The organism is Paractinoplanes lichenicola (assembly GCF_016785085.1).
In the GTDB taxonomy this organism is placed as follows: domain Bacteria; phylum Actinomycetota; class Actinomycetes; order Mycobacteriales; family Micromonosporaceae; genus Actinoplanes; species Actinoplanes lichenicola.
The window spans coordinates 564283-621953 of sequence record NZ_JAENHO010000002.1 but is presented as its reverse complement, the minus strand read 5'-3'; the positions used below and the strand labels follow the sequence as shown (position 1 = coordinate 621953).

Sequence of the window (57671 nt, the reverse complement as noted above, 5' to 3'; positions counted from 1 at the left end):
CGTGATCGCGTACCGGAAAGGCTCGATGCCCGAAGTGGTCGACGAGGGCGTAACCGGGCATCTCGTCGAGGACGTGGACGAGGCGGTCGCAGCGGTCGGCCGGGTGCGCGGGATCGACCGGGCGGGCTGCGCGCGGCGGGCCCGGGAACGGTTCTCCCGCGACCGGATGGTTGAGAACTACCTGGAGATTTACCGGAAAATCGTCGGCTGAATAGCGGTTCTTGTTAACGTCACTTTGTGAATTGCACGTTAAACCGAGCAATTTCGCGAAGCTTCGCATTGCCGTTTGTACGCGGCCGCCGTCAGCCTGTCCGCGTGCCCTGAGCCGCGAGAAAGGCCTAGTCATGCCCGCGTCGTACGGTTTCCTGAGCACATACCCGCCGACCCAATGCGGTTTGGCGACCTTCAATGCGGCACTGGCCACGCACTTGGCCAATGGCGCCGGCTCGGGAGTCGTCCGCCTGCTGGCCAAGGACAGCGTCAGCGGCGGAATCGAGCTCGACCGGGCCGCGCCGCGAACCGTGCACACCTGGCACACCGACGCCCCCGGCGGGTGGCAGACCGCGGCCGCCGTGCTCAACCGCTACGACGTGGCGATCATCCAGCACGAGTACGGGATCTATCCCGGCGACGCCGGCAACGAGGTGCTGCCCCTGCTGCGCGCGCTCACTGTGCCGTCGATCGTGGTGCTGCACACCGTGCTCAGCTCGCCCGACCCGCTGCAGCGCCAGGTGCTCGAGCGGATCGCCGCGACGGCCGACGCGGTCGTCACGATGACCGACACCGCCCGGCAGCGGCTGAGCGACGGCTACGACGTCGACCCGCGCAAGATCTCGGTGATCCCGCACGGCGCGGCCAGCCGTGGCGCCGTGCCGCGCGAGGACCACGACCGGCCCAACCTGCTGACCTGGGGGCTGCTCGGGCCGGGCAAGGGCATCGAGTGGGCCGTACGGGCGCTCGCGCTGCTCGGCGACCTGGACCCGGCCCCGGTCTACACGGTCGCCGGCCGCACCCACCCGAAGGTGCTCGAGCAGTTCGGCGACGTCTATCGCGACTCGCTCAAGGACCTGGCCGCCGCGCTCGGGGTGACAGGCGCCGTGCGCTGGGAGGACGCGTACCTGGAGGAGGACGCGTTGTCCCGGCTGATCCGCTCGGCCGACGTGGTGGTGCTGCCCTACGACTCCACCGAGCAGGTCACCTCGGGGGTGCTGATCGAGGCCGTGGCGGCCGGCATCCCGGTCGTGGCGACCGAGTTCCCGCACGCCGTGGAGCTGCTGGCCGACGGGCCCGGCCTGCTGGTGCCGCATCAGGACCCGGAGGCGATGGCCTCGGCGATCCGGCACGCGCTGGCCGAGCCCGGCCTTTCGCTCGGCCTGACCGGGCTGGCCGGCGGCCCGACCCTGCGCTGGCCGGCCGTCGCCGCCCGCTACCAGTCGCTGGCCGCCCGGCTGCTCACCGCCCGTACGCCGCTGGCCGCGTCGGTGCCCGCGTGACGACGAACGGGCTCCGCCTCGTCCCGCCCCCGATCCAGCTCGCCGACGCACCGCTGCCCGACTGGAGTCACGTCGTCCGGCTGTCCGACGACACCGGGCTGCTCGAGCACGCCCGCAACGCGATCGTGCGGCGCGAGCACGGCTACTGCGTCGACGACGTCTCGCGCGGGCTGCTGCTGATCTGCCGCGAGCCCCGCCCGACGGCCCAGCTGGTCGGGCTGGCCGAGCGCTACCTGGCCTTCCTGACCCACGCCGCGGGGTCCGACGGCGGCTTTCGCAACCGGTTCTCGTACGGGCGGGAGTGGGAGGACGACCCCTCGACGGGTGACTGGTGGGGGCGCGCCCTGTGGGGCCTGGGCACCGCGGCCGGCCGGTCGGCCGTGCCGTGGATCCGGCGGGAGGCGCTCAACGCGTTCCTGATCGGCTGCCGGACGCGGTCGCCGTGGGCCCGGGCCATGGCGTTCGCCGGGCTGGGCGCGGCCGAGGTGCTGCGCGCGGACCCGCGGTCGGCCGCGGCGGCCGAGCTGCTGGGCGACGCGGCCACGGTGATCGGCCTGCCCTCCGCCAAACCGGACTGGGTCTGGCCCGAGCCCGAGCTCACGTACTCCAACCCGGCCCTGGCCGAGGTGCTGATCGCGGCGGGCGACCTGCTCGGCGACGAGCCGCTGCTGCGGGCCGGGCTCAAGATGCTGGCCTGGCTCTGCCGCGAGCAGGACCACGACGGGCACCTGTCGGTCGTGCCGGTCGGCGGGTGGCGGCCCGGCGTGCCCAAGCACCGCTACGACCAGCAGCCGATCGAGGCCGCCGCGACCGCCGACGCCTGCGCCACGGCGGCCGCGGTCACCGGCGACGACCGCTGGGACGAGCAGCTGTTCCGGTCGGTCGCCTGGTTCCTGGGCGACAACGACGGGCAGAAGCCGATGTACGACCCCCTAACCGGCGGATGTTATGACGGACTGACGGTAAGTGGCCCTAATGTGAATCAAGGAGCCGAATCCACCCTCGCGCTCGTCTCCACGCTGCAGCACGCCCGCACGTTGGCGACCCGGAGCGCGACCCGACCGTCAGGCGGCCTAGCGTGACCGCAACCATGAGCAAACAAGACACGATCACCAGGCACGACGTCGTCATGCAGCCGGACGGCCGGCGCGTCGTCATCAAGCTGTTCGTCCCGGGCGAGGACTCGCACACCGTCAAGAACAGGGCCGGCCGCCTGATCGAGCGCATCATGCAGCTCGACGAGGACGAGATCAGCCGCATGCTCGACGACGTGCTGACCCGCTTCGGCGGCCGCCACCACGACCTGCTGGGCACGTTCCAGCACCACTACGACCTGGTGCAGCACCGGGTGCCGCCCGAGATCGAGCTGTCGCCGACCGCGCGCACGCTGATCGGCGCGTACTTCAGCCACGAGTTCGCCATCGAGGCCGCCGCGCTGTGCAACCCGTCGATGGTCGAGCACCCCGACCAGGCCGGTCTCGAGCCGGGCGAGCTGCGGGTGGCGATCAGCCTGCGGCAGATCGGCGAGGGGCACATCTCGTCCATCGGGTTCTGCTCGGCCGTGCTCGGGCCCGGCGACCAGCTGCGCATGGAGGACCGCGACGGCCCGCTCATGGTGGGCCAGCGGGTCGACGCCACGCACTGGAAGAACCAGCTGGCGGCGGCGCTGATCGACGCCGAGATCGACAACGAGGCGTCCTCGTACGTGATCTCGGTGCTGCCCGAGCGGTTCACCGACGTCGAGTTCGAGGACGTCATCTCGCACGTGCCGGGCGAGCTGCTGGCCCGGCCGCACTCGCAGGAGACGATCGACCGGATCCGGCACATCGTCTCCGAGGACTACGCGCTGCAGTTCCCGTGCGCGGTGCCGCTGCACCAGCGGGTCATGTGGCCCGCGACCCCGGCCGAGAGCAACGGCATGGAGGACGCCCGGTTCGTGCGGGTCACCGACCCCGACGGCCGCAAGGTCTACCAGGCCACCTACACCGCGTACGACGGGCGGCAGATCTCCGGGCGGGTGATCTTCACGCGCGACCTGCGGCACTTCGAGGTGACCCGGATGAGCGGGCCGGCCGCGCGCAACAAGGGCGTGGCGCTGTTCCCGCGCTACATCAACGGCCAGAAGATGGCGCTCTGCCGCAACGACGGCGAGACGCTGGGCCTGGCCATCCGCGACGAGCAGCACCGCTGGCAGCTGTCGGCGCCGCTGCTCATGCCGCACCGGGGCTGGGATCTGATCCAGGTCGGCAACTGCGGCTCGCCGATCGAGACCGAGGCCGGCTGGCTCGTGCTCACCCACGGCGTCGGCCCGATGCGGCGCTACGCGATCGGCGCGATGCTGCTCGACCTGGAGGACCCGTCCAAGGTGCTGGCCGACCTGCCCGAGGGCCTGCTCTTCCCGGACGAGATCGAGCGCGAGGGCTACGTGCCGAACGTGCTCTACTCGTGCGGCGGGCTCGTGCACGACGGGCGGTTCTGGATGCCGTACGGGGCCAGCGACGTGCGGATCGGGTTCGCCAGCATGCCGCTGGACGACCTGCTGGCCCGGATGGTGCCGCTCGGCCGCAAGGTCACCGGGCGTCGTGGACAAGCAGGGCGATCTGCACCCGGTTCGTCAGCGACAGCTTCGTAAAGATCCGCGACACGTACGCCTTCACGGTCGCGGTGCTCATCAGCAGCTCCGCCGCGATCTCCTGGTTCGTGCGGCCCTCGGCGATCAGCCGGGCGACATCCTGCTCGCTCGGGCTGAGCTTGCCGAGGGCCGTGCGCGCCTTGTCCCGGCTCGGGTCGACTCCCACGCCCGAGACCAGGCCGATCATCTTGCGCAGCACCTCGGGCGACATCATCGGCTCGCCGGCCGCGACCCGGCGCACGGCGTCGGCGATCTCGCGGGGCGGGGTGTGCTTGAGCAGGAAGCCGCCCGCCCCGGCCCGCAGCGCCCGCAGCACGTGCTCGTCGGTGTCGAACGTCGTCAGCACGATGACCTGGGGCGGGTCCTTGCGCTCGCGCAGCGACTCGGTGGCGCTGAGCCCGTCCAGGCCGGGCATCCGGATGTCCATCAGCACGACGTCGGGCCGGTGCGAGTTGACGGCCGAGGCCACCTCGGTGCCGTCGGCGATCGCCCCGACCACCTCGAGGTCGTCGAACGCCTCGAGCATCATGGTCAACCCCGCCCGTACGAGGGCGTCGTCATCGACAAGCAGAACCTTCACGGTGGCCACGGCAGCCAGGCTCTCAGATGGAACTCGCCGGCCGCCGTCGGGCCGTGCTCGATGCGCCCGCCGACGAGCGTGACCCGCTCGCGCAGCCCGGTGAGGCCCGCCCCCGCGCCCGGCAGGCCCGGCCCGCTGCTCTTCAAGGCGTTCCGCACCGCCACTTCGAGCCCGTGCTGAGCGCTGCTGCTGATGGCCACCCGTACGGGGGCGCCGGGTGCGTGTTTGCGCGCGTTGGTCAGCGCCTCCTGCACGATCCGGTACGCGTGCCGGCCCACGCTCGCGGGCACGTCCTGCTCGCCCTCGACGGTCAGCCCGACCTCGGCCCCGGCCACCCGCGACTGCTCGACCAGCGCGGGCACGTCACCCAGGGTCGGCTGGGGCTGGTCCTCCGAGGGCGCCCGCAGCACGTGGATCACCGAGCGCAGGTCCTCCAGGGCGTCGTGCGCGCACTCACGGATCACCCCGGCCGCCCGCTGCTCCTCGGGTGAGGACTCCTTCCGCACCTCCAAGGCGCCGGCGTGCACGGCGAGCAGCGAGATGCGGTGGGCCAGCACGTCGTGCATCTCGCGGGCCAGCCGCTCCCGCTCGGCCAGCCGGGCCTGCTCGACCCGCAGCCGCTGCCCCTCCTCGGCCTGCCGGGCCCGGTCGGCCCACGACGCGACGAGCTGCCGGTGCGAGCGGGTCAGCATCGCCGCCGCGACCGCGCTGACGTGCAGCAACAGCAGGAACAGGACGGTCTCGTAATAGACCTCGGTGGCGCCCAGGGCGGCCCGATAGATGACGGCGACCAGCGTGGCGTGCAGCGCGGTCAGGCTCAGGACGACCCAGGCCCGCCGATAGAGACCCACCGCGAACAGGGCGAACGGCAGGGCGCCCATCGGCATCGCGAACAGGATGGCCAGCGGCAGCATGACCAGGGCGACCGTGACGGGACGGGTGCGCCGGAAGAGCACCAGCGCGGCCGCGCTCAGCGCCCCCAGGGTCACCTCGAGCGCGAGCGGCGCCCCGCCCTCCTCCGACAGGTTGTGGGTCAGGAAGAAGACGCCGAGCCCGGTGGCCGCCACCGCCACCGCCGCGTCCAGCAGCCATCTCCGCATGCTCCGACGCTACCGGCGGCGCGCTCCGGCGGGCAGTCGACTTTGGTCTACGCCACGTCGACCCGAGTCGGTATCGGCCGCCCGCCGGGCCGGGAAGACTCCCAGACGTGCTGGAACAGGAAACAACCGTGCCGACCCCGCTCTGGTCGCGGGTGCTCGTGTGGCTCTGCCTGCCGCTCGCCGGCGCCGCGCTGCTGTGGGGCATCCTGCTGCTGATCGACTGGCTGCCGTTCGGCGGGCCGCTCAACCTCGTGCGGCGGCTGCCCGAGCCGTGGGACCTGGTGGTCGCGCTCGGCCTGGGGCTGATCATCGGGTTGATCTTCGCGGCCCTGGTCGACGCCGAGTCGCTGACCGTGCGGATCACGACGATGGAGGTCGTGCTGACCCGGCCCGGTCGCCGGCGGGCGGTGCCCCGGGGCGAGATCGCGGTGGCCTTCCCCGACCGCGACCAGCTCGTGCTGCTCGGGCGTACGGGCCGGGAACTGGGCCGGGAACCGTGCCACCTGTCGAAGAAGAAGCTGAGCGCGGCGTTCACGGCGCACGGCGTGGCCTGGGCCGAGCAGGATCCCTACCTGGAGGCGTACCGGCGCTGGGTTCCGCACCTGCCCGACGTGCCGGACGCGGCCAACGCCGTCTTCACGGCCCGGCAGAAGGCCCTGAGCTCGGGCGACGACGAGGATGTGCGGGAGCTGCGCGAAGAGCTGGGCCGCCTGGGGTTCGTGGTGCGCGACGACAAGAAGAAGCAGTACTGGCGGCGCGTTGCTTCCTAGGCCACCGTGCCGGTGACGGCCCAGATGGTGAGCACGGCGAGGAAGTCGCCCCGCGCGCCCGCCTCCTCGACGTGCGAGAACCACTTCTCCCGTACGCCCGGGGCCGTCATCCAGGCCTGCTCGGGCACCATCGGATTGACCATCGGCAGCACCACCGCGGCCGACGCCGGGTCGCCGAACAGGCAGGTCACCGGGGTCGCGCTGAGCCGGCGCAGGCCCTGACCGACCAGCCGCCGGCGCAGCGTGCGACCCATGTCGACCTGGCGCGGGGTGAGCCGGCCGTGCATGTCGGCCACCACCGTGCGGGCCAGGCGCGACGGCACCCCGTCGAAGGCCAGCGAGCTCCAGTCGGTGTCGATCAGGCAGATCCGCCCGCCGGTCCGGGTCACCCGCACCAGCTCGGCGATCGCCAGGTCGGCGTCGTCGACGTGCTGCAGGACCCGCTCGCACCAGACCCCGTCGACGCTGTCCGCGGGCAGGTCGATCGCCGACACGTCACCCGTCGTGTAGCGCACGTTGCTGCCGTCGTGCCGCTCGATCGCGGCCGCGATGGTGGCCGCCGAGTAGTCGAGGGCGATCACCTCGCCGTCCGGGCCGACCTCGCCGGCCATCCAGCGGGCCACGTCGCCCGCGCCGGAACCCGCGTCGAGCACCCGCCAGCCCGGGGCGGGGCGCAGCGCGTCCATCGCCGTACGCCGGACCCGGCGGATCTCCGGATGCCGGCCCATCGCCTCGAGCGCGGCCAGCAACATCGCGGTCATCTCACGAGGCTGCCGATCGAGGTCGGCGAACGGCGTACGTTCCATCTGCGCGGGCTTCATGCGGCAAATGTTGACGCATCAGAAGCCGCCGAGGAGAGCACCGGTCACTCATCCGACAAGAGAGGATCACAGCCCGCACTCAGGTCTACAGTCGCGGCCGGTGGCCGCGTTGTCCGGGGAATGTGGCAGGCTTTCGGGAATGAGTGACTCGGTGAAGTTCGGGCTGGTCGGGTACGGCTCGGGTGGGCGCATCTTTCATGCCCCGCTGATCGCCGCCGCGGCGAACATCGAGTTTCTCGGCGTGGTCACCACCAACGAGGAGCGCCGCAAGGAGCTGGCGGCCAACCTGCCCGGGCGGGCCGCGTTCGACTCGATCGGCGCGCTCAAGGCGGCCGGGGCCGAGGCGGTGGCGATCTCCACTCCGGTCACCACGCACGCCGACCTCGCGCTCGAGGCGATCGAGCTGGGGCTGCACGTGGTCGTCGACAAGCCGTTCACGCTGACCGCCGACGTGGCGAAAGAGGTCGTGGCCGCGGCCAAGGCCAAGGGCGTGCTGCTCAGCGTCTATCAAAACCGGCGGTACGACTCCGATTTCCGTACGCTCCGGCGCCTGATCGACGACGGCCAGTTCGGCACCGTACGGCGGTTCGAGTCCCGCTTCGAGCGCTGGTCCCCCGAGCGCAAGCCCGGCCCGGCCGGCGGCGGCACCCTGCTCGACTTCGGCTCGCACCTGGTCGACCAGGCGCTGCTGCTCAACGGCCCGGCCGTCCGGGCGTACGCGGAGGTTCGCGGCAGCGGCGAGCTCGACGACGACTTCTTCCTCGCGCTGCATCACGTCAACGGCGTCGAGTCGCACCTGTGGGGCAGCTGGCGGCAGGGCGCCCCGGGGCCGCGTTATCGGGTGGCGGGCACGACCGGCGCCTTCATCGTCGCGGGCATCGACGGGCAGGAGGCGGCGCTCAAGGCGGGCCGCTCCCCCGCCGAGCTGGGCGACGAGTGGGGCGTCGAGCCGGAAAGCGCGTGGGGCCGCATCTATCGGGGCGACGACGGCACTTCCGTACGCAGTGAGCGTGGCCGGTGGGATCTTTACTACCCGGCGTTCGCGGCGGCCGTACGGGGTGAGGGGGCGCTGCCGGTCGAGCCTTCCGACGTCGTACGGAATATGACTGTGCTCGACGCCGCGCGGGAGAGTGCGCGCAGCGGGCAGGCCGTCCGGCTCTAGCCCTTTTTCAGGCCGCTCAGCGCGAAGCCGAGCACCCGGTCCCGCTGGGCGGTGTCGACGAACGCGCCCGAGGTCACCCCGGAGACCATGCGCAGCATGTCGTCGAAGCTGGCGTCGGCCCGCACCTCGCCGGCGTCCTTCGCGCGCTCGAACAGGGGCTCGCCCGCCTCGTACATGGTGGCCCGGCACGCCCGGAACATCTCCGAGTCGCGGTTCAGAGCCTCTACCAACGCCCGCTTTGTCCCGACATAGTCGACGAATCGGTCGAGCCAGGTCGTCAACGCCTCCCAGGGCGGCAGGTCGGCCACCGCCGCCGCCACGGCCGCGAGCTGGTCCACCTCGTCGACGTAGACGGCCTCGAACAGATCTTGCCGCGTGGGGAAATTCCGGTAGAGCGTCCCGATCCCAACCCCGGCGCGGCGCGCGATGTCCTCCAGCGACGCCTCGGTGCCGTTCTCGGCGAAGGCGTCCCGGGCCGCCGCGAGCAGCGCGTCGAAATTGCGGCGCGCGTCCGCCCGCTGCGGACGGCGTACAGCAATCGCCATGAGACCCACCCCACATTGCGTACCGGAGGCACCCCTCCGCTAATGTGGAGGCATGCCTCGACTTTATCAGAGCAGCCCGCGAACGACCTTCGCGGTTCTGGCCGCCGCCGCGGCGGCCTTCTCGCTCATGCAGTCGCTGGTCACGCCGATCCTCCCGACGATCCAGCAGGATCTGCACACCACCACCGGCACGGTCACCTGGGTGCTCACCGCCTGGTTGCTGTCCGCCTCGGTCGCCACCCCGCTGATGGGCCGCATCGCCGACCTGACCGGCAAGGACCGCGCGCTGCTGGTCGCGCTGGCCGCCATCGCCGCCGGCTGCCTGCTCGCCGCGCTCGCCCCCAATGTCACCGTGCTCATCGTGGCCCGCGTCATCCAGGGCCTCGGCGGCGCGATCTTCCCCGTCTCGTTCGGCATCCTCCGCGACGAGTTCCCGCCCGCGCGGGTCACCTCCGCGATCGGCGTGCTGGCCGCGGTCATCGCCACCGGCGGCGGCCTCGGCATCGTGCTGGCCGGCCCGATCGTCGGCGCGCTGAGCTGGCGCTGGCTGTTCTGGCTGCCGATGGCGGTGGTCATCGTGGTCGGCCTGCTGGCCTGGCGGCTCGTGCCCAAATCCCCCGTACGCACCCCCGGCCGCGTCAACTGGCTCTCCGCGGCGCTGCTGTCGGGCTGGCTCGTGGCCCTGCTGCTGCCGCTGAGCAAGGCCGCCGCCTGGGGCTGGACCTCCGCCCGTACGCTCGGGCTCCTCGCCGCCGCGGCCGTGCTGCTCGCCGCCTGGCTGTTCGCCGAGCTCCGCTCGCAAGAGCCGCTGATCGACATGCGCATGATGCGGCTGCCCGCGGTCTGGACCGCCAACCTGGTCGCCCTGCTCTTCGGGGCCGCGATGTTCGGCGTGTTCGCCTTCCTCCCCCAGCTCATGCAGATCCCGGCCGCCTCCGGCTACGGCTTCGGCGCCACGGTCACCGGGGCCGGCCTGCTGATGCTGCCGATGCTGGTCACGATGGCCGTCTTCGGCTCGCTGAGCGGCCCGCTCACCCGCTGGGCGAGCAGCAAGGCCCAACTGCTGTGGGGCGCCGGCCTGAGCACCCTGGCCACCCTGTCCCTCGCCCTCCGCCACGCCGAACAGTGGCAGGTGGCGGTGGCCGGCGGCGTCTTCGGCATCGGGCTCGGCCTGGTCTACTCGTCGCTGGTCAACCTGATCGTGCAGAGCGTCCCCCGCCACCAGACGGGCGTGGCCAGCGGCATGAACACCAACATCCGTACGATCGGCGCCTCCCTGGGCACGGCCCTGGTCAGCTCGATCATCACCAGCCACCCTGGTGCACAAGGTCTGCCCGCCGAGTCCGGCTATACGACGTCGTTCCTGGTGCTGACCTTCGTGGCCGCGGCCGCCTTCCTGGTCGCCCTGCTCGTGCCGGCCGCCCGCCGGGCCGAGCCCGAGCGCCCCGCCGAGGTCCTGCCCGAGCTGTCCCCGGTCGAGGCCTAGCACATCGGGGCCCGCCAGGCGGGTTATCCACAATCCCGCTCCGTCCACAGCCCGGCACCGCCACAACCCCCAAGATCGCCCCAACTCACTAAAATGGCCGAGGGCGGGGGTCCCCCGGTCGGGTGGGCCCCTGGGGTTGACCTGATCTTGGGGTACAAGAAGCGGCAGGCGGGTCCGTGGTCGCGGGTACGACGGGCGATACGCAGCGGGCGGGCACCTGATCGCCGGCGAGACGGGCGGCACGCGGCGGGCGAGCCCTGATCGCGGGTGCGACGGGTGGCATGCGGCGGGCGAGCCCTGATCGCCGGTGCGACGGACGGCACGCAGCGGACGGGCACCTGATTCACGGGCGGCACGCGGCGGGCCCCAGCGGGCCGCGGCTCAGACGGTCACGTGGGCCAGCAGGTTGTCGACCACCTCGTCGATGCCGGCGATCAGCGACAAATGCCCCTCATGCGCCAGCAAATGCACCTCGGCCCCCGGCACATGCCCCGCCAGCCAGTGCCCATGGGCGGGCGGCACCATCCGGTCCTGCTCGCCCTGCCAGATCGCCACCGGCACCCTGATGTCGCTCAGCGGGAAGCCCCAGTCGGCCAGGAAGGCCAGGTCGTCCTCGCGCCAGCCCGCGATGCCGGCCGAGACCGAGTAGCGGGTCGAGTCGGCCAGATACGTGGCGAAGCCGCCGGTCAGGGCCCGCTTATCCACCTCGGACAACAGGTCGCCGAAGGCCTCGACCACGTCGTCGGCGGTGACGCGGGCCAACCCGTCGGCCATTCCCGTCAAAAAACCGTCCAGCGCCTGTACGCCCTTGGCCGCGGCCTGGAACTCGGCGATGTTCTCCTCGCCCATGCCGTCCAGCCAGTTCAGCCCGGGCGCCTCGTACGGGGCGACGCCGGCGATCACCGAGGCCCCGACGCAGCGGCCGGGCAGCAGGGCGGCGCAGGCCAGCGCGTGCGGGCCGCCGCCCGACCAGCCGACCGTGACGAAATGCCCCGCCGACAGCCCGTCGAGCAGGGCGGCCGTGTCGGCGGCGACGTCGGCCACCCGGCGGCCGGGGTGCGGCGTCGAGCCGCCGTAGCCGGGGCGGCTGGCCAGCACGATGCGCAGGCCGTGCCGCAGGGCCGAGTCGAAGATCGGCGCGTAGCGGATCGCGCCGGAGGGGGTGCCGTGGTGCAGCACCAGCGGGAGGCCGCCGGGCGGCCCCTCGACCAGGTATTCGAGGATGCGGCCGTCGGGCAGGACAATGCGTTCCACATGGCCGAATCTACGCGAACGACACCAGGAAGGGGCCCGCGTGCACAACGCGGGCCCCTTCAGCACAAAATCAGTTCCGGGTGATCGTGAAAGTGGACGTCGGGTTCTCGATGTCCCGGAAGTTGTTGCTGAACTGCAGGTTGGTGAAGGTCGCGGACCCCACCGCGGGGCCCTGACCGGCCTCGGGCAGCGGGTTGGCCCAGATGCCGAAGCCGGACTTGGCGTCGAACTGGTCACCGCTCTTGCGGGCGCCGCTGATCGTAACGTTGGTGAAGATGCTGTCCTTGATCGGGTTCACCGGCTGGCCGCCGATGTACTGGGTCTGGAACATGATTCCGGAGTAGGTCGGGTCGATGATGTCGACGTTCGAGACCCGGATGCCCTGGAAGACCTTCGACGCGCTGAACATCCAGATCGCCGGGAAGGTCTGCGCGCCCCAGAAGTGGCCGCCGGCCCGCACGATCGAGATGTTGTCGAAGACCGTCGGCGGGTTGGCGCCGAACCCGTTCATCGGGTAGCCGAAGTCGAGCGAGCTGATCGTGATGCCCGAGTAGACCAGGGTGTCCGCGATGTAGATGTTCTTGAACGTGTTGGCGTACCCGCCGTAGACCGCGATGCCCGCGGCCCGCCAGGTCAGCGTGGTGGTCAGGTTCGAGTACGTGTTGTTGATCTCGTCGGCCCCGCCCGCGTCGATCGCCGAGAACAGCGCGAAGCTGTCGTCGCCGGTGGCCCGGGCGTCGTTGTTGTCGACCAGGTTGCCGGTGCTGCCGTTGGTCATGTTGACGCCGTCGGCGAACGTGTTCCGGATCCGGCTGTTCTTGATCACCATGTTGTCGGTGTTGGCGCCCCAGTAGAGGCAGACCACGTGCTCGGTCCAGATGTTGTCGATCGTGATGCCGCTGACGTTGGCGAAGTCGAACACCTTGCCGGGGCCGTCGATGCGGATCGTGTAGTTGCCGAAGAACGCGAAGTCGGCGAACGTCGACCCGTTGGCGGTGCTGTCGGCCCGGAACCCGGCGTCCGTCTCGGTCTGCGCCGACGGCGTGAAGAACCGGGTGTACCAGGGACCGGCCCCGACCACGCGCACCGACTTGCCGTACACCTGGAACTTGGACGACGTCTGGTAGTCACCGGCCGGGAGGTAGACGCCGAGCTTCGACGTGTCCTGCCGGGCGGCGTCCAGGGCCGCCTGCACCGACTGCTGATCAAAGCCACTCGGGACGACATAACGTGCACTGTCGGGGTTGGCTTTAGGTGCGACCTGTTCGGTGTTGATGAAGTCGATCGCGATGTTGCCGCCGTTAGAAGAATCCTTCTGCAATTTAATGACCGAACCCGCCGGGAACGAGCCTGTCAGAAGAGCAGAAGCCTCGTCGTAGATGTGCCGCGGCCCGGACCCCGAGTTCTGCGGCGCGGCCTCGTCGCCGTAGAGCCAGGCGTACTTGGAGGTGAGCGGCAATGTCTTGTTCAAAGCCCCGTTGACGTACACGTTGATCGAGCTGGTGGTGCCGTCCGGGATGGAGAAGCGCGCCACGATCGTGTTGGTCGCCGCCCGGGTCGTCCACTGCACGTACGCCCCGGTCTGGTTGAGCGTGACCGCGCGCCGCCCGGAGGCCTCACCGGCGAGGTCGCCGACCGTACGGTTGGGCCCGACGATCGCCGCGCCGCCGCCGGTCGTGCCGTCCTCGGCCTCGTACATGTCGTACGGCATGTTCGCGCCGCGGCCGACGAAGAACGGCTTCTCGCTCGTGTTGTTGGCCTGCTTCACGGGCAGCTCGTTGGCGTCGTTGGCAATCACCGTCCGTACGGTGTAGCGCCCGTTGGCCGCCGTCCACGTGCCCAGGTTGATCGCCGGCGACGACGCGCCGGCGGCCAGCGTGCCGCTCCAGGAGCCGGTCAGGGTCCGTACGACCGACGAGCCGTTCAGCACGGTGAGCGTGACGCCGTGTGCGCCCCCGGCCGACGCCGCCGAGCCCTGGTTCTTCAGCGTGACCGAGAACGTGACCGTGTTGCCGGCCGTCGGGTTGCCCGGCGACCAGCTGACCGCCGACGCGATCAGGTCGGAGCTGCTGACCGGGGTGACCGTCAGCGAACCGGTGAAGCTGTTGTTGGCCTCGTTGGACTCGATGACCGTGCCGGCCTCGTCGACCTTCGCGATCACGGAGTAGGAACCCGCGTCGCGAGCGCCGATATTGGCCGAGACGGTGGCCGAGGCGCCCGCGGCGAGCGCGGCCACATTGGCGGTGCCGACCTTCGTCGTACCCAGATAGAAGTTGACGTTGGAGGCGGGCGAAGCGAGCCCGCCGGCGTTGCGCACGGTCGCCGAGAGGGTGATCGAGTCCGTCTCGACCGGAGCCGCCGGCGACGCCGAGGTGGCGGTGACGGTCAGGTCCGGGTTGGGGGCCGGGGTGCCGATGACCTGCAGCTCGGCCACCTGGCCGCTGGGCGCGCCGGTGTTGGCGGTGAACGACAGCCGTACGTCGGCGGTGGTCGCGCTGACCGGAATGGTCACCGTGTTGCCCGAGGCCGGGTTGAAGCTGTACGTGTTCGAGCCGGCGATCGTCGTGTAGGCGCTCGCGCCCTGGTCCCGCCCGAGGATCGAGAACGTCTGCTGCCGTGCGCCCCACGAGCTGTCCGGGTTGAGCTTCACGACGACCGACGACACGGACGCGTTGGCCCCCAGCTTGACGGTCAGCGTGGCCGGATAGGAGCCACCTTCCCAGTACGTCGTCAGGCTGCCGTCGTTCGCGTTGGTGGCCACGAACGTGTGGACGGTCGACGACGCCTCGATCGGCTTGCCCTGGGCCAGGTTGCTGCCCGGCTGCGTGGTGCCGTTGCGGGTCACGGCGTTGCTCAGCGCCGACGTGTTGCCCGCGGCGTCCTTGGCCCGCACCTGATAGGTGACGGTGGCCGAGGCGGGCTGGGTGTCCGTGTACGTCAGCACGTTGCCGGCGACGCTGGTGCGCAGCACGCCGTTGGCGAACACGTCGTAGCCGGTGACGCCCACGTTGTCGGTCGAGCCCGACCAGGTGAGCCGGATCTGGTCCCCGCCCGGCTGCGTGAAGGCCAGGTTGCCGGGCACGCTGGGCGCCTGGGTGTCGCCACCCGAGACGGGGCCGTAGACCTCGACCTCGGAGAGCTGCCCGGCGGGCCATCCCGTGTTCCCGGTGACGTTCACCCGTACGAATCGGGCACTGGCCGCGGTGAAGTCGATGGTCACGGTGTTGGCGCTGGCCGGGTTGAACTGGTAGCCCGCGCTCGCCTTGAGCGTCGCGAACGAGCCGCCGTCGGTGCTGCCCTGGATGCTGAGCGTCTGGGTGCGGGTGGCCCAGGCGGTGGCCGGCGGCAGCTTGAGGACGACCTGGTTGACCTGCTGCGCGGTGCCCAGGTCGACCTGGATCCACTGCGGGAACGCGTTGTTGTTGCTTTCCCAGTACGTGTTGGCGTTGCCGTCACCCGCGTTGCCGGCCGGGTAGACGTCGGTGAAGCTGCTGGCGCTGAAGGTCTTGCCGGCGGCCAGGTTGGGACCGGCGGCCAGCGCTGCCGGAGCGTGCACTAAAGCGGCGACCACGGTCGCGGCGACCGCTGCGGCTATGAGCCTGAATCTGAATCTGGACATGCGGGAGCGCACCCTTCTTTCAGAAATTGAGTTTCGAGAGAGGCAGAGCGGGACGGGCTCAGGAGGAATGGACCTCGAACTCGGAGAGCTGACCGGCGGGCCAGCCGGTGTTACCGGTGAACGTCAGCCGCACATAGCGCGCGGTCGACGCGGGGAGGGTGACGGTGGCGGTGTTGGCGCTCGCCGGATTGAAGACGTATCCGGAACTGGACTTGAGCGTCGTGAAGGAGCTTCCGTCGGTGCTGCCGAGAACGGACAGCGTCTGGGTCCGGGTGGCCCAGGCCGCGGCCGGCGGCAGTTTGAGGACAAGACGACCGACGGTTCGTGAAGCCCCTAGGTCAACGGTGATCGACTGGGGAAAAGAGCCATTACTGCTTTCCCAGTACGAGTTGGGGTTGCCATCGGTCGCATTGGCGGGCACATAGACGTCGACCTGGGAGGTGGCAGTCACCGGGCGTCCGGCCGCCAAATTTCCAGCGGGAGGAGTGGTGGGAGGAGTGGTAGGCGGCGTTGTCGGCGGAGTGGTCGACCCGTTGTTCCACTGCGGCGCCGGCCAAGGCCCGCAATACGAGTTGGCCGTGGACCACCCGGAGTTCCCACCCCCGTCGGCGATCTGCAGCCCTGCCCCCGCGCAGTTGTAAACGGTCTGCGGCTGCGCGATCCCCGAAGCCCGTACGTTGGTGAATCGAGCCGACGCCGGAGCCTGGGCCTGCAAAGCGAACGTCCCCGCCCCCGCGATGTTCACGTTGCTGAGATTGAGCCCGCTCGTCTGATTCCCGATCCACTGAATCCCCGCGTACGAGCTGTCGAGGATGTCGGTATCGGTGACGTTGATGGTCGCCCCGGTGATCGGCGCCGAATCACCCCAGAACCACAGCGCCCCGATCCCAAAATTCCAATTGTAATCGGAGTTCCCGGCCCGAATGAGCGTGTTCCGAGCCAACGTCCACGTCCCCGCGACTGCAGTCGCCCCGTTCACACCCGGGTATCGGTTGCCCACGTGGATGCCGCCGCCGTTGCTGACCGATTCGCTGACCACGTTGTCGGTCATCACGATGTCCCGGCCCCCGTACGAGACCAGGTGGTTGGCCAGAATGGGGGCGACGATCGTGTTGCGGGTGAACGAGTTGCCGACGTTGGGCACGTTCTCGGCCCACATCGCCAACGCGTCGTCCCCGGTGTTGCGTACGAAGGTGTTGGTGACCGTCGAGTTGGTGACGCCGATGTGGAAGTTCACGCCGTCCGCGGTCTGATCCAGGATCCGGCTGTTCCTGATCGTGAACCGGTCCATCGGCCCGTCCATCCACGCGCCGACCTTGGTGTGCTGCATCCACACGTTGTCGATCGTCGAGTTCGACATCGCGCCGCCGAACGCGTTTACCTGGTGCTCGTCGACCCGTTCGCGGATGTCACCGATGACAGCGAGATCGCGGACGACGACGTTCTGGCTCGGCCCGCCTTCCCCCACGTATTTGCCGTAGAGGCCGGCCGCGAGGTTGCGCTGGGTCGGGTGCCGCCCGCCGAGCACGCTGTACCAGGGTCCTGCCCCGGCCAGCGTGACCCGGTCGACGATCACGTGGCTGTAAAGCGTGAAGTTTCCGCGGGGCACGTAGACGACCCGGCCCGACGACGCCCCCGCGTTGACGGCGGCCTGGAACTTCGCCGTCGAGTCGGTCGCGCCGCTCGGGTCGGCGCCGTAGTCGGCTACCACGTCGATGGCCCCGGACGGCTTGGCGATCGGGTCGGGGACGAGCTCGAAGTCGGCCAGGTCGATCGTGAAGGACGGCGATTGCGCGGTCGACGACACCTGCAGGCGAATCTTCGTACCGGCCTGATAGGTCGTGCCGAACAGCGCCCGCGCCTCGTCGTAGAAGTGGTGCGGCAGCGGGTCGCCCGGGTTGTTGGTGAACGGGTAATACCCGTAGTACCAGCTGTATTTCGAGGTCACCGGCACCGATTTGATCAGCGCGGAGCCCGTACGGAGGTCGATCGTGGCATCCCGGCCGGAACCGTTGGCGCTGTCCGGGATGCTGTAGCGGAACGTCACCGCGTTGGCCGGCTTGGTCAGCGTGAACTCGACGTATTCGCCGGCCGCGTCGAGGGTCACGGCCTCGCGGCCCGACGCCTCCGAAGACAACTTCCCGTACGTCCGGTCGGTGCCGGTCGAGGTGCCGTTGTGCGCGGCCTTCTCCGCCTCCAGCTCGACGAACGGCACGGTCGCGCCCCGGCCGGCGATGTCGAACGGGGAGAGACCGGCGGCCTGCGCCGACGGTGCGTTGACGGCGATGGCGGCGCCCGCTGTGAGGGCAGCGAGCACGCACACCAGTAATTTGCGGTTGGCCATGGGGATCCCTTTCTCAGGTGGCCAGCCCCCGGGGTGTTACGAGGTCATGCGCAGCCAGACGGCGGTGTCCGGGGGGAGGCGGTCACCGTCGAGAGGGCCACTGGCGAGCAGCACGGACTGGTGGGCGGGCAGGGCGATGGGGGCGCCCGACATGTTGACGACGCAGGCGAAGGCCTGGCCGCGGCAGAACGCGAGCACGTCGCGGCCGAGCTCGAGCCAGGAGAAGTCGGCGAAGGATTCCGTACGCCGCAGCGCGATCGCCGAGCGGTAGAGCTCGAGCATCGAGCTGGGGTCGCCGGTCTGCGCCTGGGCCGTACGGTCCTTCCACTCCGCCGGCTGGGGCAGCCACGGGGTGGCGGTGGTGAAGCCGAACGGCGCCTCGTCGCCGGTCCACGGCAGCGGCACCCGGCAGCCGTCGCGGCTGTGCCCGCGGCGGCCCCACATCGGGTCCTGGAACTGCTCCGGCGGGATGTTCTCGTTCTCCCAGAGCCCGAGCTCCTCGCCCTGATAGATGTAGGTGGCGCCGGGCAGCGACAGCGAGAGCAGGGCGGCCGCGCGGGCCCGGCGGGTGCCCAGCTCGAGGTCGACCGGGGTGCCGTCGAGGTTGTTGTCGAAGCTGAAGGTGGTGTCCTCGCGGCCGTAACGGGTGACGTGCCGGGTGACGTCGTGGTTGGACAGCACCCAGGTCGTCGGGGCTCCTACGACGGCGTGCGCGTCGAGCGTGCGATCGACGCATTCGCGCATCAGCCGCGGGTCCCAGGCGCAGCCGAGGAAGTCGAAGTTGAACGCCGCGTGCAGCTCGTCGGGCCGCAGGTAGTTGGCGAACCGCTCGACCTCGGGCATCCACACCTCGCCGATCAGCGCGCGGTCACCCCCGTACGAGTCGGCAACTCGCCGCCACGAGCGGTAGACCTCGTGCACGCCGTCGAGGTCGTGGAACGGGTGGGGGTTGTCGTCGAGCACCTCGGGCAGCTCCGGGTCCTTGAGCAGCAGCGCGGCCGAGTCGATCCGGATGCCGTCGACGCCCCGGTCGAACCAGAACCGCAGAATGCTCTCGAACTCGGCCCGCACGTCGGGGTGGTCCCAGTTGAGGTCGGGCTGCTCGGGCGTGAACAGATGCAAATACCAAGACCCGTCCCCCGTACGGGTCCAGGTCGTGCCCCCGAACTCCCCGCGCCAGTCGGTCGGCATCTCGTCGCCGTGCTCGCCGCGGCCCGGCCGGAACCAGAAGTAGTCCCGCTCGGGGGCGTCCGGGCTGGCCAGGGCCGCCTTGAACCACGGGTGCTCGCTGCTGATGTGGTTGGGCACGATGTCGACGATCATGCGGATGCCGGCCTCGTGCGCCTCCTCGACGAGCGCCTCGGCCTCGGCCAGCGTGCCGAAGGCGGGGTCGATGTCGCGGAAGTCGGCCACGTCGTAGCCGGCGTCGGCCATGGGCGACGGATACCACGGGCTCATCCAGATCGCGTCGACGCCGAGGTCGCGCAGGTGTCCCAGCCGGGCCCGGATGCCCGCGATGTCGCCCACGCCGTCGCCGTTCGCGTCGGCGTAGCTGCGCGGATAGACCTGGTAGATCACCGCGTCGCGCCACCACTGGGAGTCGTTTTCGGACACTGGAAACCCGCTTTCTGTGCACGCTGGGCTCGACGAACCTTGACAGGCTCGCCCGATATCATGTGTTTTCTTAGCCTTTGAGGCTGCCGGTTGTCAGGCCCGACATGATGTTGCGCTGGAAGATCAGGAAGATGATCACCGTCGGGATCGCGGCGATGACCGAGGCGGCGATGACGACGTTCATCGGCGTCCCGCCGGAGAAGGCATAGATGCCCACGCTGAGCGTGCGGGTCTCGGGCGACGGCATGACCAGCTTGGGCCAGAGGAAGTCCTTCCAGACGGCGGTCACCGCAAAGATCGAGACCACGCCGAGGATCGGCCGCGACATCGGCAGGATGATCGACCACAGCGTGCGCAGCGGCGAGGCGCCGTCGACCTGGGCCGCCGCGATCAGGTCCTCCGGGATCGAGTCGAAGAACCGCTTGAGCAGAAAGATGTTGAACGCGTTGGCGACCAGCGGCAGCCAGATGGCCCACGGCGAGTCGAGCAGGTTGACGTGAATGAACGGCAGGTCGATGGCCGTCACGTACTGCGGGACGATCAGCACCATGGCCGGGATCATCAGCGTGGCCAGCATCAGCCCGAGGATCACGTTGCCCAGCACGGGCCGCAGCTTCGACAACGCGTACGCGGCCGCGGTGTCGAACACCAGCTGGAAGAAGACCGCGCCGGCCGCGTAGTAGAACGTGTTGAACAGCAGCTTGGCCAGGTCCAAGTTGTTCCACGCATCGGCGTAGTTCTGCAGCTGCGGGTCGTGCGGCCACAGCGTGGGCGGCGTCTGCGCGATCTCCTGGCCGGTCTTGAGCGCGCCGGTCACCATCCAGTAGAGCGGCCCGAGGAAGACCAGGGTGAAGCCCGCGACCACGACGGTGAGCACGGTCCAGTAGAGGAAGCGGCCGCGGCCCCGCTGAAGTTGCGCCTGCGAGATGAGGGTTCGGGTCATCGTCCTAGTCCTGTTTCGTCGTCAGTCGCACGTAGACGGCGGAGAAGGCGGCCAGCACGACGAGCATGATCACGCCGAGGGCGGCCGCGCCGTTGAGGTCGTTCTGGAAGAAGCCGTGCTGATAGATCAGGTAGGCCACCGAGGTCGCCGAGTCCTGCGTGCCGGCCCCGTTGGCCAGGATCAGCGGCTCGATGAACAGCTGCATGGTGGCGACGATCTGCAGCATGGCCAGCAGCGCGAGGATGAGCCGGGTCTGCGGGATCGTCACGTTCCAGATCCGCCGCCACACTCCCGCGCCGTCCAGCTCGGCCGCCTCGTACAGCTCGCCCGGGATGTTCTGCAGCGACGCCAGATAGATCAGCACCGCGCTGCCCAGGTTCATCCAGGTCGACGCGATCACCATGGCCGGGATCGTCATAGTCGGCGACTGCATCCACTCCGACGTGGGCAGGTGCAGCGCCTTGAGGATCGCGTTGAACAGGCCGGCCTCGCTGGGGTCGTACGCGTAGTACTTGAACAGGAACAGCGCCGAGGCCGGGGGCAGCATCACCGGCAGGTAGACCAGGATCCGCAGGTAGCCCTTGGCGTGCCGCAGCTCGTTGAGCAGGATCGCCACGAAGAACGGCAGCACGTACCCGACGACCAGGGCCAGCGCCGTGAACAGGAACGTGTTCTTCCAAGCGGTCCAGAAGCTGGGGTCGGCGATGATCCGGCTGTAGTTGTCCCAGCCGACCCAGGTGGTCTCGCCGCGCCGGGTGCGCTGGAAGCTCATCACGATGCCGCGGATCATCGGGAACCACATGAACAGCGCGAAGCAGAAGACCGCGCCGAGCAGGAACGCGTGGCCGGTGAGGTTGTCCCTGACCTTGCGGCCCTTTTTCGAGACCGTACGCGGCGGGGCGGGCGCCGGCTTGGTAGCGGTGCCCGGTGCGGTCATGATCGCCAAAGCGAACTCCTTCTGACAGCGCGGGAGCCGTCGCCGGCTCCCGCGCCCCCGTTGATCAGCTACCGGCGGCCTGGAGCTGGTTGACCTTCTCCTCGGCCGTCTTGAGCAGTGAGTCGATGTTGGCGTTGGGGTTGGTCAGCACCCCCGACATCGCCGAGTCGAGCACCGCGTAGATGGCCTGGGCGTTGCGCGGCTCCCCGACGATCGCGACCGGGTTGTCCTCGAACACCTTGAAGTTGGCCGTGTCCACGTTCGCGTTGGCCTTGCGCAGGTCGAGCTCCTGCTTCTGGGCCTCGCTGCCGTTGCTGAACAGCAGCGGCTGGGGCAGGCCGACCGGGTAGTTCTGCGGCTTGGCCCGCACGTAGTCGAGCTGGCCCTTGCCCGGCGTCAGCTTCTGGTAGGCGATCCACTTCAGACCGGCCTTGACCTGCGCCTCGGACAGGCCCTTCTTGAAGAAGTAGCCCTCGCCGCCGCCCAGCGTGCCCTTGGCCGCGCCGTCCTGGCCGGGCATCGGGCCCATCGCCCAGTCCTCGTACTTGCCCTGGAACTGGCTGACGATGGCCTGGGTGGCGTCGGGCGCGCCGATGAACATGCCGACCTTGCCCGCGCCGGCATTGGTCAGCAGGTCGCCCCACTGCAGCAGCTGGCGGCTGCCCATGCTGTTGTCGCCGTACCGCATGTCCTTGAGGTTCTGCAGCACCTGCTTGCCGGCGGCGTCGTTGAAGGCGGCCTTCTTGCCGTCCTCGCTGAGCACCTTGCCGCCCTGCGAGTAGATCTCGGCGGTGAAGTGCCAGCCGCCGGTGTTGCCCGCGCTGTATTCCGAGAAGCCTGCCACGCCGCCGCCCAGGCCGGCGATCTTCTTGGCCGCCGAGCGCACCTCGGCCCAGGTCTTGGGCGGGTTCTCCGCGTCCAGGCCCGCCTTCTTGAAGAGCGCCTTGTTGTAGACCAGGCCCATCGAGTAGTTCTTCACCGGGATCGCGTAGAGCTTGCCCTCGTCGGTGAAGACCTCCTTGAGCGCCGGGTCGACGCTGTCCCAGGTCGGGATGGTGTCCTTGCTGACCGCGGACGTGATGTCGGCCGCCTGCCCGGAGTCGAGCACCTGCTGCAGGTCGGTCATGTAGCCGTAGAAGACGTCGGTCATCGTGCCGCCGGCCAGGCGGGCGGTGAAGTCCGGCGGGTTGTTGCACTGCTCGCCGACGCTGACGCTCTTGATCGAGATGTCGGGGTTCTGCTTCTCGAACTCCGCGACGTCGGCGTTCCAGTTCGCGAGCAGTTCCTTCTGCGCGCCGACCGGCTGGCAGTCGACAGTGATGGTCACCTTGCCACTGGCGTCGGTCCCGGAGTCGTCGCTGCTCTTGGTCGAGCACGCCACCAGGCTGAACCCCAGGCCGGCCGCGAGCGCGAACGCCGCCGCCTTCCGGTACTGCGGTACGGACATCAGTCGATCCCTTCGGGAACGGTTATGTGACGTGAGTCTCTAGTCATGTTTCGTGGAGGTGACGATACAAAGTCAAACGGGTCGCCGCAAGAAGCCGACTGAAGGAAGAAAAAACTCGACTCCACGCTGGACGGGCGCGCACGACAAAGGGCGGGCCGATCGGCCCGCCCTTCGGTAAATAAAGTTGCTGGTCAGCCCCTCGCGGGCGCCGGTGCGGTCGATCCCCGGACGACGAGCTCCGGTTCGAAAAGAAGTTCGTCAGGCTCGACGCCGCTGCCCTCGATCTGGTTGACGAGCAGGTCGACGGCCGCCTGGCCCATCATCTCGATCGGCTGCCGCACGGTCGTCAGCGGCGGATCGGTGCAGGTCATCAGCGCCGAATCGTCGAAGCCGACCACCGAGACGTCGGACGGCACGTCGAGCCCGAGCCGGCGCGCGGCCCGGATCGAGCCCAGCGCGAGCACGTCGGAGGCGCAGATCATGCCGGTCACGCCACGGTCGATCAGCTTGGCCGCGGCCAGCCGGGCGCTCTCCATCGAGAAGTTGGTCCGCTCGACCCAGAACTCCTTGCCCTCGAGGGCGGCCAGCTTGCGCCGCGACGGCACGTGATCCTCGGGGCCCATGACCATGCCGATCCGGGCGTGGCCCAGCGAGCGCAGATGCCCGTACGCCTGCTCGACGGCCACCGCGTCGTCGGTCGAGATGTGCGGGAACCCCAGGTCGGCGACGCCCGCGTTGACCATGACGACCGGCATGCGGCGATCGGTCAGCGCGCGATAGTGCCCGTGCTCGGCCTCGGCCAGCGCGTAGGAACCGCCGGCGAAGACCACCCCGGAGACCTGATGGTCGAGCAGCATCTCGATGTAGTCGCGCTCGGGCACGCCGCCGATCGTGCGGGCCGCCAGCAGCGGGGTGAAGCCGCGCTGGGCCAGCGACGCGGTCACCACCTCGGCCAGCGCCGGGAAGATCGGATTTTGCAGCTCGGGCAGCACGAGACCGACCAGCCGACCGCGTTCGCCGCGCAGCTTGGTCGGGCGCTCGTAGCCCAGCACATCGAGCGCGGTCAGCACCGAGGCCCGGGTCGCCTCGCTCACACCGCTGCGCCCGTTGAGCACGCGGCTGACGGTCGCCTCGCTGACGCCCGCCTTCTTGGCCACCTCGGCCAGACGTTTGGTCATTCGGCAACCCTACGGCAGATCCCTGCAATTTCCGAACCGTGGCTTGCAGTCTCGTCTCGCTGTCACGTTGAGCCTTGCAGCCGCTTGCACTCCGCAGCCGAAAACGAGAAGACGGGACCTCCGGGCACCCGGCAGGATGTGCTGGTGACCGCCCCCACCCCACTCGAGCAAGCCATGCGGAACGGCGGCGACGCCCTCGACGTGCTCTACCGGTCGCTCGTGCGCGGCGAGACCCACCTGGTCGCGCTGATCGAGCGCCCCCGGATCACCGCGTGGCTCGAGGAACGTCGCCGGCGCGACCCGTGGCACAGCCGCCCGATCCCGCCCGCCCTGGCCAGCCTGGAGCGCGACGGCCGGATCCGGGAGCAGGCGGTCCACGAGATGGCGGCCGGCCCGCGGCCCGAGCTGATGCCGTTCCTCGTGCTGCGCTGCGCCGACTGGGTGGCCCAGGTGCGCGACCCGGCCCGCGCGATCGTGGCGACCATGCTCGCCGAGCGGCCCGAGACGTTCCTGCGACCGGCCGTGCCGATGGCCATGCACATCGCGGACCGCTACCGCGCCGACTGGGCCACGCGACAGGTCCGGGCGGCCACGGTGGCCGCGTTCGACCGGGTCGAGACCACGATGCTCGGCTCCAAGGTCCCGGCCGTACGCCGGCTGGTCTTCGCGGCCGGCACCGAGCTCGGCCGCTGGGAGCACCGCGACCTGGTGCGCTTCGCCCTGCACGAGCCCGACACGATGGTTCGCACCCTCGCCGCCGACGCGCTCGCCGCCACCGCGGCCCGGCTCGGTGACCTGGAGACCCTGCGGACGATCGCCCGCTCGCGGTTCGTCCAGGTGCGCGCGGCCGCGCTGACCGAACTGGCCCGGCTCGGCCACGACGCCGATGTCGCCGCGGCCGCCGACGACCCAGCGCCGTTCGTGCGTGCGATCGCCCGCACCCGGCTGCCCCAACCGGCCGCCCACTATCGCGCCGCCGTCACCACCCGGCCCACGCCCGGGGCGATCGCGGGGCTGGGCGAGACCGGCGGCTACTCCGACGAGGCGGTGCTCGCGCCGCTGCTCGGCCACGACGACGCGCGGATCCGGGCCGCCGCCGTGCAGGCGCTCGCCGCCCTGGACGCCGTACCGGTGGAAGGGGTTGTGCCTTTGCTGCAGGATCCGGTGCCCGGGGTGATCCGCGAGGCCGCGTCGGCGCTGCGCCCCTATCAGCGGCGACTGCCGGCCGACCGGCTCTGGCGGCTGCTGGACGACCCGCGGCTCGAGGTACGGCGGGGTGCGTACCGGATCGTGCGGAACTGGGATCCGGCGAGCGCGCTGCGGGCCGGGCGGATGCTGGCCGGTGACGACGACCCGCAACTGGCCCAACGCGGGCGGGACGACGTGCGAAGGTGGGAGAGGATCGTCAACGAGCAACAGGCGGGCTGACAAAATGGGCCTCATGGCGCAGAAGACCAAGCACTGTCCCTGCGGGCGCGGGCTTGCGTACGAGGAATGTTGCGGGCCGGCCCACCACGGCGAGCCGCCCGCCACGGCCGAGGCGCTGATGCGGTCGCGCTACTCCGCCTTCGCGCTCGACGACGACGCGTACGTGCTCAGCAGCTGGCACCCGAAGACCCGGCCCGAGCAGATCGAACCCGACTCGCGGCTGCGCTGGGTGGGGCTCGAGATCATCGAGTCGACCGGTGGGGGCATGTTCGACAACGAGGGCGTCGTCGAGTTCCGCGCGCACTACCGCGATCACGGCAAGAACGGCGACATGGTCGAGCGCAGCCGGTTCGTGCGGCACGACGGCAAGTGGGCGTATTGGGGGCCGATCCTGGCCGACGGATCGCTCGCGAACATCTAGATCGTGTGTTTCCCTTCAGGGTGAGACCCCTGGAGGCAACCGTGAGCTCCGAGCACCGGCCGATCGAGGACTCCGTCGTCCGCGACTTCAAGGTCAACCTCTCGTACGGGCGTTATCTGCACCTCGACGAGCTGCTGAGCGCGCAGCACCCCGTCAGCGAGCCCGAACACCACGACGAGCTGCTGTTCATCCTGCAGCACCAGACCTCCGAGCTGTGGCTCAAGCTGGTGCTGCACGAACTGCGCGAGGTCACCCGCCGGATCGCCAAGGACGAGCTGCGGCCGGCGCTCAAGGGCCTGGCCCGCGTCAAACACATCCAGCGCACACTGACCGAACAATGGTCGGTGCTGGCCACGCTCACCCCGAGCGAATACGCCGAGTTCCGCAGCTTCCTGGGCACGTCGTCGGGATTCCAGTCGTATCAGTACCGCGCGGTCGAGTTCCTGCTCGGCAACAAGGACGAGCGGATGCTGGCGCTGTTCTCCGACGATCCGAGCGCCCTCGAGATGCTGACCGAGGCCCTCGGCACCCCCAGCGTCTACGACGAGTTCCTGCGCTATCTGCACCGCCACGGCCACGACGTGCCGGTCGAATTGCTGCAGCGCGACGTGCGGCTGCCGTGGCGCTATCACGAGGATCTGGTGCCGGTCTTCGTGCGCATCTACAGCGATCCGGAAACGCACTGGGAGGCGTACGAGGCCTGCGAGGAGCTGGTCGACATCGAGGAGAACTTCCAGCTCTGGCGGTTCCGCCATCTCAAGACGGTCGAGCGGACCATCGGCTTCAAACGTGGCACCGGCGGCTCCAGCGGCGTGAGCTTCCTCAAGGCGGCGCTGGACCTGACGTTCTTTCCCGAGCTTTACGCCGTACGCACCGAGATGGGCGCCGTCTCAGGCCGCGGGCTCCAATAGCGCGCGCAGCGCCGGCACCAACTCGTCGAAATCCGCGTGGCGGCCGGTGAAGAACTCCGCGTACAAGAAAGCCCCCACCATCCGCACGTAGAGATAAGCGAGATGATCGATATTGGTCAGGCCGGCCTCCCGGAAGATCTCGGCCTGAATAGCCACCGCGCGCCGATGCACACCCCCGGCCGGAGTGAACAAAACCCGCGACGCGGCCTCCGGCTCCAGCCGCAGAAACCGCTCGAGAACCGGCGAGCGTAATTGCTCGCCGAAATGCCGCGAAACCTCCACCACGCCGTCGAATCCATGGTGTTCGCGGGCGGCCCGGGCCTGCAGGAACATGGCCTCGGTGAGCTCGCACAACACGTCGTCGAGCAGGGCGTCCCGGCTGCCCGCGACCCGATAGAGAGTCGCCCGGCTGATCGCCATCTCGCCGGCCAGCGCTGCCATATCCAATGTGGAACGCTGCAGAAAATGCTCCCGCCCCGCCGCCACCACCTGATCATGATTGACGACGCGGTGGCTGACCTTCTGCCCAGACATCGATCCCTTTCGGTGGCCCTTAATCCGTCCCCCTTGAATACGGATAGCCCGCGACGACGGATCAATACGGGCCACCCTGCAATCCCTTTCACGTTCCACCCCTCCGTCCCCAGCGCCCCCTCCGCCTCTCGCCGCGGTGCTTCCCCCTCCGGTCGGGGGTGTGGTTTTCCGCAGTGAGGTCGGCGGCTGCCCTCATGGTCCGGCGGTCCGCTGATCCCTAGCGTCGTTGCCATGACCTCGACCTACGCCGCCGCCGCGGACGAAGGCGGCCTCACCGGCCTCGTCACCGGCCTGGTGGAAAAGCTCGGCGGCCCCGGAGCCGGCCTGGCCGTCGCCCTCGAAAACCTGTTCCCGCCGATCCCCAGCGAGGTGATCCTGCCGCTGGCCGGCTTCACCGCGGGCCAGGGCCGCATGAGCCTCGTCGGCGCCATCGTGTGGACGACCATCGGCTCGGTCGTCGGCGCCGTCGCCCTCTATTACGCCGGCGTCCTGCTGGGCCGTGACCGCCTCCGCGCCATCGCCGCCCGCCTGCCCATGATCAAGCTGACCGACATAGACCGCACCGAGGCCTGGTTCGCTCGCCACGGCCCCAAGACGGTCCTGTTCGGCCGCATGATCCCCATCTTCCGCAGCCTGATCTCGATCCCCGCCGGCGTCGAACGCATGCCGCTGCCCATGTTCCTGCTCTGCACCACGATCGGCAGCCTGATCTGGAACACCGCCTTCATCCTGGCCGGCTACTCCCTGGGCGCGAACTGGCACGCCGTCGAGTCCTACGCCTCGATCTTCCAAAAGCTGGTCATCGTCCTCTGCCTTGTCGCCGCCGCCGTCTTCATCACCGTCCGGCTAACCCGCCACCGTCGCGTACGGTGACCGGGATGCCGCCCTACGCCCGACTCCGCCCCCTGGTGCGCAGAGCTTGGAACCCGCTGGCCGCGGTGACCCTGGGCGCCCTGAGCGGCGCCGCCGAGGGCCTGTTCCTGATCGTGGCCGGGCTGGTCTGGGTCTCGCCGGGGCGGGCGGTCGTGGCCGGGCACGCTCGCGAGATCGCGGCCTGGGAGCGACGGCGGCTGTCCTTGCCGCCGGTGCACACGCCCGACGAACGCCGGGTGGTGGCCTATCTGGCGGCGCGGCTGTGGCCCGCGTTCCTCGGCACGATCACGGTGTCGCTGTTCCTGACCGGACTCGTGCTGGTGGTCATCGTGGTGCGAGCCTTCGCCACCGGGCAGATGGGCGTGCTCGACCTGCTGGGTCAGGCACTCATCGGCTCGGCCCTGCTTGCGCTCAACATCCAGGCCGTCGGGAGCGTGCTCCGGCTCGACCGCTGGCTGGCGCACCGCCTGCTCGAGACGGGTTCCCGCGACGCGCTCGAACAGCGGATCACCGAGCTGACCGCCACCCGGGCCGGCGTCATGGCGGCCGTCGACGCGGAACGCCGCCGCATCGAACGCGACCTGCACGACGGCCTGCAGCAGCGGCTGGTGGCCCTGGGCATGCTGCTGGGCCGGGCCCGCCGCAGCCGCGACGCCGACCAGGCGGCCACCCTGCTGGCCCAGGCCCACGACGACGCCCAGCGCGCACTCGACGAGCTACGCGAGGTCGCCTGGCGGGTCTACCCGTCGGCGCTCGACCACGGCACCCTCGACGACGCCCTGACCATGGTCGCCCAGCGCTCCGCGGTCCCGGTCCGCATCGCCTACCGCCTCGACGAGCGCCCGCCCCCACAGGTGGAAACCGTGCTCTACTTCGTCGCCTGCGAGGCCATCACGAACGCCGCCAAACACTCGGGCGCTACGGTCATCGACATCGAGATCGACGCCTCCGCAACGGAGTTCGAGATGCACATCCGCGACGACGGCCAAGGCGGCGCCGACCCCACCGGCAGCGGCCTCCAGGGCCTGTCCCGCCGCGTAGCCGCCCTCGACGGCCACTTCACCCTGCACAGCCCCACCGGCGGCGGCACCACAATCCAGGTCACCCTCCCCCAAGCCCCCACAACGCCGCCCCCATCCCACCCAGCGCCACACCCACCACCCGCTGCAGCGCCCCAACCGGCCGCCACATCCCGCCCAACGCCCTACCCCACGACGCCTCCCCAACCGACGCCCGCAGCCGGGCCAGTGCCGCACACGATCCCCGCCACACCTCTGCCACCGGCGGCCACACCCGGGCCGGCGATCCAGTCCCAACCCCCGGCCCCCACCCAACCCGCGGCGGCCTCCCCAACGGCCACCACACCTGGGCCGGCGGCCCACACCCGACCCACGCAGGCGACCCCGGGGCTGTCTCCGGGTGGGGAGGGCTGACGGCGCGATGCGGATCGTTTTGGCCGAGGATTCGACGTTGCTGCGGGAGGGACTTGTGCGGCTGCTGGCCGATGAGGGGCATGAGATCGTCGCGGCGGCGGCCGATGCTGAGCAGCTTGTGGCGGCCGTTGCGGAGCAGCAGCCCGACGCGGTGGTGACCGATGTGCGGATGCCGCCGACCAACAGCGATGACGGGTTGCGGGCGGCGATCGAGATTCGGCGGCGGTGGCCCGGGATTGCCGTGTTGGTGCTGTCGCAGTATGTGGAGAAGCGGTACGCCACGCAGTTGTTGTCCGACCGGTCCGACGGCGTGGGCTATCTGCTCAAGGACAGGGTGGCGCAGGTCGAAGACTTCCTCGACGCGCTCGAGCGGGTGGCCGCCGGGTCGACCGCGTTGGATCCTGAGGTTGTGCAGCAGTTGATGTCGCGCACCAGTCACGCCAACCCGTTGAGCCGGCTGAGTCCGCGCGAGCATGATGTGTTGCGGCACATGGCTCAGGGTTATACCAACGCCGCGATTGCTGAGCGGTTGCATGTTTCGCAGAGCGCGGTCGAGAAGCACGTCAACGCGATCTTCGACAAGCTCGGGCTGGCCGACACGGCCGGATACAGCCGACGGGTGCTGGCGATCCTGCGCTATTTGGGGAGTTAGACGCGCGTCCAGGTGTTGCAGCCGCTGCTCTGGAAGACGCCGCCGGGGGTGATGGTGACCAGCAGTTGGCCCTTGGCAAACTCGTTGGCGATCGTGCTGGTGGAGGCGCCGTCGGCCGAGCGGGCCCGCTCCCAGTAGCAGAAGTCGACGTTGGCGGCGGAGCGGTACGTGCCGGGCAGGAAGTCCGAACCGACGAAGTAGACGCCGTTGCCCGCGATGGTCGTCTTCGTCGACTTCACGCTCATCGCCGCCGCGGTGACGCGGGTCCACGTCTTGCAGCCGCTGGTCTTGAAGACCTTGTCGGTGGGCTTGACGTAGACGAGCCGCTGCCCGCCGCCGATGTCGTTGGCGATGATGCTGCTCATGGCGCCGGTCGCGTTGGTGGCCCGCTGCCAGTAGCAGGAACTGTTACCGACCGACCGGTAAACCCCGGCCGCGAAATCCTTGCCGACCACGTAAGAACCCGACCCGGGAATCGTGTTCTTCGGAGCCGCAAGAACCGCCGGAGCCGCAAGAACCACCGGACCAGCAGCAACCACCGGTCCCGCCGGAGCCGCCGCAACCGCAGCGGCCGCCGGAGCGGCAGGAGCGGCAGCAGCCGCCAGAACCGCGGGAGCCGCGAGCGCGGATGTCGTGGCCGGGGCGGCGGTCGAAATCACGGCCGCGACGGCCATGGCGGCGAAGACATAGTTGCGGAAGGCGGAGGATCGGCCCGGAACGGTCATCAAAGTCCTTTGCGAAGACGGGGCGAAGGCGACATGCGGATTATCTCGGTCATATGACCGATGTGACCGGCCAACACCGCCTTTACAAGGGGGTCTGTCCGATCGGACTACCTCGCACGGGTCGGCCGGTAGCGAACAAAGGTGGCGTACAAAAGGGGAATGGGTTTGATCGTGGTTTCGGGGGCCAGCGGGCGCCTCGGTGGTCGGGTCGCACGCCGGCTGGGCCGCCCGATGCGGCTGCTCGTCAGGGATGCGAGTCGCGCGCCGGAGATCGCCGGGGCCGAGGTCGCCGTGGCGGAATATCGGGACGGGCCCGCGGTCGCCAAGGCGCTCGAAGGGGCCGGCACGGTGCTGATGGTGTCGGCGGCCGAGACGCCGGACCGGGTCGGGGAGCATCGCAGCTTTGTCGACGCGGCGGCCGCGGCGGGTGTCGGGCATCTCGTCTACACGTCGTTCGTGGGGGCCGCGCCGGACGCGACTTTCACGCTGGCCCGCGATCATTGGGCCACCGAGCAGCACATCCGCGACAGCGGCCTGACGTTCACGTTCCTACGCGACAACCTGTACGCCGACTTCCTGCGGTTCCTGGTCGGGGAGGACGGCGTGATCCGCGGGCCCGCGGGTGACGGGCGGGCGGCCGTGGTGGCCCAGGACGACATCGCCGACGCGATCACTGCCGTCCTCCGGGAGCCGGGCGAGCATGCGGGCAAGACGTACGACCTCACCGGGCCGGAGGCGCTCAGCCTGGGCGATGTGGCCGCGACGATCAGCGCGGTCACCGGCCGGGAGGTGCGCTTTCACGACGAGAGCATTCCCGAGGCGTACGCGTCCCGCTCGTCCTTCGGCGCCCCGGAGTGGCAGGTCGATGCCTGGGTCAGCACGTACACCGCGATCGCGGCGGGCGAGCTGGCCGCGGTCACCACCGCCGTCGCGGACCTGACCGGTCACCCGGCGACCCCACTGGCCAAGCTGCTGGAGACATGACAACATTGTTGTCATGTTGGAGACGCGCGGCGCCCAGCTGTACGAGGTCTTAAGGAACGTCCGACCGCTCGTGCTCAACTCGGCCCGCGTGGTCGAGGCGGACCTGGCGGCCGACGGGCTGACCGTGGGCATGCGCGCGGTGCTGGAGGTGCTCGCCGAGGGCGGCCCGGCCACCGTGCCCGCGATCGGCGACACGCTCGACCTGGCCCGGCAGGGCATTCAGCGGCACGTCAACGATCTCGGTCGGCTCGGGCTGGTCGAGGTGCGCGACAACCCCTCCCACCGGCGGTCCGTGCTCATCGCCCTCAGCCCGGCCGGCGCCGAGCGGTTCGAGCGGATCAGGCGCGACGAGCTCGCCCGCCTCGGCCGGATGGCGACCGACTGCACCGAAGCCGAGATCGCCACCGCGATCAAGGTGCTCCGCAGCCTGAACCGGGACGTCCGGCAAAGAGCCGCAGGGAGCGACCGATGAAGAGCCGGGCGACCCATAAAAGCGGGGAGCGACCGATGAAGAGCCGGGCGACCCATGAAAGCGGGGAGCGACCGATGAAGGACCGGGCGGCCCATGAAAGCCGGGAGCAACCGATGATCTACGAGCTCACCACGGCCAACCGGCTCATGATCGCGGACCTGCTGGCGAGCCTCGATGACGAGCAGTGGGCGGCGCCGACCCTGTGCGCGGGCTGGACCGTACGGCATCTGGCCGCGCACTTCGTGCAGCCGATGCTGGTCACGTACGGGAAATTCTTTGTGGTCTCGATCCGCTATCGGGGTGACACCGCCCGAACTGTCGACCACTTCACCCGCAAGCTGGCGCGCCGCCCCCGGGCCGAGCTGATCGCCCTGCTCCGGGAGCACGCGAACGACCGGGTCGACCCGCCCCGCGTCGGGCCGATGGGCCCGTTCGCCGAGACCTGCGTGCACCTGCGCGACATCGCGCGCCCGCTCGGCCTGACCGCCGACGTGCCGGCCGAGCATTGGCGCCTGCTGCTCGACTATCTGGTCTCCCCCGGCGCCGCCCCGGGCCTGGTGCCGCCGGGCCGGCTCGACGGCCTGCACCTGCGCGACCCCGGCAGCGGCTGGAGCGACGGCCGGACCGGCGACCTGATCGAGGGTCCGCTCGAGGCGCTGGCCATGGCCGTCACCGGCCGCCGGGCCGCGCTGCCGGATCTGCGCGGCCCGGGCGTGGCGCGACTACAGGCGTAGTGCGGCACCAGGCGTAGCACGACGCTAGGCGTCCACCGGGATCGGCTCGCGCACCCGCCGAGCCGGGTCGACGGCGTACATGCGGGCCTCCGCCAGGTCGAAGTAGAGCCCGGTCAGCGTCAGCCGCCCGGCCGCCTCGGCCTCCCGGACCACCGGATAGGTCCGCAGGTTGACCAGCTGCTGGGCCACGTTGGCGGTGACGCAGTGCTCCTCGCCGTCGCACTCGGCGAAGTCGGCGCCCGACAGCCGCAGCCACGCGCCCAGCGAGCCGTCGATCGTCGCGGCGCCCTTCATCAGTGCCTGCACCGCGCCGCAGCCGGAATGGCCGCACACCGTGATCGTGCTGACCTTCAACACGTTCACGGCGAATTCGATGCTCGCGCCGACCGAGGTGTCCCCCGACCCGTACGGGGGAACGATGTTGCCCACGTTGCGCAGGCAGAACAGGTCACCCGGCCCACTCGTGGTGATCAGGTTGGGCACCAGGCGCGAGTCGGCGCACGTGATGAACAGCTGCTCGGGCTGCTGCCCGTCGCGCGCGAGCCCGGCCAGATGCGGCCGCACGAGGGGCGCCACGCTGCGCTCGAACTCGCGGATCCCCGCCTCCATGGCGTCGCGCCGCTGACGGTCCCGATCCTGCCATTGCGTCCACGACCCGAAGCGGCGCGGCGGCGCGGTCTTGCCCTCGCCGAGCCGGCCACTGGTCGCGCGCTGGAACCACCCGTCGTGCGTCTCGCGCACCGTGACCGTTCCCCCGCTTTTCCCGTACGCCTCCCGCCAGTCCTGAATCACCTGGAAGGCGCCGTGGTCGAGGTAGTCCAGGTGCAGGTGCACGGCCACCGTCCCGCCCTCGGGGATGCCGGCCAGCGCCCGCGCGACCCGCCCCGACCCGACGAAGGCGAGCGTGCCGCTGATCGTCACCGTCCAGGTGCTGTCGTCGCCCGGCACGACTCGGATCTCGCAGCGCACCAGCCGCCACAGCATCATCAGCACGGCCGCCGCCAGCCCCATCCCGACCCCGGTCAGCAGGTCCGTCGCGACGACCCCGACCGCGGTGACCACGTACGTCGGGAGTTCGCGATGCCGTGCGTAGGTGCGGATCTGGGCCAGGCTGATCAGCCGCAACCCGACCACGACGAGCACCGCGGCCAGGGCGGCCATCGGGATCGTCTCCAGCAGGGGCGCACAGAGCAGCACGAACAGCGCGATCCAGAGGCCGTGCAGGATCGCCGAGTTGCGGGTCTTGGCCCCGGCGGCCACGTTCGTCGAGCTGCGGACGATCACGCCGGTGACCGGCAGGCCGCCGAGCAGGCCGGAGGTGGCGTTGGCGGCGCCCTGGGCCACCAGTTCCCGGTTGAGGTTCGCCCGGGGACCGTCGTGCATGCGGTCGACCGCCACCGCCGAGAGCAGCGACTCGATGCTGGCGACCAGGGCGATGGTCAGCACCGCGACGGCGATCTGGCCCGGGCCGGCGTCGGGCCAGCGCGGCAGGGCGAGCTCGGCCAGCGGCGCGTCGGGCAGGTCGACCCGCTTGGCATCCGAGCCCATCGCGGCGGCCGCCCCGGTGGCGATCACGACCGCGGCCAGGGCGGCGGGCAGCAGCGAGGTCTTCACCAGCCGCGGCCAGAGCAGCAGCACGCCGATGGTGAGCAGCCCGATCAGCGTGGAGTGGCTGTGGCTGCCGACGATCTGCGCGGGCAGGTCGCGCAGGTTCTTCCAGGCCTCGCCCTGGGCGTCGCCGCCGAGCAGCACGTGCACCTGGCTGAGCGCGATGACCAGCCCGATGCCGGCCAGCATGCCGTGCACGACGGCGGGCGAGAGGGCGAGCGCGGCGCGGCCCAGGCGGGCCAGGCCGAGCACGATCTGGACGCCACCGGCGAGCGCCACGATGGCGGCGGTGGCGGCGAAGCCGTAGGTGGCGATGGTCCCGGCGACGATCACGGTGAGCCCCGCGGCGGGCCCGCTGACCTGCAGCGGCGCGCCACCGAACAGGCCGACTACTACGCCGCCGACCACCGCGGCGATGAGGCCGGCCATCAGCGGCGCCCCGGAGGCGGCGGCGATGCCGAGCGAGAGCGGGATCGCGATCAGGAAGACCACGATCGAGGCCGGGACATCATGTCTCAATGCCTTCAAGACGGACATGTCGGGAATCTACCGAGCACGGATTAACCCGTTGTTACGACGCTCTCGCCCTCAGCGAAGCCACAGCGAGTTGCCCGGACACTCCCAGCCAGGACGGCTCAGGCCTTCCAGACGTCCTGGTTCGCCTCGTACATCTCACGCAGGATGGCCGGGACGTCGTACGTCAGCTTCCACTCCGGGTAGTGCTGCTCGAAGCGGGCCGTGCTGCTGATCCACCACTGGTGGTCACCGGTGCGGGCCTGGTCGACGTAGTCGGTGCGGGCCTCGAGACCGGTGATCTCCGAGGCGATCGCGAAGGCCTCGATGTGGCTGCAGTTGGAGAACCGGCCGCCGCCCATGTTGTAGACCTCGGCGACCCGCGGCGCGCGGTAGAACGCCTCGAACGCCGACACCAGGTCGTGGGAGTGGATGGCGTCGCGCACCATTTTTCCCTTGTACCCGTAGATGTGATAGAGACGCTGCTCCATCACGCAGCGCATCACGTACGCCAGGAAGCCGTGCAGCTCGGCCGCCGAGTGGCCCGGGCCGGTCAGCGTGCCGCCGCGGAACACCGCAGTCGGCATGTCGAAGTAGCGCCCGTACTCCTGAACCAGCACGTCGGCCGCCACCTTGGACGCGCCGAACACCGAGTGCAGGGTCTGGTCGATCGACATCTCCTCGTCGATACCGCCGTGCCACTGGTGATCCGCGGGCAGCTCGTACCGCGTCTCCTGCTCGATCAGCGGGAGCCGGTTGGGCGTGTCGCCGTAGACCTTGTTGGTCGAGGTGAAGATGAACGGGGCGCTCGGCGCATGCGCGCGGGCCGCCTCGAGCATGTTGAGCGTGCCGACCGCGTTGACGTCGAAGTCGGTGAACGGCTCCTTGGCCGCCCAGTCGTGCGACGGCTGGGCCGCCGCGTGGATTACCAGGCCGATGTTCTTGCCGAGCTTGGCGAACAGGGCGGCCAGGCCGTCCCGGTCGCGGATGTCGATCTCGTGGTGGGTGTACCGGTCGCCGACCTCGGAGGTCAGGCGGTCCAGGTTCCACCGGGTGGACCCGTCCTTGCCGAAGAAGTAGCTGCGCATGTCGTTGTCGATGCCGACGACGTCCATGCCGAGGGCGGCGAAGTGCCGCACCGACTCGGAGCCGATAAGGCCGGCCGATCCGGTCACCACGACGACATTGCTCATCAAACTACCTCCCGGTGAGAGTTCGGCCCGAGGTTACAGGGTGTGCGCATCAACCCCGGCCACCGCCTGCCATGTCGTCACAGTCATGCATGCCCTCAGCACGAAACGGGCACGGAACAGGATCGGCACATGTGATGGCGAGGCTCCGACCAGGCAAGAGTTCGGGCCATAGGAAGGGCGGTCCCATGACGGAGTCTCTGAGCGTCACGTCGGGCAACACGACGAGCAATGACGGTCTCGACCTCGGCGCCGAGGAGGAATTGCACGTCGTCGACCTCGTGACCAGGGAACTCGTCCCGCGGGCGCAGGAGATCCTCGACCAGCTCAACCCCGAGCACTTCTCGGCCGAGCTGCACCGGTCGGTGGTCGAGACCAACACGCCGGTGGCAGTCACGCTGGACGGCCTGCGCGACGCGATCGTCGAGCGGCGGCGCACGGCGATCACGGTGGCCGAGTCGCTGGGCCTGGGTCTGGTCGCCGCGGGCACGGTTCCGCTGGTCGATCTGGAGTCACTCCCGGTGACGCCCACCTCGCGCTATCGGCGGATGCTCGACGACTATCAGCTGCTCGCCCGCGAACAGCTGATCTGCGGCGCCCAGGTGCACGTCGGGGTGCCCGACCGGGACGAGGCAGTGGCCGTGGCCCAGCGGGTCGCGTCGGCGCTGCCCACCCTGCTCGCGCTGAGCACCAGTTCCCCGTACTGGATGGGTGAGGACTCGGGGTATGCCAGCGTGCGGTCGCTGGTCTGGCTGCGCTGGCCGACCGCGGGCGACCCGGGCGTGCTCAACAGCGCCGCCGACTACGACGAGCTGGTCGCCGACCTGCTGGCCTCGGGCACCATCACCGACCCCAAGATGGTCTATTTCGACGTACGCCCGTCGGCGCACCTGCCCACGGTGGAGTTGCGGGTCACCGACTCCAGCCCCGACGTCGACACGGTCGTGCTGCTGGCGGGTCTGTTCCGCGGGCTCGTGCGGCGGGCCCAGCAGGACTACCGGGCCGGCCGCCCGTTCACGCCGTCCAAGCCGCCGCTGCACCGCGCCGCGATGTGGCGGGCCGCGCGCTCGGGCCTCGAGGGTGACCTGCTCGATCTCGTACGCGGCACGCCCGAGCCGATGCCGGCCCCGGTCGCCGTCGAGCGGCTGGTCGGCGACCTGCGCCCGCAGCTCGAGGAGCTGGGCGACTGGGAGCAGGTGTTCGACCTGTCGGTGCGGGCGCTCAGCCGGGGCAGCTCGGCCGCGCGGCAGCGCCGGGCCATGACCCGCCGCGGCCGGATCTCCGACGTGGTCGACCTGCTGGTGGCCGACACCCGGGGCGGCGCGACCGGCATCGGGCCCGAGGGCCAGTCGGTGCCGGCGGGCCTGTTCCCGTACGCCCGCACCGGCGACGAGGCCTTCCCCGGCGGGGACGTCGAGGATTCGTACGGGGGAATCTTGAATGTCCTGACGGCGCTCGGCTCGGCCGGTCTGCGCCGCCGCGAGGACGCGCGGGACGACGAGCAGCGGCAGCGGGGCATCACCTTCAGCGTGGCCGGGGAGGCCGCGACCCGGCTGTTCCCGTTCGACCTGGTGCCGCGGATCGTGCCCGCCGCCGACTGGGCGAGCCTGCGGGGCGGACTGGTGCAGCGGGTGCGCGCGCTCGACCTGTTCATTCAGGACGTGTACGGCGAGCGGGCGGTCGTGCGTGACGGCGTCGTGCCCGACTGGGTGATCGACGGGTCGCCCGAGCTGCGGCCGAGCGGCGCCCTGGTCGACCACGCCGGGGTGCGCGCGCAGGTGGCCGGGGTCGACCTGGTGCGTGACGCGGACGGGCAGTGGTGCGTGCTCGAGGACAACCTGCGGGTGCCGTCGGGCATCGCGTACGCCATGCAGAACCGCCGGCTGACCCACGCCGTGCTGCCCGAGCTGCCCCTGCCGGACACCCTGATCTCGGTCGAGCGCACGCCCGAGCTGCTCCTGCGCGCGCTGACCGAGTCGGCCCGCCCGGCCGCCGGCGACGACCCGCGGATCGTGGTGCTGAGCCAGGGGCCGGACGACTCGGCCTGGTTCGAGCACAAGATGCTGGCCGAGGAGATGCACGTCCCGATCGTCCGCAGCACCGAGCTGTTCGTCGACGAGGGCCGGGTGTTCCGGCTGCGCGACGGCAAGCGCTACCCGGTCGACGTGATCTATCTGCGGATGGGCGAGGACAGCCTGGTGCACTCGCCCGGCGCGGACGGGATGCCGCTCGGCCCCAGCCTGATCACCGCGCTTCACGCCGACACGGTGGTGCTGGCCAACGCGCTGGGCAACGGCATCGGCGACGACAAGGCCGTGTACGCCTACGTGCCCAAGCTGATCGAGTACTACCTGGGCGAGAAGCCGCTGCTGGCCGACGTGCCGACGTATCTGTGCGGGATTCCCGAGCAGCGCGCCGAGGTGCTCGACCGGCTCGACCAGCTCGTCTGCAAGCCGGTCGACGGCTACGGCGGCGACCGCATCGTGATCGGCCCCCATGCGACTCCGGAGGACCTTTCCGCCGTACGCCGGCAGATCCGCACCGCCCCGCACCGGTGGGTGGCGCAGGAGGTCGTGCAGCTCTCGACGCACCCGGTCTTCGACGGGCACCAGCTCGCGCCCCGGCACGTCGACCTGCGCGCCTTCGTCTTCACCGGCACCGAGTCGGTGGTCGCCCCGGCCGCCCTGACCCGGGTCGCCCCGGCCGGCTCGATGATCGTCAACTCGTCGCGCGGGGGCGGCTCGAAGGACACCTGGTTGCTGGGGTGACAGGCGCGTTACGGCGCCGTCACCTGATCGAAATCGACAACAGGGAGGTTCAACAATCATGTGCGGAATCGCGGGCGAACTGCGGCACGACGGGCACCTGGCGGATGAGGAAGCCGTCCGCCGGATGCTGCCGTGCCTTCAGTCGCGCGGTCCGGACGGTGAGGGCCTCTGGGCACGCGGCCCGGTCGCGCTCGGTCACCGCCGGCTCAAGATCATCGACCTGTCGGAGGCCGGTCACCAGCCGATGATCGACGACGAGCTGGGCCTGTCCCTGGTGTTCAACGGCTGCATCTACAACTATCAGCAGCTGCGCGAGGAGCTCCGGGGCCACGGCTACACGTTCTTCTCCACCTCGGACACCGAAGTGATCATCAAGGCGTACCACCGCTGGGGCGCCGACTGCGTGAAGCGCTTCCTCGGCATGTTCGCCTTCGCGATCGTCGAGCACGGCACCGGCACGGTCATGCTGGCCCGCGACCGCCTCGGCATCAAGCCGCTCTATCTGGCCGAGTCGCCCGGCCGCCTGCGCTTCGCCTCGACGCTGCCCGCCCTGCTGGCCGCGGGCGACGTCGACAAGTCGATCGACCGGGTCGCCCTGCAGCACTACATGACGTTCCACTCGGTCGTGCCCGCGCCGCGGACCATCATCAACGGCGTCCGGAAGCTGCCGCCGGCGACCGTACGGATCATCCGTACCGACGGCACGTCGACCGAGCACGTCTACTGGGAGGCCTCGCACTCCCGGCGGCCCGAGATCGCCGACGCCGAGTGGCCCGAGCTGATCCACGAGAAGCTCAAGCTCGCGGTCGAGCGCCGGATGGTGGCCGACGTGCCGGTGGGCGTGCTGCTCTCGGGCGGCATCGACTCCAGCTACATCGTGGCGCTGCTGGCCGAGCAGGGGCAGCGCGGGCTCACCACGTTCAGCATCGGGTTCGAGGCGGGCGGCGGCGAGCAGGGCGACGAGTTCGCCTATTCGGACATCGTGGCCAAACAGTTCGACACCACGCATCATCAGATCCGGATCGGGAAGGACAGGTTCCTGCCGGCCGTTGACCGTACGGTCGCGGCGATGAGCGAGCCGATGGTGTCGCACGACTGCATCGCGTTCAACCTGCTCAGCGAGGACGTGTCAAAGTCGGTCAAGGTCGTACAATCGGGTCAGGGCGCGGACGAGATCCTGGCCGGCTACAGCTGGTATCCGCCGCTCGCGGACGTGCCCTACTCGGTGGCCGCGGACGCGTACGCGAAGGAGTTCTTCGACCGCCCGCACAGCCGCCTGGCCCAGCAGCTCAACCCCGACTGGCTGGTCGAGACGGACGTCTGCCGGGAGTTCGTCGCCGCGAGCTTCGGCCGGCCCGGGGCCGAGACGGCGGTCGACGCGGCGCTGCGGCTCGACTCGCAGGTGATGCTGGTCGACGATCCGGTCAAACGGGTCGACAACATGACTATGGCGTGGGGCCTCGAGGCTCGCGTACCGTTCCTCGATCACGAGTTGGTGGAACTGGCCGCGGCCTGCCCGCCGGCCCTGAAACTGGCGCACGGCGGCAAGGGGGTTCTGAAGGAGGCGGCCCGCGGGGTCGTGCCCGACGAGGTGATCGACCGGACCAAGGGATATTTCCCCGTTCCCGGGATTCGGCACCTCGAGGGCCCGATGCTCGACAAGGTCCGCGACGCGCTCTCGGCGCAAGCCGCGCGCGACCGGGGGTTGTTCCGGCCGGAATACGTTGACTTCCTGCTGGCCGACCCCAACACGCCGCGCACGACGCTCGGCGCGAACCAGCTGTGGCAACTCGCGTTGCTGGAGATGTGGTTGCAGGACAAGGGAATCTAGCTAGCGAGGGAGGACCCGTATGACCGGTCAGTTCAACCGTGTCGACGTAACCGTTTTGCCGATGGGCTGGACGAACATAGATGCGGGCACCTTCCCTTCCGAGGTCTCGGGCAGCTGGTCGCCGGCCCTGTCGCCGGACGGCCGGCACGCCGCCTACGTCTCCGACCGCAGCGGCCGCCCCCAGGTGTGGGTGCAGCCGGTCGGCAGCGACCTGACGTTCCTGGTCGACACGGGCGAGGCCCCCGTCGCGACCGTGCAGTGGTCGACCGGCGGCGGCTGGCTGGCCTGCCACGTCGCCCCCGGCGGCGCGCCCCGGCACGAGGTGTGGCTGGTCCGGCCGGACGGCTCGGAGCTGCACCAGGTGGCCGGCTTCGGCGCCGACACGGCCGACAACATGCGCTGGCTGCCCGGCCGCTCGCTGCTGGCGCTGACCGAGAACCTGACGACCGCCCTGCTGATCGACCCGTCCGACGGTTCCCGCTCGATCGTCGCCCGCGGCGAGCTGATCTCGCTGTGCGACGTCTCGCCGGCCCGCGACCGGGCGCTGCTGCGGGTCGGCCCGCGCGGCGACCGCCACATCGTGGTGCGCGACCTGCTGACCGGCGTCGACGAGTTCGTCACCGCGGGCGAGCAGGCGGTCTTCGGGCCGGACGGCGAGACCGTGTACGCCCGCAGCGAGTCCGGCGAGCTGCCGGTGCTGATCCGCGTGGCCAAGGGCGGCGTGGAGGTGCTGGCCGCGTCCGAGACCGACGAGGTCGAGTCGTTCACGATCACGGCCGACGGGCGTACAGCGGCGGTCTTGTGGAACCTGCGCGGGGGCCTGTCGTCGGTGGCCCTGCTCGACCTCGACTCGGGCGCCCGGCGCACGCTGACCCCGCAGCCGGGCTCGGTGATCAGCGGCCCGGCCTGGTCCTTCGACGGGTCGACGCTGAGCTTCACGGCCGAGGGCCCGGGCCAGCCCCACGGCGTCTGGGTGTCGTCGGCGGCGATCGGGGTGGCGCCGGTGTCGGCCGAGCCGCCGGCGCCCGGCGCGGTGACGCCCACGCTCGAGACGTTCCCGGCGCACGACGGGCTGACGCTGACGGGGTGGCTGTTCCGGCCCGTGGGGGAAGGGCCCTTCCCGACCGTGCTGTGGTTCCACGGCGGGCCGGAGGCGCAGGAGCGGCCGGGGCACGGGCCGCTCTTCCAGTCGCTGGTCGACCGGGGCATCGCCGTGTTCGCGCCCAACGTACGGGGGTCTTCGGGCTTCGGTCGTACGTTTGTGAACGCCGACAATCTGGCCCTGCGCTACGCCGCTATCCAGGACGTGCAGTCCTGTGTTCACCACCTCACCAGTTCGGACATTGCCGATATTTCACGACTGGGCATCATGGGGCGGTCGTACGGGGGCTACCTGACGCTGGCCGCGCTGACGACGTTCCCCGACATGTTCGCGGTCGGCATCGACGTCTGCGGCATGTCCAACTTCGCCACGTTCTACGAGCACACCGAGCCCTGGATCGCCGCGGCGGCCGTCTCCAAGTACGGCGACCCGGTGACCGACGAGGCGTTGCTGGCCGACCTCTCCCCCATCACCCGCATCGACCGATTGCGTACGCCGCTGATGGTCGTGCACGGCGAGAACGACAGCAACGTCCCGGTCATCGAGGCCGAGCAGGTCGTACGGGCCCTGGCCGAACGCGGCATCCCGCACCGCTACCTGCTGTTCCCGGGCGAGGGCCACGAACTGCTGCACCGCTCCTCGCGAGCCGACTACATGCGCGAGACGGTCGACTGGCTGACGACGCATCTGCAGCCGCTCACTGCCTGAGCCGCTCCGCTACCCGCCCCATCGCGTCCCGCAGTTCCGAGGGCTCGACGTCGCTCAGGTCGCTGTCGAACGTGATGAACAGCCCCGCGATCCCGGTCCAGGACCACCCGCCGATGGTGAGCCGGCTGCGCCGCTCGTCGACGGGCTCGACGACGGAGCCGCCCGGGGCCCAGCGGGCGACGACCGGGGCGGGCACGTCGAGGACGGCCGACCCGACGCACTGCCAGCGGCCGGGGGTGTCGCCCCGGTCCGGGTTCTGCACGACCAGGCGGGTCAGGTCGTCGCGGGTGAGCGGTTGCGGCGTGAAGACCGCGCCGCCGCCCGGGGTGCGGGGCCGGATCCGGTCGACCCGGTAGGTGTGCCAGGCATGGCCGGGAAGGTCGCGGGCGATCAGATACCAGCGGCCGGCCCAGACGACCAGGTGGTGCGGCTCGACCTCCCGGGGCGCCTGAAACCCGGGACGGCCCGGATCGGGAACGGCGCCGTCGGGGTCGCGGTAGTCGAAGCTCAACACCCGGGCCGTACGGATGGCGGCGCCGACGGCCCGGAGCGTGACCACGTCGACGGGCGCGGCCGAGAACTCCCAGTAGTTGCGGAGCGAGGTCACCTGGAACGCCTCGCTGGCCGCCCGCAGCCGGGCCGGCATGACCTGCCGCAGGGTCGTGAGCGCCCGGGCCACGGCGTCGTCGATCCCGGAGACGGTGGCCGGCGCGGTCTGCAGTGCCAACGCGATCGCGATCGCCTGGTCGTCGTCCAGCACCAGAGCCGGCAGCCGTCCCCCGGCGCCGAGCCGATAACCGCCGCCCGCTCCCATCACGGCGTTGACCGGATAGCCGAGCTCGCGAAGGGTGTCGACGTCGCGCCGCAGGGTCCGGGCCGACACCTCCAGCCGCGCTGCCAGCTCGGCCCCGGGCCACTCGACGCGCGCCTCGAGCAACGACAGCAGGCGCAGGATGCGTGCGGAGGTATCGGCCACGGGGGCCACGATTCCAGACCTGGCGGTCAGCCGGTGACCGCCACGGTTGCCACTCTGCCCGCCATGAGCACTCACCTCTCCACCACCGTCGAGGGCCGGCGAGCGTCGATCGCCCTGCTGGTCGTCCTGTTCGCCTCGTTCATGGATCTGCTCGACGTCACCATCGTCACGGTCGCCGCCCCCGACATCGCCGCCGACCTGAGCGCCGGCGAGGCCCAGCTTCAGTGGACCGTCGCCGCGTACACGCTGGCCCTGGGCTCCGGGCTGATCACGGGCGGGCGGGTCGGCGACGCGTACGGGCGGCGCCGGGTCTTCCTCGTCGCCCTGATCGGCTTCGCCGTCGCCTCCGCGGCGTGCGCGCTGGCCCCGTCGGCGGGCGCGCTGATCGCCCTGCGCGCGCTGCAAGGCCTGGCCGGCGGGTTCCTGGTGCCGCAGGTCTTCGGGATCATCCGGTCCTCGTTCGCGCCGGCCGCGATGGCCAAGGCGTTCGGGGCGTACGGGGCCGTGCAGGGACTGGCCGCGGTCGCCGGTCCGCTGCTCGGGGGCGCGCTGGTCGACGCCGACCTCGGGGGCCTGGGCTGGCGCACCATCTTCTGGATCAACATCCCCGTCGCCCTCGTCGCCCTGATTCTGGGCCTGCGGGTGCTGCCCGAGTCGACCTCGCCCGCGCCGGCCCGTCTCGACGCGGCCGGGGCGTTGCTGTCCGCCGTCGCGGTCGTGCTGGTGCTGCTGCCGCTGGTGCAGGGGCGGGACTGGGGCTGGCCCTGGTGGGGGTGGGCGCTGCTGCTGGCCGGGCTGGGCCTGCTGGCCGGGTTCGTGGCCTACGAGCGGGGCCTCGCGGGCCGGGGCATTCTCGACCCGGCGCTGCTGACCGTACGTCCGTTCACGGCCGGGCTGGCGGCGTCGGTGCTCTTCTTCGGCGCGCTGGCGTCGTTCTTCCTGGTCCTGTCGATCTATCTGCAGTCCGGGACGGGCCGCTCGGCCTGGCAGACCGGCCTGGTGATCCTCCCGTACGCGATCGGGTCGATGCTCACCTCCGGCGCCGGGGTGGCGCTCGCGGCCAGGGCCGGCCGGGCCTTGCTGGTCACCGGTTCCCTGACGCTCGCCGCGTCCCAGGCCCTGCTGTGGCTGCTGGTCCGCGACGGCGGCACGCCCGGCTACTGGCCCCTGGCCGGCGCGCTGTTCCTCGGCGGGCTCGGCCTCGGCCTGGCCGCCCCGATCCTGGTCAACGTCGTGCTGGCCGGCGTGCCGGGGCACCAGGCCGGCGCGGCGGGCGGGGTGCTGTCCACCGTCATCCAGATCGGCGGGGCGGCCGGGATCGCCGTGCTCGGCACCGTCTTCTTCGACGCCCTCGGGACCCCGCCCGCGTTCGGGCACGGGCTCGCCCAAGTCATGCCGTGGCAGGTGGTCGCGTACGTGCTGGCCGCCCTGGCGATGCTCGCCCTGCCCCGCACCGCCGCCGCTCACTGAAATACGCGAGGAGCGCCGGCCACCGCTGCGGTCCCCTCCCGCTGCGGCCGGCCGGCGCTCCCGTCTCGGTGCCCTGACCCTTAGGCCCTGTTTCGTAGTGGGGGCGGGGCTGCGGCAGGGCCCAGATCCCGCCTGGCGGCGTCCCGTGAAAGCCAGGTTCCAACACCGGGAGCCAGGCTTCCCCGGGCCACCACCAGACGAAATCTGGACCCGGCCTCGCTCCCACCCCCACTACGAAACAGGACCTAGAAGCGGGTCAAGGTGATGCCCGCGAGCCGCGGGTCGCCGCTGTGCACCAGCGACTCCTGCGCCTGCACGTCGTCGAAGGCGAACGCGTACGCCCGGCCGTCGACCATGTTGTCGTGGATGACCTTGCCGTACACGTTGGCGCTTTCGCCCTGATAGAAGTCGGCCGCCGTGCCGCTCGGCTGCACGTCCCGCTTGTCCAGCGTGTTGCGGGTCAGCGCGGCGCACAGGGTGCGGGCGATCGGGCCGACGACCAGGTCGTTCGGGGCGCCCAGGGCACCGTCGCAGCCCCACACGTTCGCGGTCGAGGGCTTGGTGAACGACGCCACCGTCTTGCCGGTGCTGTCCGTGAAGTTCATGACGTTGCCCGAGGTGCGGCCGAAGAACTTCTTGTCCGGCTGGTCGCTGAACGGGACGACGGTCAGGTTCTTCCCGGTGTAGGTGTTCCACGACTTCGTGATGTACGAGTCGAGGAAGGTCGGGCTCATCAGGCCCGCGTCGGCCGCCTTGCCCGGCGCCAGCACCCGCAGCACCGTGCCGTCGCCCCGGGTCACCACGCTCTTGGCGAAGTCGGGCGACGCCTTGATCGCGTCGATGACCCGCTGCCGGCCGCCCGGCTTGACCTCACCGGTCTTCAGGGTCTTGCCGTCGCCGCCGGTCACGTCGATGGCGTGCGGCACCGAGAACATGTCGACCTGCGAGCTGTTGATGAACAGGCCGCCGTCGTTGAAGGTGAACTCGCTCCAGTCGAACAGGATGTCGCGGTTCGGGTCACCGCCGGCCCACGGCGCGGGCTGCACCAGGCCGTCGGTGGTCAGCCGGAAGTCGAGCTTCTGCCCGAACGACATGTAGAGGCGGCCGGAGAGGTTCTTCGGCATCTTCACGGTGACGCTGGAGCCGTTGGCCGGCCCGGGGATCGAGACGTCCGGAGCCGGTACGGGCACCGAGCCGCCGCCCGACCAGTTGGTGAACGCGCCGGCCGCGTTGACATAGCCGAGCTTGCCGGTCGTCAGGTTCGTCCCCAGCATGTAGAGGAAGACGTTCTCGCCGCGGCCCGTGTCGTTGGTTACCTTGACCGGCAGGATGTCGCTCTTCGGCGGCACGCTCGTGGGGTTCTCGGCCGGCTTGGTCGTGGCCGGCGGCTGGGTCGGCTGCGTCGCCGGCGGCTTCGTCGGCACCTGGGTCGTCGGCGCCACCGTCGGGGCGGTTGTGGTGATCACGTCACCGCCGCCCCCGCACGGCATGCCGTTGAGCTTGCAGTTGGCCGGCTTGCCACCCGCCCCGACAAAACCGAACGTGACACTGGCGTCCGCCGGCACGACCCCGTTCCACGACCGGTTGCTGAAGGTCAGGTGGTTGCCGCTGAGGGCCAGGTCGGTGTCCCAGTAGCTGCCGATCGACCCCCCGGCCGGCAGATCGAACTCCACCTTCCACGACTTCATGTCGCCGCCGGTGTTCTTGATGGTCACCTCGCTCTGCCACCCCGAACCCCAGTCCGAGACCGTACGCAACGTGGCAGTAGGCGCAGCGGCCGAAGCAGGCAGGGCGATCCAGGTGGTAACCCCCACCACAGCCGCGGCGGCGACCGAGGAGAGGATGAGCGTTCGGTGACGCATCGTTCGCTTGTGACGCATGGTGGGACAGGCCTCCGTAGTAGCGGACCCACCCATGCTCGAAGCGTCGCCCTTAAAACGACCTTAAAGATCATCCGGGAACCCCTTAAGCCCGGACGAGCTGCCCTTATGCCCCTGCCGACCTGCCCGACCACCGACCCCAACCCGCCGCAGCCGAGGCGGCCCGGCCCTGCTCCGGATGGGCGGCACACCTTCGGATTTACTCACGCGTGAACCGCGATCTTCGCCCCCTACCGAGCCGGAACAGTGCCCGCCCTAACCAAGGGGGACCCCCGCCCAGCACCCATTTTACCGGGCGGGGGCGATCTTCGGAGGCGAGGCGGGGCGTCGCTGTGGACAGCCCGGAAATGTGGATAACGCGGTTGATCTCTGGAGATGTGCTACCCGAGCGGGTGGTGGCAGACGGCTTCGAGGTTGATGCCGTGGGGGTCGAGGACGAAGGCGCCGTAATAGTCGTCGTGATACTCGGGATGGACTGCGGGCTCCAGTGTTGGTGTGGCGCCCGCCTTGAGGGCCGCCTCGTAGAACGTGTTCACGTCGTCGCGGGTGTCGACTGTGAAGGCTACGTGCATGTTGGTGCCTACCGTGCCGCCGTCGATCAGCCAGAAGTAGGGCTTTACGTTGGCCAGGCCGAAACCGGTCATGGCGGTGGGCTGGTTGGGGGTGGCGTTCGGGGGGATTTTCAGCATCTTCGTGATGCCGATGGCGGCCAGCACCGGTTCGTAGAAGGCCACTGCCTCGGCCAGCGACGGGACGGCCAGGTTGAGGTGGTCGATGCGGGATCCGGAACGGTCGAGTGTCATGGCTACGAAGGTGCCCGGCATCGCGGCCACGGAATGGCCGCGATGCCGGAAGAAAGGCTCAGCCGCGGCGCCACTTCTGGTTGGCTCCGCCGTGGCATTCCCAGAGCAGCAGCTTCGCGCCGTCGTTGGGGTTCCAGGCGTCGATGTCGATGCACTTGTTGGCCTGGGGGTTGACCAGGTCGCCGGCGGCCGAGAGGACCCACTGCTGGGCCGGGTTGCCGCTGCACGTGACGATCTGGATGATCGCGCCGTTGGCGGTCGAGCCCCAGGCCACGTCGACGCACTTGTTGTTCGACGTCTGCAGGGTGCCGTTGACGAAATTGAACTTCTGCGCGGCGGTGTTGTTGCAACCCCACATCTGCAGCTGTACGCCATCGGAGAAGTTGCCGTTGGGCACGTCGATGCACTTGTTGTTGAGGCTGCTGATGATCGACGAGCCGCCCGAGCCGCCGCCGGTGGTGGTCAGGGACAGGCCGTAGACCTGGAGGATCTCGTTGACCGGCTGGAACCACATCGTGCCGCCGCTCGAGCAGTTGCCCGAGCCGCCCGAGGTGACGCCCTGGGCCTGGTTGCCCGAGATCCACGAGCCGCCGGAGTCGCCCGGCTCGGCGCACGCGTTGCTGCGGGACAGGCCGGAGACCGCGCCCTGGGAGTAGACGATCGTCTCGTTGCGGCCGAGCAGGGTGCCGCAGCGCCAGCCCGACGTGCGGCCCGAGCGGCAGATCGAGCTGCCGATGGCCGCGTCCTGCGAGCCGGCCACGGTCACGTTGCCGCCGGCGTAGTTGTTGACCCACGGCTGCGAGGTCCAGTTGCCGTTCGTACGGACCCAGGCGTAGTCGTTGCCCGGGAACGAGGAGCCGGCGAAGGTGCCCTGGGCGACGTTGTTATAGCCGAGGGTCGGGCTGCCGGTGCCGCCGCAGTGGCCGGCCGTGACGAAGCCGCCCGCGACCGAGAAGCCGACCGAGCACAGCGTGTTGCCGTTGATCACGTACTGGTCGCCGCCGCGGGTGTCGTACAGGGGGCGGGGTTGCTCGGCGGTGACGACCGTGACCGAGTCACCGCCGAAGGCGCGAGCCGCGGCCGTGGAGCCGGGGGCGGCCATGACGACGACCCGGTTGTTGGGGGTGTCGACGTACCAACCCCGTACGCCCGACGCCCGCGCGGAAGAGGCCTTTTTGTCCAGCTTGTCGCGCAGAAGGGTGAGGTCGGAAGCGGAAGCACCGACGAGCCGGGCGTCGGCCCCCTCAGCCCGTACGGCATCAATGGCGGACGACGAGGTGACCGCGACCGTGAGCCGGGAAGCGCCGGAAGGAATCCACGCCCCCGCGAAGGCGGAGCCGAGCTTGGCCTTGAGCCGCTTCTCGACCACCGGGGCCGCCGCCTCGGTCCGCAGCCGGGTCTCGATCTGGGCGTCGGTGAGCTTCAGGTCCCGGCGCATCGCACTGAGCATGCCCGGGTCGATGTCGGCGGACGGAGCAGGGGCGGGGGCGGCCTGAGCAGCGGGGAGGGGGCTCAGGGTGGCCGCCGTGACGACTGCCGCGGCTATCGCCAGCAAGCGTGAACGTGGGCGCATGGGGATCCTCTCGGAGCGCCGGGGAAAACCGGGGATAAATCGGAGGCTGTCTATGTATGACAACGCTGTCAAGAAACAAGAAGGAAACCTGCCCGAATGAACAGCGTGTGCTCCGTCCCCTGCCCTCGCCGATCCGGCTCCGGACGTGCAAGGCTGTCTTCTTGAACTACGAGAACGGGCGGTAATCCGGCATGGGCATGGTCAAGGTCGTAGGCCTGGTGCTGCACCCGCGGCGCGACTGCGGATCGGCGATAGACGCGATCGTGAACTGGGCCGAGCGCCGCAACGTCACCGTGCTGGGCCTGCACGACGAGATCGACCGGATCGACTGCGAGGCCGTCGCGGTCACCGCGGAAGAGATGGCCGAGCGGGCGGGCCTGCTGGTCAGCCTGGGCGGCGACGGCACGATGCTGCGCACCATGCGCCTCGTCGAGGGCCGCAAGACCCCGGTGCTGGGCGTCAACGTGGGCCGCCTGGGCTTCCTGGCCGAGGTCGACCTGCCCGACCTGCCCGACGCGCTCACCGCGATCGACGAGCACAAGTTCACCATCGAAGCCCGTACGGCGGTGCGGACCGTGCTGCCCGACGGCAAGGACGTCTCCGCCTTCAACGACATCGCCATGGTGCGCGTGCCCGGCGAGGGGCTGGCCGCGATCGGCATCTGCCTCGAGGGCAAGAATTTCGTCAGCTACGCGGCCGACGCCGTGGTCGTGGCCACCCCGACCGGCTCGACGGCGTACAGCTTCTCGGCCGGCGGCCCGATCGTCTCGCCCAACGTCGAGGGCCTGATCGTCACCGCCTCGGCCGCGCACTCGTCGTTCAACCGCCCGCTCGTGCTGGCCATGCAGGAGCAGCTCGACCTCGACGTGCTGCCGACCAGCGGCCGGCTCGCGATCGAGGTCGACGGCATCATCGAGGGCTACGCGGGGCCGGGCGACAAGCTGTCCATCGAGCCGATCCCGTCGGCCGCCCAGGTGATCCGCCTCGGCAACACGAGCTTCTACGAGCGGGCCCGGCGCAAGCTGCGCGTCGAGGGCAGCGCCCAGGTCGGCGTGCCCGACGCGGCCGACGCCGTGGTGGTCGACGCCTTCGAGCGGCGGCGCTACGAGCTGCTGATCGGCGGCGAGGTGGCCGGCGTGCTGCACTACCGCCGCCACGGCGACCAGATCGAGCTGCTGCACACCGAGGTCGAGCAGTCGTTCTCGGGCCGGGGCCTGGCCGGCCGGCTCGCCTCGGCCGCCCTCGAGGACGCCCGCAGCCGCGCCACCCCCGTCGTTGCGTCCTGCCCCTTCGTCACCGGATATCTCGACCGTCACCCCGAGTTCGCCGACCTGCTGGCCACCCCGACTGCGGATAGCTGAGGTAACTGCCATGGGCCACCCCGCGATCCTGACCGTCGACGACGACCCCGCGGTCTCCCGGGCCATCGCCCGCGACCTGCGCCGTCGTTACGGCGACCAGTACCGCATCCTGCGCGCGTCGTCGGCCACCGAGGCCCTCGACGCCCTCAAGGAGCTCAAGCTGCGCGGCGGCCGCGTGGCCGTCATGCTCGCCGACTACCGGATGCCCCAGACCAACGGCATCGAATTCCTGGAGCAGGCGATGGACCTGTTCCCCAACGCGCGGCGGGCGCTGCTGACGGCGTACGCCGACACCGACGCCGCGATCCAGGCCATCAACGTGGTCGACGTCGACCACTATCTGCTCAAGCCGTGGGACCCGCCGGAGGAGAAGCTCTACCCGGTCATCGACGCGCTGCTCGACGCCTGGCAGGCCACCGGCGACCGCGAGATGGAGGACATCCGGGTCGTCGGCCACCGCTGGAGCGAGCCGTCGTACGAGATCCGCGACTTCCTCGCCCGCAACCTGGTGCCGTACAGGTGGCTCGGCGCCGACGAGTCCGAGGGCCGGCGCCTGCTCGAGGCGGCCGGGGTCGGTCCCGAGTCGATCCCGCTGGTGGTGACGGCCGACGGGCGCACGTTCGCGCAGCCCAGCACGACCGAGGTGGCCGAGGCGGTCGGGCTGTCGACCGCGCCCGGCCGCGATTTCTACGACCTGATCATCGTGGGCGGCGGCCCGGCCGGGCTCGGCGCCGCGGTCTACGGCGCCTCCGAGGGCCTCAAGACGCTGCTGGTCGAGCGGCGCGCGGTCGGTGGCCAGGCCGGCCAGAGCTCGCGCATCGAAAACTATCTGGGCTTCCCCGACGGCATCTCGGGCGCCCAGCTGACCGACCGGGCCCGCCGGCAGGCCGGCAAGTTCTCGGCCGAGGTGCTGACCACGCGCGACGTGACGGGCCTGCGGCAGGACGGCTCGGCCCGCACGTTGAGCTTCGCCGACGGCGGCGAGATCTCGGCCCACTCGATCGTGCTGGCCACCGGTGTGGCGTACCGGCCGCTGGTGGCCGACGGGATCGCCGAGCTGACCGGCTCGGGCGTCTACTACGGCTCGGCGTCGACCGAGGGCCCGTCCTGCGCCGGCACCGACGTCTACATCGTGGGCGGGGCGAACTCGGCCGGGCAGGCGGCGCTGTTCTTCTCCCGGTACGCCCGGACGGTCACGCTGCTGGTGCGGGGCGACTCGCTCGAGGCCTCGATGTCGTACTACCTGATCCAGCAGCTCAACAAGATCGACAACATCAAGGTCCGTACGCGATGTGAAGTGATCGGGGCGCAGGGCGACGGGCACCTGCAGGCGATCACGATCTGCGACAGCAAAGAGGGCCAGAGCACCACGGTCGAATGCGGTTACCTGTTCGTCTTCATCGGCGCCGAACCGCGTACGGACTGGCTGGGCAACGCGGTCGCCCGCGACGAGAAGGGCTTCGTCTACACCGGGCCGGATCTTCTCTCAAATGGCACCCGTCCGAAGGGATGGGATCGGGAGCGGGATCCGTTCTACTTGGAGTGCAGTGTTCCCGGCATTTTCGCCGCCGGCGACGTCCGGGCCAACTCCGTGAAGCGAGTGGCCTCGGCGGTCGGCGAGGGCGCGATGGCCGTCACGCTGGTCCATCGTTACCTGGAGGCGCGGTAAGCCATGAGTGACACAACCGACGAGGTCCGGCTCGTTCCCTGTGAGCCGGGACAGCTCAGCCCGGACGAGCTGCGCACCCTCTTCCTGTTCGAGAAGCTGACCGACGACCAGCTGGCCTGGATCTCGGAGCACGGCTGCACGATGCACATGCCGGCCGGCGGCACGGTGATCCGCGAGGGCGACCCCGCCGACCAGTTCTTCGTGCTGCTCACCGGCACGATCGAGCTCACCCGCAAGGTCGGCCAGGACGAGGTGCGGACCAATCGCACCGAGCAGCGCGGCGTCTACATGGGCGCCACCAACGCCTATCTGCGCGACGACGGCGTTCAGCGCAACTACATGATGAGCCTGCGTGCGCTCGACGACAGCGACTTCTTCGTGCTGTCCGCCAACGACTTCGGCTGGATGATGCGCGAGTGGTTCCCGATGGCGATCCACCTGCTCGAGGGCTTGACGATCGGCATGCGCAACACCCAGGCCGCGGTCAGCGAGCGGCAGCGGCTGACGGCGCTCGGCGCGCTCTCGGCCGGTCTCATGCACGAGCTCAACAACCCGGCCGCGGCCGCCTCCCGGGCCACCGCCGCGCTGCGTCAGCGGGTTGCCGGCATGCGGCACAAGCTGGCCATGCTGGCCGCGGGCAAGGTCGACCCGGAGCGCCTGGTCGCGCTGGTCGAGCTGCAGGAGGACGTGATCGAGCGGGCGGCCAAGGCGAAGCCGCTGACCGCGATGGAGACGGCCGACCGCGAGGACGAGCTCGGCGACTGGATGGACGAGCGCAACGTCACCGGCGGCTGGGACCTGGCGCCCGTCTTCGCCCAGGGCGGCATCGACATCGAGTGCCTCACCCTGATCGAGGAGCGGGTCGGCACGCAGAAGCTGCTCGACCAGGCGATCCACTGGATCGGGTACGCGCTGGAGACCGAGCAGCTGATGACCGATATCGAGGACGCCACCGGCCGGGTGTCGTCGCTGGTGTCCGCGGCGAAGCAGTATTCGCAGATGGACCGGGCGGCCCACCAGTGGATCGACGTGCACACCGGCCTCGACAGCACGCTGGTGATGCTGACCCACAAGATCGGTGACGGGGTCAAGGTCGTGAAGGACTACGACCGTACGCTCCCGCAGGTGCCGGCCCACCCGGCCGAGCTCAACCAGGTGTGGACCAACCTGATCGACAACGCGGTGCAGGCCATGCACGGCGCCGGCACGGTGACGATCAAGACGTATCGCGAGGACGACCACGTGGTCGTGTCGATCGGCGACACCGGTCCGGGCGTGCCCGAGGAGCTCAAGAAGCGCGTCTTCGAGCCGTTCTTCACGACCAAGCCGGTGGGCGAGGGCACGGGCCTGGGCCTGGACATCTCGTACCGGATCGTGGTCAACGGGCACGGTGGCGACATCAAGCTCGACTCGAAGCCGGGCGACACCAAGTTCCTCGTACGGCTGCCGCTGACCGAGCCGTCCTCCGCTTAGTGCTCAGGGGGCGGGTTGCCCCCGCCCCCTGAGAATCACAAAAGCCCGCGGACGTACGCGGCCTGACCCGCGTGCTGCGCGTCGTCGTCATAGACGCTGATCAGCCGCACGCCGAGCGTGACGGGCGGGTCCCAGTTGTCGTCGACCACCCTGTCCAGGTCCGCCTCGGAGAGCCCGGCGAGCCAGGCCACCGTACGGTCGTGGACCGCCTGGTAATAGTCGAGCAGCACCTGGGCGCTCTCCGGAGCCACCGCCGCCACCTCGGACGCGCCGTGGCCGTAGCCGGTCTCGGTCGCGTCCTTCAGGCCGAACCTCGCCGCCCAATCACCGGCGGCGTAGATCTGCTCGACATCCATCACCTCGGCCACGTGGTCGTCCTGCACCCGGGTCAGGTGCCAGACCAGCCAGCCGATCGAGTTCGCCCCGTCGGCGGGCTGCCACCGCAGCTGCTCGGGGGTGAGCCCCTTGACGGCCGTCTCCACGAGCTCGGGGAGACGCCCGAAGGCCTCGGTCAGTACGCCCTTGGCGTCCATCTGCCTACTCCGCTCCGTTCGGCTGGACCTGCTGGTTCTGCACGTCGCCGTTGTTCTGCGTCGTGCCGTCCTGCGTCGTACCGTCCTGCGTCGTGCCGTCCTGAGTCTGCTCGTCCGCCGGCGCTTCGGTGGGCGTGCCGGTCTCCGTGCCGTCGGTCTGCTGCGGCTCGGGCGACTCGGCGGGCGCCGTCGGCGTGCCGGTCGGCGTGCCGGTGCCGGTCGGCTCGCCGGTCGGTTCCCCGGTCGGGTCGGCCGTCGGCTGCGTGGACGTCGCCGGGGCGGGCTTCTCGTCCGAGTCCGAGCCGTTGTCGCCCTTGAACGCGGATCCCAGGGTCGTGCTGGAGCTGGTCCGGTGTCCGACCGCGTCCGCGATCGAACGCTGGGCGATCAGCTCGTACACCGTCAGGCTGCCCATGGCCAGCACGAACAGCAGGCCGGCGGCGGCCGTGATCCGGCCCCAGCGCATCTTGACCGGCCGCCGCTCGGCGACGGGCTCCTCGGAGGGCAACTCCTCCTCGGCGGCCGCGACCGGCGGGGTGCCGACGGCGGCGGGCGCGGTCACGAACGTCTTGATCTTTTCGCTGCCCCGGGTCATGAACCGGTGATAGAGCTCCGTTCCGACCGAGCCGATGATGCTGGCCACGGCCGCGCCGATGAGAGTGCCGGCGACGCCTAGGAAGGAACCGACAACCGCGGCGGAGACCGCGGCCAGGGTTCCTGCGATGGTCTTGGGGATGTCGATGCCGGACAAGATCTTGGCCGGTGCGTGCTCGGTCATGTCCTCCTTGCCTCTGCCCTCTTGTGGTGACTGTCAGGCCTTGGCCTTCTCCCTACGCTCGATCGCTAAACCCCGGCGATCGGCCCAGACCTCGCGCAGCGGACGCACGACGATGCCCTCCTCGGCCATGCGCCGCCGGGCCAGCCTGCGCGTTCGCAGAATTCCGGCCACCCCGACGATCATGAATATGTATTGCACCGACATGGCCACTTTGAAGTCGGTGATGTCATACGTCGTGCCGCCGCCGGTGCGCGCGTCGAGGATCAGGCCGATCAGTTCGATCGACAGCAGCGACGCGACGAAGCCGCCGACGTTGACGACCCCGGTGGCCGTGCCGAGGCGGCTCGGCGGGTTGAACGTGCGGGCGTAGTCGAAGCCGATCATCGAGCCCGGGCCACCCAGACCCAGCGCCACGATCAGCACCACCAGCACCGGCATCGGCGCGTGGCCGGGCCAGGCCAGCACCAGGCCCCAGCCGCCCGCGTTGGCCGCGATCACCCCCAGCACCAGCCACGACCGGCGCAGCGGATGCCGTTGCACGAGCAGCCCGACCAGCGGGCCGGCCGCCATGCCGACCAGCACGAACAGGGTGAGCAGGGCGCTCGCCGTCTCCTGGGGCAGGCCCTGCCCGGCGATCAGGAACGGGAAGCCCCACATCAGCGCGAAGACCGTGCCGGTGAACTGGGTGGTGAAGTGCGTCCACAGCCCGAGCCGGGTGCCCGGGTGCCGCCACGCGCCGCTCAGGTCGTGCCCGACCTGCCGCAGGGTGATCGCGGCGCCGGTGTTGATCCGCCGTTCCGGGGTGTCGTGCAGCGCCAGGAAAGCGGCCACCGCGACGAAGACCCCGGCGCCCGCGGTGGCGAGGAACGCGGTGCTCCAGCCCGGCCCGGCCAGCAGGGCAGCCAGCGGCACGGCCGAGAGCACCTGCCCGGCCTGCCCGGCGAGACCGGTGACCTGGGTCAGCACCGGCACCCGCTTGGCCGGGAACCACTGCGGCACCAGGCGCAACACGCTGATGAAGGTCATCGCGTCGCCCGCGCCGACCAGGACGCGGGCCAGCACGGCGCCGCCGACGTGATCGGTGGTCGCCATGATCGCCTGACCGGCCGCCATCAGCACACCGCCGCTGACCACCAGCCGCAGCGAGCCGAACCGATCGAGCAGCAGCCCGACCGGCACCTGGAGGCCGGCGTAGACGAGCAGTTGCAGCACGGCGAACGAGGCCAGGGCTCCGGCTCCGATGCCGAAGCGGTGCTGCGCGTCCAGCCCGGCCACGCCGAGCGAGGTGCGGTGCAGCACTGCGACGATGTATGCGGCGAGGCCGACGGCCCAGACCGCCCAAGCCCTTGCTGAGGGACGCAGGGGCACGGGGTCGCCTTTCGCTCGCTGTCTTGCGCTTTCCGCGTCCACTTTTCTCCGGTTGTGTCGTGGTCACAACCGATCGCGGCCCAGACCACACGTGGGTCCCGTCACTGATCGTTTTCGCAGGTAGTCAAGCCGATTTCCGCGATTCGGCCAGGTTGTGATCACCATTACGACCCGGAACAAACCCGGCCGCCGGCGACTTGTCGCCGAATATGCGCGCTGAACTCTCCCCTGGTGAACTCCTGCCCGCAGGACGCCGCCTCCGCATCGTCCTCGTGCTGGGTTTTCTCACCGCGCTCGGGCCGCTGACGATCGACATGTACCTCCCGGCGCTCCCGACGATCACCACCGACCTGCAGAGCACCGAGGCCGCCGTGCAGCTGACGCTGACCGGCACCCTGCTCGGCCTCGCCCTCGGGCAGCTGCTGGTCGGTCCGCTCTCCGATGCCATCGGGCGCCGCCTGCCGCTGCTGGCCGGCGTCGGCGTGCACGTGCTGGCCTCCGTCCTCTGCGTCGTGGCGCCCAACCTGGCCGTGCTCGGCACCCTGCGGGTGCTGCAGGGCCTGGGCGCCGCGGCCGCCTCGGTCGTCGCCATGGCGATCGTCCGTGACCTGTTCAGCGGGCTCGCCGCGGCCAAGCTGTTCTCGCGCCTGATGCTGGTCGTCGGCGTGGCCCCGATCCTCGCGCCCACCATCGGCGGCGTGGTGCTCAACTGGACCTCGTGGCGCGGCGTCTTCGTCGTGCTGACCGTGGCCGCGATCGCCATCATGACGGCGACCGCGCTGTTCCTGCCCGAGACGCTGCCCGTCGAGCGGCGGCGCAACGGCGGCGTGACCGGCACCCTGCGCGACTACGGGCGGTTGTTCACCGACCGGGCGTACGTGGGCCTGATCCTGGTCGCCGCCCTCGCGTTCTCGGCCCTCTTCGCGTACGTCTCCGGCAGCTCCTTCGTGTTTCAGGAGGAGTACGGGATGAGCG

General features: G+C 70.3%; 47 protein-coding genes (2 of these 47 only partly in view). 24 read left to right on the top strand and 23 right to left on the bottom strand.

Going from position 1 to position 57671, the window contains the following annotated elements:
- The 4 genes from JKJ07_RS07395 to JKJ07_RS07380 form a co-directional block, all read left to right on the top strand.
- Positions 1-211 carry the final stretch of a glycosyltransferase family 4 protein gene (locus JKJ07_RS07395; protein WP_202990473.1) on the top strand. Its footprint begins 791 nt before the window's first position, so the window shows 211 of its 1002 coding nt (coding positions 792-1002); its start codon lies off the left edge, out of view; it ends in the stop codon at positions 209-211.
- Between the two features lie 133 nt (positions 212-344).
- Positions 345-1493 carry a glycosyltransferase gene (locus JKJ07_RS07390; RefSeq protein WP_202990472.1) on the top strand — a complete coding sequence of 383 codons (1149 nt, stop codon included), beginning with the start codon at positions 345-347 and terminating at the stop codon, positions 1491-1493.
- Positions 1490-2575 (top strand): glycosyltransferase, encoded by a 1086-nt coding sequence (locus JKJ07_RS07385; protein WP_202990471.1) that lies wholly within the window; start codon positions 1490-1492, stop codon positions 2573-2575. The genes JKJ07_RS07390 and JKJ07_RS07385 overlap by 4 nt, the downstream gene beginning before the upstream one ends.
- Positions 2576-2583: 8 nt before the next feature.
- Complete coding sequence (locus tag JKJ07_RS07380; RefSeq protein WP_202990470.1) at positions 2584-4125, top strand: glycoside hydrolase family 130 protein; 1542 nt, start codon at positions 2584-2586, stop codon at positions 4123-4125.
- Here the strand turns inward: JKJ07_RS07380 and JKJ07_RS07375 are convergent.
- Together JKJ07_RS07375 and JKJ07_RS07370 are read right to left on the bottom strand one after the other, a co-directional pair.
- Complete coding sequence (locus JKJ07_RS07375) at positions 4064-4714, bottom strand: response regulator transcription factor (RefSeq protein WP_202990469.1); 651 nt, start codon at positions 4712-4714, stop codon at positions 4064-4066. The genes JKJ07_RS07380 and JKJ07_RS07375 overlap by 62 nt on opposite strands.
- Positions 4702-5805 carry a sensor histidine kinase gene (locus JKJ07_RS07370; RefSeq protein WP_202990468.1) on the bottom strand — a complete coding sequence of 368 codons (1104 nt, stop codon included), beginning with the start codon at positions 5803-5805 and terminating at the stop codon, positions 4702-4704. The genes JKJ07_RS07375 and JKJ07_RS07370 overlap by 13 nt, the downstream gene beginning before the upstream one ends.
- A 107-nt stretch (positions 5806-5912) precedes the next feature.
- On the opposite strand from JKJ07_RS07370, the gene JKJ07_RS07365 reads away from it, so the two are divergent.
- Complete coding sequence (locus tag JKJ07_RS07365; protein ID WP_202990467.1) at positions 5913-6575, top strand: YqeB family protein; 663 nt, start codon at positions 5913-5915, stop codon at positions 6573-6575.
- Here JKJ07_RS07365 and JKJ07_RS07360 read toward each other — a convergent pair.
- Positions 6572-7396: a methyltransferase domain-containing protein gene (locus JKJ07_RS07360; RefSeq protein WP_202990466.1), complete on the bottom strand. Its 825-nt coding sequence runs from the start codon at positions 7394-7396 to the stop codon at positions 6572-6574. The two genes, JKJ07_RS07365 and JKJ07_RS07360, sit on opposite strands and share 4 nt — an antisense overlap.
- A gap of 139 nt (positions 7397-7535) precedes the next feature.
- On the opposite strand from JKJ07_RS07360, the gene JKJ07_RS07355 reads away from it, so the two are divergent.
- A complete protein-coding gene (locus JKJ07_RS07355; RefSeq protein ID WP_202990465.1) occupies positions 7536-8558 on the top strand; it encodes a Gfo/Idh/MocA family protein in 1023 nt (340 codons plus the stop codon).
- On the opposite strand, the gene JKJ07_RS07350 is transcribed toward JKJ07_RS07355, so the two are convergent.
- A complete protein-coding gene (locus JKJ07_RS07350; RefSeq protein WP_202990464.1) occupies positions 8555-9103 on the bottom strand; it encodes a TetR/AcrR family transcriptional regulator in 549 nt (182 codons plus the stop codon). The genes JKJ07_RS07355 and JKJ07_RS07350 overlap by 4 nt on opposite strands.
- Before the next feature lie 52 nt (positions 9104-9155).
- Between JKJ07_RS07350 and JKJ07_RS07345 the strand changes: the two genes are divergently transcribed.
- Complete coding sequence (locus JKJ07_RS07345; protein ID WP_202990463.1) at positions 9156-10589, top strand: MFS transporter; 1434 nt, start codon at positions 9156-9158, stop codon at positions 10587-10589.
- Between the two features lie 381 nt (positions 10590-10970).
- Here the strand turns inward: JKJ07_RS07345 and JKJ07_RS07340 are convergent, their stop codons facing one another.
- From JKJ07_RS07340 to JKJ07_RS07305, 8 genes are all read right to left on the bottom strand, one after another.
- Positions 10971-11843: an alpha/beta fold hydrolase gene (locus JKJ07_RS07340; RefSeq protein ID WP_202990462.1), complete on the bottom strand. Its 873-nt coding sequence runs from the start codon at positions 11841-11843 to the stop codon at positions 10971-10973.
- A gap of 70 nt (positions 11844-11913) precedes the next feature.
- Positions 11914-15462 carry a galactose-binding domain-containing protein gene (locus tag JKJ07_RS07335; RefSeq protein ID WP_202990461.1) on the bottom strand — a complete coding sequence of 1183 codons (3549 nt, stop codon included), beginning with the start codon at positions 15460-15462 and terminating at the stop codon, positions 11914-11916.
- Between the two features lie 58 nt (positions 15463-15520).
- Positions 15521-17806: a discoidin domain-containing protein gene (locus JKJ07_RS07330; protein WP_202990460.1), complete on the bottom strand. Its 2286-nt coding sequence runs from the start codon at positions 17804-17806 to the stop codon at positions 15521-15523.
- A gap of 36 nt (positions 17807-17842) precedes the next feature.
- The gene (locus tag JKJ07_RS07325) at positions 17843-19420 is read right to left on the bottom strand and encodes a glycoside hydrolase family 13 protein (RefSeq protein ID WP_202990459.1); all 1578 of its coding nucleotides are present in this window, start codon (positions 19418-19420) and stop codon (positions 17843-17845) included.
- A 70-nt stretch (positions 19421-19490) separates the two neighbouring features.
- Positions 19491-20363: a carbohydrate ABC transporter permease gene (locus JKJ07_RS07320; protein ID WP_202990458.1), complete on the bottom strand. Its 873-nt coding sequence runs from the start codon at positions 20361-20363 to the stop codon at positions 19491-19493.
- Between the two features lie 4 nt (positions 20364-20367).
- Complete coding sequence (locus tag JKJ07_RS07315) at positions 20368-21309, bottom strand: carbohydrate ABC transporter permease (RefSeq protein ID WP_202990457.1); 942 nt, start codon at positions 21307-21309, stop codon at positions 20368-20370.
- A gap of 55 nt (positions 21310-21364) precedes the next feature.
- Complete coding sequence (locus JKJ07_RS07310; protein ID WP_202990456.1) at positions 21365-22747, bottom strand: ABC transporter substrate-binding protein; 1383 nt, start codon at positions 22745-22747, stop codon at positions 21365-21367.
- Between the two features lie 191 nt (positions 22748-22938).
- Entirely contained in the window at positions 22939-23925 is a 987-nt protein-coding gene (locus JKJ07_RS07305) for a LacI family DNA-binding transcriptional regulator (protein WP_202990455.1), read from the bottom strand.
- A gap of 144 nt (positions 23926-24069) precedes the next feature.
- On the opposite strand from JKJ07_RS07305, the gene JKJ07_RS07300 reads away from it, so the two are divergent.
- Genes JKJ07_RS07300 through JKJ07_RS07290 form a run of 3 tightly spaced genes read left to right on the top strand, consistent with a single transcriptional unit; the run spans position 24070 to position 26685 of the window.
- Positions 24070-25353, top strand: a complete 1284-nt coding sequence (locus tag JKJ07_RS07300; protein WP_202990454.1) for a HEAT repeat domain-containing protein — start codon at positions 24070-24072, stop codon at positions 25351-25353.
- Between the two features lie 13 nt (positions 25354-25366).
- Positions 25367-25774, top strand: coding sequence for a YchJ family protein (locus JKJ07_RS07295; RefSeq protein ID WP_236028461.1), 408 nt, complete (start codon positions 25367-25369; stop codon positions 25772-25774).
- A 41-nt stretch (positions 25775-25815) separates the two neighbouring features.
- Positions 25816-26685 carry a tryptophan 2,3-dioxygenase gene (locus JKJ07_RS07290; RefSeq protein WP_202990452.1) on the top strand — a complete coding sequence of 290 codons (870 nt, stop codon included), beginning with the start codon at positions 25816-25818 and terminating at the stop codon, positions 26683-26685.
- On the opposite strand, the gene JKJ07_RS51620 is transcribed toward JKJ07_RS07290, so the two are convergent.
- Entirely contained in the window at positions 26665-27294 is a 630-nt protein-coding gene (locus tag JKJ07_RS51620; RefSeq protein WP_202990451.1) for a QsdR family transcriptional regulator, read from the bottom strand. The genes JKJ07_RS07290 and JKJ07_RS51620 overlap by 21 nt on opposite strands.
- Positions 27295-27450: 156 nt before the next feature.
- Between JKJ07_RS51620 and JKJ07_RS07280 the strand changes: the two genes are divergently transcribed.
- Genes JKJ07_RS07280 through JKJ07_RS07270 form a run of 3 tightly spaced genes read left to right on the top strand, consistent with a single transcriptional unit; the run spans position 27451 to position 30177 of the window.
- A complete protein-coding gene (locus tag JKJ07_RS07280; RefSeq protein WP_202990450.1) occupies positions 27451-28092 on the top strand; it encodes a DedA family protein in 642 nt (213 codons plus the stop codon).
- A 5-nt stretch (positions 28093-28097) separates the two neighbouring features.
- Positions 28098-29525, top strand: a complete 1428-nt coding sequence (locus JKJ07_RS07275) for a sensor histidine kinase (protein WP_236028460.1) — start codon at positions 28098-28100, stop codon at positions 29523-29525.
- 7 nt (positions 29526-29532) lie between these two features.
- Positions 29533-30177, top strand: a complete 645-nt coding sequence (locus JKJ07_RS07270) for a response regulator transcription factor (protein WP_202990449.1) — start codon at positions 29533-29535, stop codon at positions 30175-30177.
- Here the strand turns inward: JKJ07_RS07270 and JKJ07_RS07265 are convergent.
- Positions 30174-30851 carry an Rv1352/Rv1906c domain-containing protein gene (locus JKJ07_RS07265; RefSeq protein WP_498370747.1) on the bottom strand — a complete coding sequence of 226 codons (678 nt, stop codon included), beginning with the start codon at positions 30849-30851 and terminating at the stop codon, positions 30174-30176. The genes JKJ07_RS07270 and JKJ07_RS07265 overlap by 4 nt on opposite strands.
- 210 nt (positions 30852-31061) lie before the next feature.
- Here JKJ07_RS07265 and JKJ07_RS07260 point away from each other — a divergent pair, with 210 nt between their 5' ends.
- The 3 genes from JKJ07_RS07260 (at position 31062) to JKJ07_RS07250 (ending at position 33092) form a co-directional block, all read left to right on the top strand.
- Complete coding sequence (locus JKJ07_RS07260; RefSeq protein ID WP_202990447.1) at positions 31062-31886, top strand: SDR family oxidoreductase; 825 nt, start codon at positions 31062-31064, stop codon at positions 31884-31886.
- A 13-nt stretch (positions 31887-31899) separates the two neighbouring features.
- On the top strand, positions 31900-32358 hold the full coding sequence (locus JKJ07_RS07255) for a MarR family winged helix-turn-helix transcriptional regulator (protein ID WP_202990446.1): 459 nt from the start codon (positions 31900-31902) through the stop codon (positions 32356-32358).
- A gap of 113 nt (positions 32359-32471) precedes the next feature.
- Positions 32472-33092 (top strand): maleylpyruvate isomerase family mycothiol-dependent enzyme, encoded by a 621-nt coding sequence (locus tag JKJ07_RS07250; RefSeq protein ID WP_202990445.1) that lies wholly within the window; start codon positions 32472-32474, stop codon positions 33090-33092.
- 24 nt (positions 33093-33116) lie between these two features.
- Here the strand turns inward: JKJ07_RS07250 and JKJ07_RS07245 are convergent, their stop codons facing one another.
- Positions 33117-35237, bottom strand: coding sequence for a SulP family inorganic anion transporter (locus JKJ07_RS07245; protein ID WP_202990444.1), 2121 nt, complete (start codon positions 35235-35237; stop codon positions 33117-33119).
- Positions 35238-35335: 98 nt separating this feature from the next.
- Positions 35336-36406, bottom strand: a complete 1071-nt coding sequence (locus JKJ07_RS07240; protein ID WP_202990443.1) for an NAD-dependent epimerase/dehydratase family protein — start codon at positions 36404-36406, stop codon at positions 35336-35338.
- Positions 36407-36591: 185 nt separating this feature from the next.
- Here JKJ07_RS07240 and JKJ07_RS07235 point away from each other — a divergent pair, with 185 nt between their 5' ends.
- Genes JKJ07_RS07235 through JKJ07_RS07225 form a run of 3 tightly spaced genes read left to right on the top strand, consistent with a single transcriptional unit; the run spans position 36592 to position 42812 of the window.
- On the top strand, positions 36592-39171 hold the full coding sequence (locus JKJ07_RS07235) for a carboxylate--amine ligase/circularly permuted type 2 ATP-grasp protein (RefSeq protein WP_202990442.1): 2580 nt from the start codon (positions 36592-36594) through the stop codon (positions 39169-39171).
- A 58-nt stretch (positions 39172-39229) separates the two neighbouring features.
- Positions 39230-41002 carry an N-acetylglutaminylglutamine amidotransferase gene (locus JKJ07_RS07230; protein ID WP_202990441.1) on the top strand — a complete coding sequence of 591 codons (1773 nt, stop codon included), beginning with the start codon at positions 39230-39232 and terminating at the stop codon, positions 41000-41002.
- A 19-nt stretch (positions 41003-41021) separates the two neighbouring features.
- Positions 41022-42812 carry a S9 family peptidase gene (locus JKJ07_RS07225; RefSeq protein WP_202990440.1) on the top strand — a complete coding sequence of 597 codons (1791 nt, stop codon included), beginning with the start codon at positions 41022-41024 and terminating at the stop codon, positions 42810-42812.
- On the opposite strand, the gene JKJ07_RS07220 is transcribed toward JKJ07_RS07225, so the two are convergent.
- Complete coding sequence (locus JKJ07_RS07220; RefSeq protein ID WP_202990439.1) at positions 42802-43788, bottom strand: helix-turn-helix transcriptional regulator; 987 nt, start codon at positions 43786-43788, stop codon at positions 42802-42804. The genes JKJ07_RS07225 and JKJ07_RS07220 overlap by 11 nt on opposite strands.
- Positions 43789-43851: 63 nt before the next feature.
- On the opposite strand from JKJ07_RS07220, the gene JKJ07_RS07215 reads away from it, so the two are divergent.
- Positions 43852-45258 (top strand): MFS transporter, encoded by a 1407-nt coding sequence (locus JKJ07_RS07215; RefSeq protein WP_202990438.1) that lies wholly within the window; start codon positions 43852-43854, stop codon positions 45256-45258.
- Positions 45259-45503: 245 nt separating this feature from the next.
- On the opposite strand, the gene JKJ07_RS07210 is transcribed toward JKJ07_RS07215, so the two are convergent.
- From JKJ07_RS07210 to JKJ07_RS07200, 3 genes are all read right to left on the bottom strand, one after another.
- Entirely contained in the window at positions 45504-47120 is a 1617-nt protein-coding gene (locus JKJ07_RS07210) for a beta-1,3-glucanase family protein (protein WP_236028459.1), read from the bottom strand.
- 398 nt (positions 47121-47518) lie between these two features.
- On the bottom strand, positions 47519-47941 hold the full coding sequence (locus tag JKJ07_RS07205; protein ID WP_202990436.1) for a VOC family protein: 423 nt from the start codon (positions 47939-47941) through the stop codon (positions 47519-47521).
- A 58-nt stretch (positions 47942-47999) separates the two neighbouring features.
- Positions 48000-49514, bottom strand: coding sequence for a ricin-type beta-trefoil lectin domain protein (locus JKJ07_RS07200; protein WP_236028458.1), 1515 nt, complete (start codon positions 49512-49514; stop codon positions 48000-48002).
- Positions 49515-49711: 197 nt separating this feature from the next.
- On the opposite strand from JKJ07_RS07200, the gene JKJ07_RS07195 reads away from it, so the two are divergent.
- Genes JKJ07_RS07195 through JKJ07_RS07185 form a run of 3 tightly spaced genes read left to right on the top strand, consistent with a single transcriptional unit; the run spans position 49712 to position 54017 of the window.
- Positions 49712-50875, top strand: a complete 1164-nt coding sequence (locus JKJ07_RS07195) for an NAD(+)/NADH kinase (RefSeq protein ID WP_236028457.1) — start codon at positions 49712-49714, stop codon at positions 50873-50875.
- Between the two features lie 10 nt (positions 50876-50885).
- Entirely contained in the window at positions 50886-52544 is a 1659-nt protein-coding gene (locus JKJ07_RS07190) for an NAD(P)/FAD-dependent oxidoreductase (protein ID WP_202990434.1), read from the top strand.
- A gap of 3 nt (positions 52545-52547) precedes the next feature.
- Positions 52548-54017, top strand: coding sequence for an ATP-binding protein (locus JKJ07_RS07185; protein WP_202990433.1), 1470 nt, complete (start codon positions 52548-52550; stop codon positions 54015-54017).
- A gap of 35 nt (positions 54018-54052) precedes the next feature.
- Here JKJ07_RS07185 and JKJ07_RS07180 read toward each other — a convergent pair whose 3' ends face one another.
- Genes JKJ07_RS07180 through JKJ07_RS07170 form a run of 3 tightly spaced genes read right to left on the bottom strand, consistent with a single transcriptional unit; the run spans position 54053 to position 56696 of the window.
- Positions 54053-54550, bottom strand: a complete 498-nt coding sequence (locus tag JKJ07_RS07180) for a mycothiol transferase (RefSeq protein ID WP_202990432.1) — start codon at positions 54548-54550, stop codon at positions 54053-54055.
- 4 nt (positions 54551-54554) lie between these two features.
- Entirely contained in the window at positions 54555-55328 is a 774-nt protein-coding gene (locus JKJ07_RS07175; protein ID WP_202990431.1) for a hypothetical protein, read from the bottom strand.
- 33 nt (positions 55329-55361) lie between these two features.
- Positions 55362-56696 (bottom strand): MFS transporter, encoded by a 1335-nt coding sequence (locus tag JKJ07_RS07170; protein WP_202990430.1) that lies wholly within the window; start codon positions 56694-56696, stop codon positions 55362-55364.
- A gap of 209 nt (positions 56697-56905) precedes the next feature.
- Here JKJ07_RS07170 and JKJ07_RS07165 point away from each other — a divergent pair, with 209 nt between their 5' ends.
- Positions 56906-57671: the 5' portion of a multidrug effflux MFS transporter gene (locus tag JKJ07_RS07165; protein ID WP_202990429.1), read on the top strand. It continues 491 nt past the right edge of the window; the window shows 766 of its 1257 coding nt (coding positions 1-766); its start codon is at positions 56906-56908; its stop codon lies beyond the right edge, outside the window.

What these genes read in the sequence shown, in the direction of transcription:
- JKJ07_RS07270 (WP_202990449.1), top strand. Translation starts at nt 29,533, where the DNA reads ATGCGGATCGTTTTGGCCGAGGATTCGACGTTGCTGCGGGAGGGACTT.
- JKJ07_RS07215 (WP_202990438.1), top strand. Translation starts at nt 43,852, where the DNA reads ATGAGCACTCACCTCTCCACCACCGTCGAGGGCCGGCGAGCGTCGATC.
- JKJ07_RS07275 (WP_236028460.1), top strand. Translation starts at nt 28,098, where the DNA reads ATGCCGCCCTACGCCCGACTCCGCCCCCTGGTGCGCAGAGCTTGGAAC.
- JKJ07_RS07350 (WP_202990464.1), bottom strand. Translation starts at nt 9,103, where the DNA reads ATGGCGATTGCTGTACGCCGTCCGCAGCGGGCGGACGCGCGCCGCAAT.
- JKJ07_RS07320 (WP_202990458.1), bottom strand. Translation starts at nt 20,363, where the DNA reads ATGACCCGAACCCTCATCTCGCAGGCGCAACTTCAGCGGGGCCGCGGC.
- JKJ07_RS07390 (WP_202990472.1), top strand. Translation starts at nt 345, where the DNA reads ATGCCCGCGTCGTACGGTTTCCTGAGCACATACCCGCCGACCCAATGC.
- JKJ07_RS07250 (WP_202990445.1), top strand. Translation starts at nt 32,472, where the DNA reads ATGATCTACGAGCTCACCACGGCCAACCGGCTCATGATCGCGGACCTG.
- JKJ07_RS07235 (WP_202990442.1), top strand. Translation starts at nt 36,592, where the DNA reads ATGACGGAGTCTCTGAGCGTCACGTCGGGCAACACGACGAGCAATGAC.
- JKJ07_RS07190 (WP_202990434.1), top strand. Translation starts at nt 50,886, where the DNA reads ATGGGCCACCCCGCGATCCTGACCGTCGACGACGACCCCGCGGTCTCC.
- JKJ07_RS07310 (WP_202990456.1), bottom strand. Translation starts at nt 22,747, where the DNA reads ATGTCCGTACCGCAGTACCGGAAGGCGGCGGCGTTCGCGCTCGCGGCC.
- JKJ07_RS07295 (WP_236028461.1), top strand. Translation starts at nt 25,367, where the DNA reads ATGGCGCAGAAGACCAAGCACTGTCCCTGCGGGCGCGGGCTTGCGTAC.
- JKJ07_RS07185 (WP_202990433.1), top strand. Translation starts at nt 52,548, where the DNA reads ATGAGTGACACAACCGACGAGGTCCGGCTCGTTCCCTGTGAGCCGGGA.
- JKJ07_RS07370 (WP_202990468.1), bottom strand. Translation starts at nt 5,805, where the DNA reads ATGCGGAGATGGCTGCTGGACGCGGCGGTGGCGGTGGCGGCCACCGGG.
- JKJ07_RS07240 (WP_202990443.1), bottom strand. Translation starts at nt 36,406, where the DNA reads ATGAGCAATGTCGTCGTGGTGACCGGATCGGCCGGCCTTATCGGCTCC.
- JKJ07_RS07280 (WP_202990450.1), top strand. Translation starts at nt 27,451, where the DNA reads ATGACCTCGACCTACGCCGCCGCCGCGGACGAAGGCGGCCTCACCGGC.
- JKJ07_RS07245 (WP_202990444.1), bottom strand. Translation starts at nt 35,237, where the DNA reads ATGTCCGTCTTGAAGGCATTGAGACATGATGTCCCGGCCTCGATCGTG.
- JKJ07_RS07265 (WP_498370747.1), bottom strand. Translation starts at nt 30,851, where the DNA reads ATGGCCGTCGCGGCCGTGATTTCGACCGCCGCCCCGGCCACGACATCC.
- JKJ07_RS07305 (WP_202990455.1), bottom strand. Translation starts at nt 23,925, where the DNA reads ATGACCAAACGTCTGGCCGAGGTGGCCAAGAAGGCGGGCGTCAGCGAG.
- JKJ07_RS07255 (WP_202990446.1), top strand. Translation starts at nt 31,900, where the DNA reads ATGTTGGAGACGCGCGGCGCCCAGCTGTACGAGGTCTTAAGGAACGTC.
- JKJ07_RS07360 (WP_202990466.1), bottom strand. Translation starts at nt 7,396, where the DNA reads ATGAAGCCCGCGCAGATGGAACGTACGCCGTTCGCCGACCTCGATCGG.
- JKJ07_RS07175 (WP_202990431.1), bottom strand. Translation starts at nt 55,328, where the DNA reads ATGACCGAGCACGCACCGGCCAAGATCTTGTCCGGCATCGACATCCCC.
- JKJ07_RS07380 (WP_202990470.1), top strand. Translation starts at nt 2,584, where the DNA reads ATGAGCAAACAAGACACGATCACCAGGCACGACGTCGTCATGCAGCCG.
- JKJ07_RS07210 (WP_236028459.1), bottom strand. Translation starts at nt 47,120, where the DNA reads ATGCGTCACCGAACGCTCATCCTCTCCTCGGTCGCCGCCGCGGCTGTG.
- JKJ07_RS07335 (WP_202990461.1), bottom strand. Translation starts at nt 15,462, where the DNA reads ATGTCCAGATTCAGATTCAGGCTCATAGCCGCAGCGGTCGCCGCGACC.
- JKJ07_RS07225 (WP_202990440.1), top strand. Translation starts at nt 41,022, where the DNA reads ATGACCGGTCAGTTCAACCGTGTCGACGTAACCGTTTTGCCGATGGGC.
- JKJ07_RS07180 (WP_202990432.1), bottom strand. Translation starts at nt 54,550, where the DNA reads ATGGACGCCAAGGGCGTACTGACCGAGGCCTTCGGGCGTCTCCCCGAG.
- JKJ07_RS07345 (WP_202990463.1), top strand. Translation starts at nt 9,156, where the DNA reads ATGCCTCGACTTTATCAGAGCAGCCCGCGAACGACCTTCGCGGTTCTG.
- JKJ07_RS07205 (WP_202990436.1), bottom strand. Translation starts at nt 47,941, where the DNA reads ATGACACTCGACCGTTCCGGATCCCGCATCGACCACCTCAACCTGGCC.
- JKJ07_RS07260 (WP_202990447.1), top strand. Translation starts at nt 31,062, where the DNA reads ATGGGTTTGATCGTGGTTTCGGGGGCCAGCGGGCGCCTCGGTGGTCGG.
- JKJ07_RS07230 (WP_202990441.1), top strand. Translation starts at nt 39,230, where the DNA reads ATGTGCGGAATCGCGGGCGAACTGCGGCACGACGGGCACCTGGCGGAT.
- JKJ07_RS07200 (WP_236028458.1), bottom strand. Translation starts at nt 49,514, where the DNA reads ATGCGCCCACGTTCACGCTTGCTGGCGATAGCCGCGGCAGTCGTCACG.
- JKJ07_RS07195 (WP_236028457.1), top strand. Translation starts at nt 49,712, where the DNA reads ATGGTCAAGGTCGTAGGCCTGGTGCTGCACCCGCGGCGCGACTGCGGA.
- JKJ07_RS07355 (WP_202990465.1), top strand. Translation starts at nt 7,536, where the DNA reads ATGAGTGACTCGGTGAAGTTCGGGCTGGTCGGGTACGGCTCGGGTGGG.
- JKJ07_RS07330 (WP_202990460.1), bottom strand. Translation starts at nt 17,806, where the DNA reads ATGGCCAACCGCAAATTACTGGTGTGCGTGCTCGCTGCCCTCACAGCG.